The organism is Planococcus sp. RAB007_Raresut, assembly GCF_057369535.1.
Genome location: NZ_JBXYIF010000001.1, coordinates 746,437 through 795,439 on the forward strand (window position 1 = coordinate 746,437; position 49,003 = coordinate 795,439).

43 protein-coding genes (1 of these 43 cut by a window edge) are annotated in these 49,003 nt (G+C 44.8%); 7 read left to right on the forward strand and 36 right to left on the reverse strand.

Annotated features, from left to right (window positions below; translation table 11 throughout):
* The 16 genes from AC2Q9J_RS03660 to AC2Q9J_RS03735 form a co-directional block, all read right to left on the reverse strand.
* On the reverse strand, nucleotides 1-316 hold the start of the coding sequence (locus tag AC2Q9J_RS03660) for an STAS domain-containing protein (protein ID WP_499037251.1). 455 nt of this gene lie to the left of the window's left edge; 316 of the gene's 771 nt are visible here — the first part of the coding sequence; it begins with the start codon at nucleotides 314-316; its stop codon lies beyond the left edge, outside the window.
* Nucleotides 294-950: a cobalamin B12-binding domain-containing protein gene (locus AC2Q9J_RS03665; protein ID WP_499037253.1), complete on the reverse strand. Its 657-nt coding sequence runs from the start codon at nucleotides 948-950 to the stop codon at nucleotides 294-296. Before AC2Q9J_RS03665 ends, AC2Q9J_RS03660 begins: the two co-directional genes overlap by 23 nt.
* A gap of 16 nt (nucleotides 951-966) precedes the next feature.
* Nucleotides 967-1,320, reverse strand: a complete 354-nt coding sequence (locus AC2Q9J_RS03670; RefSeq protein ID WP_499037254.1) for a hypothetical protein — start codon at nucleotides 1,318-1,320, stop codon at nucleotides 967-969.
* Entirely contained in the window at nucleotides 1,317-1,622 is a 306-nt protein-coding gene (locus AC2Q9J_RS03675) for an antibiotic biosynthesis monooxygenase family protein (RefSeq protein WP_499037255.1), read from the reverse strand. The genes AC2Q9J_RS03670 and AC2Q9J_RS03675 overlap by 4 nt, the downstream gene beginning before the upstream one ends.
* 137 nt (nucleotides 1,623-1,759) lie before the next feature.
* Complete coding sequence (locus tag AC2Q9J_RS03680; RefSeq protein ID WP_499037256.1) at nucleotides 1,760-2,089, reverse strand: hypothetical protein; 330 nt, start codon at nucleotides 2,087-2,089, stop codon at nucleotides 1,760-1,762.
* Between the two features lie 63 nt (nucleotides 2,090-2,152).
* Nucleotides 2,153-3,304: a YeiH family protein gene (locus tag AC2Q9J_RS03685; protein ID WP_499037258.1), complete on the reverse strand. Its 1,152-nt coding sequence runs from the start codon at nucleotides 3,302-3,304 to the stop codon at nucleotides 2,153-2,155.
* A 154-nt stretch (nucleotides 3,305-3,458) separates the two neighbouring features.
* A complete protein-coding gene (locus tag AC2Q9J_RS03690) occupies nucleotides 3,459-4,658 on the reverse strand; it encodes a DegT/DnrJ/EryC1/StrS family aminotransferase (protein WP_499037259.1) in 1,200 nt (399 codons plus the stop codon).
* 123 nt (nucleotides 4,659-4,781) lie between these two features.
* Nucleotides 4,782-6,032, reverse strand: coding sequence for a phenylacetate--CoA ligase family protein (locus AC2Q9J_RS03695; protein ID WP_499037261.1), 1,251 nt, complete (start codon nucleotides 6,030-6,032; stop codon nucleotides 4,782-4,784).
* 51 nt (nucleotides 6,033-6,083) lie between these two features.
* Nucleotides 6,084-7,946 (reverse strand): polysaccharide biosynthesis protein, encoded by a 1,863-nt coding sequence (locus tag AC2Q9J_RS03700; RefSeq protein ID WP_499037263.1) that lies wholly within the window; start codon nucleotides 7,944-7,946, stop codon nucleotides 6,084-6,086.
* 35 nt (nucleotides 7,947-7,981) lie between these two features.
* Complete coding sequence (locus AC2Q9J_RS03705) at nucleotides 7,982-8,677, reverse strand: CpsD/CapB family tyrosine-protein kinase (protein WP_499037264.1); 696 nt, start codon at nucleotides 8,675-8,677, stop codon at nucleotides 7,982-7,984.
* A complete protein-coding gene (locus AC2Q9J_RS03710) occupies nucleotides 8,619-9,407 on the reverse strand; it encodes a YveK family protein (RefSeq protein ID WP_499037265.1) in 789 nt (262 codons plus the stop codon). The genes AC2Q9J_RS03705 and AC2Q9J_RS03710 overlap by 59 nt, the downstream gene beginning before the upstream one ends.
* Nucleotides 9,408-9,454: 47 nt before the next feature.
* Nucleotides 9,455-9,877: a DUF4870 domain-containing protein gene (locus AC2Q9J_RS03715; RefSeq protein WP_499037266.1), complete on the reverse strand. Its 423-nt coding sequence runs from the start codon at nucleotides 9,875-9,877 to the stop codon at nucleotides 9,455-9,457.
* Between the two features lie 207 nt (nucleotides 9,878-10,084).
* A complete protein-coding gene (locus AC2Q9J_RS03720; protein WP_499037268.1) occupies nucleotides 10,085-10,780 on the reverse strand; it encodes a response regulator transcription factor in 696 nt (231 codons plus the stop codon).
* A 21-nt stretch (nucleotides 10,781-10,801) separates the two neighbouring features.
* Nucleotides 10,802-14,107 carry an ATP-binding protein gene (locus AC2Q9J_RS03725; RefSeq protein ID WP_499037269.1) on the reverse strand — a complete coding sequence of 1,102 codons (3,306 nt, stop codon included), beginning with the start codon at nucleotides 14,105-14,107 and terminating at the stop codon, nucleotides 10,802-10,804.
* Between the two features lie 296 nt (nucleotides 14,108-14,403).
* Nucleotides 14,404-16,071 (reverse strand): diguanylate cyclase domain-containing protein, encoded by a 1,668-nt coding sequence (locus tag AC2Q9J_RS03730; protein WP_499037271.1) that lies wholly within the window; start codon nucleotides 16,069-16,071, stop codon nucleotides 14,404-14,406.
* A 111-nt stretch (nucleotides 16,072-16,182) separates the two neighbouring features.
* The gene (locus tag AC2Q9J_RS03735; RefSeq protein WP_499037273.1) at nucleotides 16,183-18,210 is read right to left on the reverse strand and encodes a putative bifunctional diguanylate cyclase/phosphodiesterase; all 2,028 of its coding nucleotides are present in this window, start codon (nucleotides 18,208-18,210) and stop codon (nucleotides 16,183-16,185) included.
* Nucleotides 18,211-18,478: 268 nt separating this feature from the next.
* On the opposite strand from AC2Q9J_RS03735, the gene AC2Q9J_RS03740 reads away from it, so the two are divergent.
* Nucleotides 18,479-19,237 (forward strand): NRDE family protein, encoded by a 759-nt coding sequence (locus AC2Q9J_RS03740; RefSeq protein ID WP_499037275.1) that lies wholly within the window; start codon nucleotides 18,479-18,481, stop codon nucleotides 19,235-19,237.
* A gap of 127 nt (nucleotides 19,238-19,364) precedes the next feature.
* Nucleotides 19,365-19,802: a hypothetical protein gene (locus tag AC2Q9J_RS03745; RefSeq protein ID WP_499037276.1), complete on the forward strand. Its 438-nt coding sequence runs from the start codon at nucleotides 19,365-19,367 to the stop codon at nucleotides 19,800-19,802.
* 147 nt (nucleotides 19,803-19,949) lie between these two features.
* On the opposite strand, the gene AC2Q9J_RS03750 is transcribed toward AC2Q9J_RS03745, so the two are convergent.
* Nucleotides 19,950-20,438, reverse strand: a complete 489-nt coding sequence (locus AC2Q9J_RS03750; protein WP_499037277.1) for an SRPBCC domain-containing protein — start codon at nucleotides 20,436-20,438, stop codon at nucleotides 19,950-19,952.
* Between the two features lie 97 nt (nucleotides 20,439-20,535).
* Here AC2Q9J_RS03750 and uvsE point away from each other — a divergent pair, with 97 nt between their 5' ends.
* The gene (uvsE, locus tag AC2Q9J_RS03755) at nucleotides 20,536-21,417 is read left to right on the forward strand and encodes a UV DNA damage repair endonuclease UvsE (protein ID WP_499037278.1); all 882 of its coding nucleotides are present in this window, start codon (nucleotides 20,536-20,538) and stop codon (nucleotides 21,415-21,417) included.
* Between the two features lie 58 nt (nucleotides 21,418-21,475).
* Here uvsE and AC2Q9J_RS03760 read toward each other — a convergent pair whose 3' ends face one another.
* Both AC2Q9J_RS03760 and AC2Q9J_RS03765 read right to left on the reverse strand, forming a co-directional pair.
* Complete coding sequence (locus AC2Q9J_RS03760; protein ID WP_499037344.1) at nucleotides 21,476-22,729, reverse strand: ATP-binding protein; 1,254 nt, start codon at nucleotides 22,727-22,729, stop codon at nucleotides 21,476-21,478.
* 106 nt (nucleotides 22,730-22,835) lie between these two features.
* Nucleotides 22,836-23,339, reverse strand: a complete 504-nt coding sequence (locus tag AC2Q9J_RS03765) for a sigma factor (protein ID WP_499037280.1) — start codon at nucleotides 23,337-23,339, stop codon at nucleotides 22,836-22,838.
* Between the two features lie 239 nt (nucleotides 23,340-23,578).
* Between AC2Q9J_RS03765 and AC2Q9J_RS03770 the strand changes: the two genes are divergently transcribed.
* Entirely contained in the window at nucleotides 23,579-24,046 is a 468-nt protein-coding gene (locus AC2Q9J_RS03770; RefSeq protein ID WP_499037281.1) for a competence protein ComK, read from the forward strand.
* 383 nt (nucleotides 24,047-24,429) lie between these two features.
* Here the strand turns inward: AC2Q9J_RS03770 and AC2Q9J_RS03775 are convergent, their stop codons facing one another.
* Complete coding sequence (locus AC2Q9J_RS03775; RefSeq protein ID WP_499037282.1) at nucleotides 24,430-24,948, reverse strand: GyrI-like domain-containing protein; 519 nt, start codon at nucleotides 24,946-24,948, stop codon at nucleotides 24,430-24,432.
* 257 nt (nucleotides 24,949-25,205) lie between these two features.
* Here AC2Q9J_RS03775 and AC2Q9J_RS03780 point away from each other — a divergent pair, with 257 nt between their 5' ends.
* Nucleotides 25,206-25,925, forward strand: coding sequence for a TetR/AcrR family transcriptional regulator (locus tag AC2Q9J_RS03780; RefSeq protein ID WP_499037283.1), 720 nt, complete (start codon nucleotides 25,206-25,208; stop codon nucleotides 25,923-25,925).
* A gap of 111 nt (nucleotides 25,926-26,036) precedes the next feature.
* Nucleotides 26,037-29,222 carry an efflux RND transporter permease subunit gene (locus tag AC2Q9J_RS03785; RefSeq protein ID WP_499037285.1) on the forward strand — a complete coding sequence of 1,062 codons (3,186 nt, stop codon included), beginning with the start codon at nucleotides 26,037-26,039 and terminating at the stop codon, nucleotides 29,220-29,222.
* A 546-nt stretch (nucleotides 29,223-29,768) separates the two neighbouring features.
* Here AC2Q9J_RS03785 and AC2Q9J_RS03790 read toward each other — a convergent pair.
* Nucleotides 29,769-30,641, reverse strand: coding sequence for a DUF1028 domain-containing protein (locus AC2Q9J_RS03790; RefSeq protein WP_499037287.1), 873 nt, complete (start codon nucleotides 30,639-30,641; stop codon nucleotides 29,769-29,771).
* Nucleotides 30,642-30,734: 93 nt separating this feature from the next.
* A complete protein-coding gene (locus AC2Q9J_RS03795; protein ID WP_499037289.1) occupies nucleotides 30,735-31,778 on the reverse strand; it encodes a WxL protein peptidoglycan domain-containing protein in 1,044 nt (347 codons plus the stop codon).
* A 429-nt stretch (nucleotides 31,779-32,207) separates the two neighbouring features.
* On the opposite strand from AC2Q9J_RS03795, the gene AC2Q9J_RS03800 reads away from it, so the two are divergent.
* Nucleotides 32,208-33,419, forward strand: a complete 1,212-nt coding sequence (locus AC2Q9J_RS03800; protein ID WP_499037291.1) for a LysM peptidoglycan-binding domain-containing protein — start codon at nucleotides 32,208-32,210, stop codon at nucleotides 33,417-33,419.
* Nucleotides 33,420-33,504: 85 nt separating this feature from the next.
* Here the strand turns inward: AC2Q9J_RS03800 and AC2Q9J_RS03805 are convergent, their stop codons facing one another.
* The 14 genes from AC2Q9J_RS03805 to AC2Q9J_RS03870 form a co-directional block, all read right to left on the reverse strand.
* Nucleotides 33,505-34,056, reverse strand: coding sequence for a DUF4126 domain-containing protein (locus AC2Q9J_RS03805; protein ID WP_499037293.1), 552 nt, complete (start codon nucleotides 34,054-34,056; stop codon nucleotides 33,505-33,507).
* A gap of 117 nt (nucleotides 34,057-34,173) precedes the next feature.
* The gene (locus AC2Q9J_RS03810; protein ID WP_499037295.1) at nucleotides 34,174-34,806 is read right to left on the reverse strand and encodes a sugar transferase; all 633 of its coding nucleotides are present in this window, start codon (nucleotides 34,804-34,806) and stop codon (nucleotides 34,174-34,176) included.
* A gap of 26 nt (nucleotides 34,807-34,832) precedes the next feature.
* Nucleotides 34,833-36,107 (reverse strand): nucleotide sugar dehydrogenase, encoded by a 1,275-nt coding sequence (locus AC2Q9J_RS03815; RefSeq protein WP_499037296.1) that lies wholly within the window; start codon nucleotides 36,105-36,107, stop codon nucleotides 34,833-34,835.
* Nucleotides 36,108-36,167: 60 nt separating this feature from the next.
* Nucleotides 36,168-37,049 (reverse strand): UTP--glucose-1-phosphate uridylyltransferase GalU, encoded by an 882-nt coding sequence (gene galU / locus AC2Q9J_RS03820; RefSeq protein ID WP_499037297.1) that lies wholly within the window; start codon nucleotides 37,047-37,049, stop codon nucleotides 36,168-36,170.
* Nucleotides 37,050-37,069: 20 nt separating this feature from the next.
* Nucleotides 37,070-38,614, reverse strand: coding sequence for a murein biosynthesis integral membrane protein MurJ (murJ, locus tag AC2Q9J_RS03825; protein WP_499037299.1), 1,545 nt, complete (start codon nucleotides 38,612-38,614; stop codon nucleotides 37,070-37,072).
* A gap of 33 nt (nucleotides 38,615-38,647) precedes the next feature.
* A complete protein-coding gene (locus tag AC2Q9J_RS03830; RefSeq protein WP_499037301.1) occupies nucleotides 38,648-39,769 on the reverse strand; it encodes an aminoglycoside phosphotransferase family protein in 1,122 nt (373 codons plus the stop codon).
* Between the two features lie 33 nt (nucleotides 39,770-39,802).
* Nucleotides 39,803-40,732 (reverse strand): glycosyltransferase family 2 protein, encoded by a 930-nt coding sequence (locus tag AC2Q9J_RS03835; RefSeq protein WP_499037303.1) that lies wholly within the window; start codon nucleotides 40,730-40,732, stop codon nucleotides 39,803-39,805.
* Nucleotides 40,733-40,764: 32 nt separating this feature from the next.
* A complete protein-coding gene (locus AC2Q9J_RS03840; protein ID WP_499037304.1) occupies nucleotides 40,765-41,904 on the reverse strand; it encodes an EpsG family protein in 1,140 nt (379 codons plus the stop codon).
* A gap of 31 nt (nucleotides 41,905-41,935) precedes the next feature.
* On the reverse strand, nucleotides 41,936-42,988 hold the full coding sequence (locus AC2Q9J_RS03845) for a glycosyltransferase family protein (protein ID WP_499037305.1): 1,053 nt from the start codon (nucleotides 42,986-42,988) through the stop codon (nucleotides 41,936-41,938).
* A gap of 21 nt (nucleotides 42,989-43,009) precedes the next feature.
* Nucleotides 43,010-44,242, reverse strand: coding sequence for a hypothetical protein (locus AC2Q9J_RS03850; protein WP_499037307.1), 1,233 nt, complete (start codon nucleotides 44,240-44,242; stop codon nucleotides 43,010-43,012).
* Nucleotides 44,230-45,390, reverse strand: coding sequence for a non-hydrolyzing UDP-N-acetylglucosamine 2-epimerase (gene wecB, locus AC2Q9J_RS03855; RefSeq protein WP_499037309.1), 1,161 nt, complete (start codon nucleotides 45,388-45,390; stop codon nucleotides 44,230-44,232). The genes AC2Q9J_RS03850 and wecB overlap by 13 nt, the downstream gene beginning before the upstream one ends.
* A gap of 3 nt (nucleotides 45,391-45,393) precedes the next feature.
* On the reverse strand, nucleotides 45,394-46,503 hold the full coding sequence (locus tag AC2Q9J_RS03860; RefSeq protein WP_499037311.1) for a polysaccharide biosynthesis C-terminal domain-containing protein: 1,110 nt from the start codon (nucleotides 46,501-46,503) through the stop codon (nucleotides 45,394-45,396).
* Entirely contained in the window at nucleotides 46,500-47,555 is a 1,056-nt protein-coding gene (locus AC2Q9J_RS03865) for a polysaccharide biosynthesis protein (protein WP_499037313.1), read from the reverse strand. Before AC2Q9J_RS03865 ends, AC2Q9J_RS03860 begins: the two co-directional genes overlap by 4 nt.
* Nucleotides 47,495-48,778: a glycosyltransferase family 4 protein gene (locus AC2Q9J_RS03870; RefSeq protein WP_499037314.1), complete on the reverse strand. Its 1,284-nt coding sequence runs from the start codon at nucleotides 48,776-48,778 to the stop codon at nucleotides 47,495-47,497. The genes AC2Q9J_RS03865 and AC2Q9J_RS03870 overlap by 61 nt, the downstream gene beginning before the upstream one ends.
* Between the last annotated feature and the right edge of the window lie 225 nt (nucleotides 48,779-49,003).

The following is a 49,003-nucleotide window of genomic DNA, read 5'->3' on the forward strand; positions in this document are numbered from 1 at the left end:
AAATTTTTGCTACCTGATTATCCTTTGGCACGACAATTACGTTAAGGATGAATTCGCTGTCCCATTTGCAATGCATATCGCAGAGCTTTAAGTCGCCTGCTGCCGTTTTAAAGTTCAATTCAATCGGTTCTGAAAAGCGGTTTGCCAACAGAAAATCCGCAGCCTTCGAAACACTTCCTTCATCAAGAAGTTCCAAAAACAACTCTGATTCCCCGAACATGGATTGCGCCTTTTCCGAGTATTCAACAATCTCAAATTTTTTATTCAGTTGATAAGCCGGCAGCGGCCAGCTGTCAAATGGAGATATCAAGGTCATCTTCTGCTTCCTTTCCGGTTTGAAGCCAGTTTTTTAATTGGGGAAGATCTTTCACAACCAGTATTCCTTCACCTCGGATTTTCGAAATATCCGCTGAAGCAACAGCCCGTCCGCCTAAAATGATAGACGGTTTAAAATCCAGTTCCTGAAACGCTTTTGAATATGTTTTCAGAGCAGGCAGGCGGTAAGCGAGAGCCGCTGACATGGCAATAACATCCGGCTGCCAGCGCCGCGCGGAGTCAAGTGCCGCATCGAGCGGCAGATTGGGTCCCATATATTGAACCTGCCAGCCATGTTCCTTGAAAAGAGATGAAACCATTTTCAGTCCAATATAATGATCTTCACCTTCCGGACCGAGTACCATCACCTTGCGCTGGATGCCATTTGCAGGCTTGCGCTTCAGTTCTGCCGCTGAAACCACAAAATCACATATGGCCGTTGCAAGGTGTTCATCTGCAACTGAAATCAGGTTTTCCTGCCACCAATCACCGATCAAATACATCGCCGGCGTCAATAAATCGTGATACAGCTCGTCATGTGAATGGTTTTTCAAATATTTCAGAACAGCATCCATCGCTTTTTCATCTTCACCAGCCAAAAACAGTTCAGCCAGTTCCCTCGCTTGCATTGTCATGCCAGCCTCCTTTTGCTTATGCCCGTCCTAAAAGCTTGTTCGCACTTCTTAAACAGCCAAGCATAAACGCTTCTTCTTTCTCAGATACCTTACCGGGCAATATCGCAATCAGCCGGTCAAAATTGTCTATGATCAAATCAGTTTCTACTCCGCGGCTCCGAAGAACCGATTCCAGCCATTTTGTATAATCCATAAAAATGGCTTCATCTTCCATTGAAAAAGCTGTCTCCAGATGGTCCAGATGGTGGTGGTTATCCTTTTCAGTATGGATAAAACCTTTTTCTCCAAAACGATCCCATAGATCCGGGTATGCTTCATAAATGCTTTTAGCAGTTTCAGAAGCTATCAATTGCTTTGTTTCAATATTCATTCGGCTACCACCTCATACTGACGCACAGTCGGAATGATTCCCGCAAGTTCCTGATCCGGATAATTCTTCTCCATATCATGGATCTCCTTGAATTCCTGGCTTTTAACCCAGGCCATATATGCTTCCTTCGATTCCCATTCCATATGGACTGTCAGCTCATTTTTCTTTTTGGTATTCTGAATCAGTTTAAATGAAAGAAATCCTTCATTTTCATCAACCCGCCTCGAGCGTTTCTGATAAATGCCGATCACTTCATCCGTCTTTTCCGGAGAAACCACTACCGTTGATGTAACTATATACATTTTCTGGGCCTCCCCCTTTTTAATTTCGATTATAAAAGTATAACATTGCGGCTATCGAATTAAAAGAAAGTTACCGGTGCAGAACTCGCTGTAAAAGCTTATAAAAAAAAGCCCCTGCATCAGCAAAGGCTCTCTCATTACATATGGAAGGAATCTTCATATATCGGTTTCACATGGAGATCATATTGTTTCTTCACTTCTTCGATCGGATAGATAGTGCCGTCTGATTCCGGCTTCTCAAGTTCCTCGATATGCTCCATCACCTGATCTGCGAAAAACTTTCCGCATGCGACTTCATTCGGATAGAGTTCACGCGCCTTCGCAACAAAGTCTTCATCGATCATCTGGTTGAACGCGTAATACAAGGCGGCATTGATAATGGTCAGTGAATCGCCCGAAGCGTTCGAGACAACGTAATAATTGCCGTAATCATCTTTCAGCATATCCCGTTCTGGTTGAATATCCATGAAAATCTCCTCCTTGTCTACTACCGTTATACCCTGGAAAGACTTTCAAAAAACGCCTTCACTTTAAACAGCCACCAGATCGCCGAACAGCGAAATAAGCAATAAACTGATGGAACCGACTGCGACAGCTGCTATAAGACCAATGTAAAACGGCGTAACGCCCATCCCTTTAAAGGCCTTCAAATTTGTGGACAACCCGACAGCCGCCATAGCAATTCCGAGCATATACGTCGAACCGAACGAACTCCAGAAACCATAAAAATCCTTCCAGCCCGATGGTGAAAACAAGCCGAATGCCTCCCCGCTGCTTGAAGCTGTCGCATCACCGATTGAACGTACCAGCGACAGCAAAAGGAAACCGAGGATGAACAGCGGAAAGAGTTTATACCATTTCGGCAGCTGCCCTGCATTCGCATCTCCGTTTTTTTGACCGTTGCGGAAAAACAGATAGGAAACAAAAGGAATCACTGCAATGATGAAAACATTGCGGGTCAGTTTCGTAATCGTAGCGACATCAATGACTTCATTCGCGTTAAAAACCTGTGAATATATCAATGCCGCTCCGGCGACCTGAGCCGTATCGTGAATGGCGGTGCCAAGAAACAAGCCTGCTTTAACCGGATTGTCGGCAAAAAAGAAGTGTGCCAGGTAAGGATAGAACAACATACCGATCAGACCGAAAATAGTGATGTTCGCGACCGCGTAAGAAATTTCGTTCTCTCGCGCTTTGATGACGGGAGCTGTCGCCATGATGGCTGTGACGCCGCATATACCGGTTCCGACAGCAATCAGGGTGCCCAGCCTGTTTGATTGATTGAGTTTTCGGGTGAAGTAAAGGGTAACGAAAAGACCTGTGGAGATGCAGGCGATAATAAGAGGCACGCCCCATGCACCCAGCTTCAAAGCCTCAATCAAGCTTAGGCGCAAGCCAAGAAGTATGATGCCCGCGCGCAAAGCGTATTTAAGCGCAAAGTCGATGCCGGAGTCTAAAAATGCGGGCAAACCGATTAAATTGCGAATCAGGATTCCGAGCAGAATTGCCGTAAAGATTCCGGAGATCGGGCTGGCGCTTCCTTCCGGTAATATATTTGCGCCGGTCAGCAGGAACCCGATCAATTCCGCCGCATAAATTCCCGCCAGCATGACTGCAGCACTCAGCAGCAAGCCAGGCAGAACATTAATCATTTTATCCATTAATTTACCTTTGTTCACCATTTGATCGTCTCCCTGCTCCATCCAATCTTATATTCTCCATATTATCATCATTGGCGGCAGCGTGGATGGCGGAAAAATTGCCCATGATAAAAAACCAGGCAAAGATCACCTGGTCTTTTTGATCGACTATATTTTCAAGGCATCTTCTTTCAAGTTAAGCCAGCATTTTTCTGATGCTTTCAATGACTCGGGTTTGCTCTTCATAACTCATATTGGAGCCAGATGGCAAGCATAGGCCATATTTGAAAAGTTTCTCGCTGACAGGGATTTTGCCTTCATGTGAATAAAACTTGGCCGTTTCAAAAAGCTTCTGAGTATGCAGCGGCTTCCAGACATATCGCGCTTCAATATTATCGGATTCCAGTGCCCTTTTGAGCCGGTGAGGTGTAACGCGTGTTTCTGCCGGATCTAAAAGCATCACTGTCAGCCAGCGGTTTGAATAACTGCCGGCGATTTCCGGCTGGAAACTCACAGCAGGCAAATCAGCCAATTCCTCCTCATAGCGTTCATATACAGTGCGCCGTGCCGCTACCCGGTCATCAATCACTTCCAGTTGCGCACGTCCAATTCCCGCAAGCACATTGCTCATACGGTAATTGTATCCCACTTCGCTGTGTTTATAGAAAGGCGCATCGTCTTTAGCCTGCGATGACAGGAAGCGTGCTTTTTGGATTGCGTGTTCGTTGTTTGAGACCAGCATCCCACCGCCGGAAGCCGTGATGATTTTATTGCCGTTGAATGAAAAGATTCCAAACTTCCCGATCGAACCGCTGGCTTTCCCTTTATAAGTCGAGCCCAACGATTCCGCAGCATCTTCGATCACCGGTACCCGGTACTCGTTGCAGATAGCCATGAGTTCATCCATTTTAGCACTTTGTCCATACAGGTTGACGATGATGACCGCCTTCGGAAGCTTCCGTTCTGCCAGTGCATCATCAAAAGCGCGGCGCAGCGCACGCGGTGACATATTCCAAGTGTCTTCTTCCGAATCAATAAATACGGGTTCGGCTCCCAAATACAAAATTGGATTTGCGCTGGCGATGAAGGTCAAAGAGGCACAAAACACTGTGTCGCCTGGCTTTACGCCGATCAGGTTCAGCGCCAGATGAATGGCTGCCGTGCCCGAACTCAGGGCGGCGGCTGATTTGACACCGGTGTAATTGGCCAGCTCTTTTTCAAATCTGTCTACATTCGGTCCCATAGGCGCAATCCAGTTCGACCGGAATGCCTCTTCTATATACTTCATTTCATTTCCTGTCATATGTGGAGATGAGAGCAGTATTTTCGACTCTTCTTTTATCGGCGCCGGCAATGGCGCAGTATATGCACTTTCAGCCGAGGGCAAAATTTTCATAAGGCATCCGCACCTCTTCTGCTTTGGGAAATCGGGATGGAAAATGGACGATCTTGTCGTAAATTCATCAAAGCACCTCGTTTCAATAAGTATGGCCCTGCACAACCTTCCAAAGTCCAGGCGTTAATCGATTGCACTTCTATGGGAAATGGCGGAAAACAAAGAACGGCCATTTCCATATTTAAAAGGAAAAAATCCATTTCTAAAAAAGTGGAATTTATTCAATGTGCCTGGTACCTGATGTACATTTTCCGGATAATAGTCAGCCGATAAATCTCCCCGGCTGACGGAACTGGGTTGCTGCAATGGCCGTGCGTAAATCTTTTCAAAAATAGGATGTATGGATCCACACTCACATCGCTCGTTCATTTCAGGCAACTCAACTCTGTCTCCAATGTCATAGCGGATTAAGGGTGTGCCGTAATTATTGAAACTGGTGACGATCATGTTACCTTCTTCCGTCGTTTCAATTACTCCAGAATATAGATTATAATGCATTCTTCCTTTTACACATTCCATAACAAAAGGTGCCGCTTCGGAAGAACTGTATCGGTCCCGGAGAGGACAGTCGAACGCTTCCTCAATTTCCATGCGGCATTCAGGCCGGACAGTTTCCGCTACAGAAAAAATAGCAATCGGCTTGAAAGTGAGGATGAGTTTATTGCGATTGATATACTTTGCCAATTCGTAAATTGCAGATGGCAGGCCATCGATAAAGTCCGGTTTGTATTTTTCCAGATCTTCGATATAGACCGCCGCATTTTCCTGGTTGCAATAATAACTCGAATAAATCCGCTGCCTGACAAAGTAATTATCTCTCCAAAAAACTTTGTGGTGCTGGTTATCAGGAATGATGCGCTTCGAACTGAAGGATGCGCGTTTCATCTCCAAATTTACTGCCCCATGCTGCTTTTTGAAGAAATCAAGAAAAGCCTTTTTCTTCTGTACATCCTCTTTGGTATAGAGCAGTTTAATGATATTTCCCTTTTCATAACTCATTTCACTATCAGCTGCCGCATTTTCTGTCACCGTATAAATATCCTGGATATTGTGAAGCAGCATGTCCTTATCAAGAACAGGCAAAGCTTTGAGGTCTGTCACAGTTCTGATTTTCTCAATATCGATGTTCTTATAGAATTCTCTGTAGAACGAACTTTTTTCGATTGCATGCCGCAAAAGACGCTGCAATTCCTGCTCCTGGTATTTCTTAGCGTGATGTTCATTTAAATATTGCCGTTTCTCCAATTCGATCAGAAAGGAATAATACAGGTTGCCGTAGCGGCTGCGCGTCTTACGGTAACCGTTCCAGCTGGTCAAAACGTTTTGGATGAAGATCGGCGTATTTTCGTATATTTGACTTTGCAGGTTACGCATCCGCATTTCCTCCTAAACTGATTTGAATCTGGTCATCGTAATAATCCGTCTTTAAGCGAATTCCTCTTTGGGGTTCCATTGCTTCTCTGCATTCTCCAAATTTTCTTGCGCGGTTGGCGCTTTGCGGTTAGCCATGCTGCAAAGTTTTTCCTTCACTTCCTGCTCCGACATGTCAGGCAGTTTGGTCAACACGGCATTCAACTCCAGTTCACTGACGGGTGTAGCTTTTCCGATGTAGATTTTCGGATATACTTTTTCAGACTGGATTTCACTGGCATCAAGCAATTCCTCATAGAGTTTTTCTCCAGGGCGCATACCGGTGAATTGAATCTTTATTTCGTGTTCATCGTAGCCTGAAAGGCGGATCATATTACGGGCTAAGTCGACAATTTTCACTGGTTCCCCCATATCCAAAACAAATACTTCACCGCCGGAAGCAAGGAGCCCTGCTTGAATTACAAGTCTGGATGCCTCAGGGATTGTCATAAAATAACGTGTCATTTCCGGATCTGTGATGGTAATTGGACCTCCGCTCGCAATTTGTTCGCGGAACAAAGGAACGACACTGCCTCTCGATCCCAGGACATTTCCAAAACGGACTGCTGCGAAAGTCGTATCACTTTTTTTGGCCAGGTTCTGGACAATCATTTCTGCGAATCGCTTGGTTGCTCCCATGATGTTCGGAGGGTTGACTGCTTTGTCAGTCGATATCAGCACGAAATTTCCAACACCGAAGGCATCTGCGGCCTCCGCCACATTTTTTGTTCCCATAATATTGTTTTTTACAGCTTCAAATGGGTTGCCTTCCATTAAGGGAACATGTTTATGGGCAGCAGCGTGGTAGATGACATCAGGCTGGTAATTTTCAATAATATCGAAAATTCTCTGCCGGTCCTGAACATCTGCTATGATCGGAACCAATTTAATATTCTTGGGAATCTTCGCACGCAGTTCTCTGTCAATTGTATAAATCGAATTTTCACCATGTCCGAGAAGCAGGATGCTCGCGGGCTTGAAATTACTGATCTGTCTGCAGATTTCAGAACCGATGGATCCTCCTGCACCTGTTACCATGATGGTTTTTCCTTTTAGCTTCTCTTTAATGGCATCCATATCCAGCTTGACTTCTTCCCTGCCCAGAATATCCTCGATTTTCACATCCCTGATATCATTGACGGTAATTTTACCGAGCATCAGATCTTCTATTCTCGGTATCGTCTGGGTTTTGACACCCGAATTGATGCAAAGCTTCGTCAGTTCAGACATCTCTTTGCGGGACATCGACGGAATGGCAATGACGATCTGGTCGATGTGATATGGGCTGACCACTTCCGGGATATCTTTGAGACGCCCTACAACTGGAAGACCATATACTTCAAGGCCCCATTTTCGCGGATCATCATCCACAAATACCACTGGATTCCGTCCCCATTCAGGATTTTGCTGCATCTGCCTGACAATCATCCTTCCCGCCTGACCGGCTCCTACAACCAACGTTCGGCTTTTATCCGTCGTCTCACGGTTAGTAATCCAGTCATTGTATATGCGCAGCGACATCCGGGAAGCTCCCAGCAACAGGATCAACAGCATCCATGTCAGCATCAATGTGCGTGTATAAAGATGTCCGGAATAGATCAATTGCATGATCATTGTGGCAAACAAGGTGAATGATACAGCTTTTACAACTGATTTCAGTTCTTCAATGGATGCATAGATCCACATCTTTTTATAAAGGCCATAATGCCATGCAAATGAATGGTAGCCGATGAAAAGCGTCGTCATGCTTATCAGCAGGATTTCATTGCTGAAGACATTTTCATATGGATAAAGGAATAGGAAACAGAGAAATATGGATGAAAGAAGGATCAGCGAATCAATTGTGAATAATAAAAGATACCTTTTTTTAATCGTCAATATCATTACCTCATCTCGTCTTTCATTTTCACGGCTTAACTGCCGTAATTTTGATAATATAAATGATTCTTCGCCAAATCGAAGTTATTCAGAACGACGCCAAGCACGAATGCCTTCGCTGTAACTAAAGCGTCTCTCGCTTTAACCACACTGGCTTTTTCTGTTTTGCCGGTATTGACGATGAGGACTGATCCGTCGCATTTATTGGCAAGGATTTTTGAATCCGCCACCGCTAGAAGCGGGGGTGAATCAATAAGTATAAGATCATACATTTCTCTCAGGTCTTTCAACAGAACATCCATTTCGGGCGATTGCAGGAGTTCGGCTGGATTGCCTGGAATTTGTCCGCACAATAACAAATCCAAATTTTTAACGCCGCTTTTTTTGATCGTATCCGCCAGCCGGCCTTTACCCAGCAACAGATTGGAAAGTCCTGATTTATTGCTCATATGAAAAGTATGATGCAAAGTCGGGCGCCTCATATCGGCATCGATCATCAGCACTCTTTTGCCTGATTCGGCGAAGACGACTGCCATATTCGAGCAGGTCGTTGATTTCCCTTCCTCTTTGGAAGGAGAAGTGAAAAGGATTGTTTTCATATCATCCGCCGGCATGGAAAATAGTATATTTGTGCGGATGGTGCGATACTGTTCAGTTGAGATTGAATGCGGATTAGTACGTACCACCAATTTTCGCGCTGCTTGCCGGCTGGATTTTTTCTTGTTCGACATAAGGTTCCATCTCCCTTCCTATATAACTTTCTTCTGCTTTCTTATCGCTTTTGATGTCAGTCACTCTGCTGACGATCCCCAGTACTTGAAGACCCGGGATTTCTTCAATATCTTCTTCTGTTCGTACAGTCGTATTAAGCTGATCGATCAAAATAGACAACCCGGCTCCGAAAAGCAGGCCAAGCACTGCGCCAATCGCCATATTCATCAACGGATCCGGTTTAATCGGCGCTGGCACAGGAGGCACTTCAGCTGTGGCCAGAATCTTGACGTTGTCGACTTTCATGAGATCTGGAATTTTTTCTTCGAATATGCTCGCTGTCGTGTTCGCGATCAGAACGGCATTTTCCATCGTCGGATCGGTTACATCAATCGTGATCACCTGCGTGTTCTCGACATTGCTGACCGCAATCTTATCGTTAAGGGATTGGTGAGTTTCATCCAAATTCAACTCGGCTATAACATCATTCAGAATCACCTTGCTTTTGATGATGAGGTTATAGGTGCTGATCAATTGGAGATTTGTATTGATATCCTGGGTGGTGAATTCCTGGGCTGCAGCGTCATTCTGATTGATAAGAATTTGAGTGGAAGCCTGGTAGACCGGCTTCATCAAGGTGTAGCTTATGGCCCCGCTTGCTGCCACAAAAGTAATGACCAACAGCAGGATCAGCGGAATCCTTTTTTTGATACTTTTCAATACCTCCAAGATGTTCAATGGGTTCTTCATCTTATGCACCTCTGGTTTCAGTTTGAATTAAGATTCACAAGGCCTGGTCATAATTGTTTATTTGCGAAATCACTGATATACAGCATTTTCGAGTATTTCCCTTTATAAGCGTTCAACATCAAAATGATCCACAGCACCAGACCTGCCGGCGCTAAGAACATGCTGGAGAACCAGCCGATGATGGGCACCATCCCAAGCAGCAGATAAGCGCTGACAAATACAATTGAAATATAAATGGATTGAAGCGCATGATAGCGGACAAAGTGATTCTCGCGCTCCACCAGCAGCATGATAAACCCTGAGATGAAGCCGAATAAATAAGTGAGTGAACCTGCGATATTTTCCGACAGTCCAAGTGATGTTTCGGCCGGAATTCTTATATTGGCATGCTGAGGCCGTTTGAATACTGTCTGGCTTTCAAAATTCTGAATCCGTTTTTCTTCCGGCAATTTAAAATTGTTTTCGATCACTATAGTTCCTCCTTTATCTCACATTTTTTCCTCATTCATTAGAGCCAATACTAAATAGGCAAGGTTAAAATCAAGTTAAATTAGATTAATAATTCTAAGAATTAGAAAAACACCATATTACTTAATGAAAATCACAAAAAAAAAATAAGCTGAGGATTAATCTTCCTCAGCTCATTCCTACTTGCATTCAGTTTTAGACTGTCAGGATTATTGGACAGTAAATTTATAGCCGAATCCTCTGACTGTATGGATATAAATCGGTTTCGCGGGATCCTTCTCCACTTTTCTTCGCAGATTGCTGATATGGACTTTGACAGTCTGAATATCGCCTTCAGAATAATAGCCCCATACATGATCATATAATTGTTCAGCAGTCCATACCCTGTTCGGCGTCTGTGCCAGCAGTAAAAGCAGCTGGAATTCCTTATGGTATAATTTCACCGGTTTTCCGGCGACATACAGTTCCCTTGCGTCTAGATGAATTTGAAGATCATCGTATTCAAGTACAGCCAATTTATCTTCTTCTCCATTGGACCAGCCGTTGCGCCGGAGGATCGCTTTGATGCGGGCTTCAAGTTCATTGAAGTCAAACGGTTTGGTGATATAGTCGTCGCCTCCTGCATCAAGCCCCTGGATTTTATGGTTCAAATCTTTCAGGTAGCTGACAAACAGGATCGGAACTTTCGTTTGCAAGCGGATCTGTTCACATGTTTTCAGACCATTCATGCCGGGCATTTCTATGTCCAAAAGGATTAAATCCACATCTTCTTTTGCCAGTTGGTCCATCGCTTCATAACCGTCTTCCGCCTCGACGATGCGATAACCTTTCTTGATCAGAAATAATCGGATCAATTCACGGATGCCTTCTTCGTCCTCAACTATCAATACAGTGGCTTCACTCATATTATCCCTCCTGTAACTCTTTTAAATCGTCAAAGGCAATGCAATATAGAATGTGCTTCCTTTCCCCATTTCACTTTCAGCCCAGATTTCGCCTTTATGCGAGAGAATGATCTCTTTAGCGATTGCCAGACCCAATCCGCTTCCCTGCTGTTTATTGGGAACATCCATTTTAAAGAACCTGTCAAAAACATGGGGCAGTATATCTTCTGGTATACCGTTTCCAGTATCCGAAACTTTGATGATCACTTCACCGTCAAAATCCTCTTGTTCAAGAACAGCTCCTTCTTTTCCTCGGCTTACAATCTCGGTGCTGATGGAAATTTTTCCGTCAATCGACGAAGTATGTTTAACGGCATTCCAAAGTATATTTGAAAATACCTGATCTACCCGGTTCACGTCTATCGATAAAATATAGTCTTCCTGCCATTCATCCCGGCCGGTTTCAACATATTCAAATATCCGGCCGCTCTGCGTTACATCCGCCTCCATCCCTTGAACCAGCCTCTCCAGCCAATCTCCGATGCGGACACTTTCAAAGCGCAACGTCATATTGCCGGATTTATATTTCGCCAGTTCAACCAGATCTTCCGTAAGCCGTTCCAGCATCAATAATTTATTGTGTATCATATCCAGGTATTTCGGATTTTTTTCATCGATGATACTTTCTTTGACCGCTTGGATATAGCTGTGGATAAGTGTAATCGGTGTGCCAAGTTCATGTGAAATGGTCGACAGCATTTCATTGCGCGATTTTTCGATTTCCTGAATTTCATCATTTACAGTAACCAGGTTCATATTCGTGATTTCAAGTGCCATTGTCCGTTCTTTGACGTTCCGCTCAAGGAAATAATTCAGACTTGTAATTTCCTGTGTCAGAGTACGCAGATTCGCCAGCGTATCCACCCGAAGTAAAAATTCTTCTTTATCACACGGCTTCATAAGGTAATCATTGGCGCCGGCTGTAAAAGCTTCCGTCTTCTCCCGCAAACCTTCCCTTTCTGAAAGCATTAAAATCGGCAGTTCTGTTAATGTATAATCCTTTCGGATATGCCTGCATAATTCATCTCCGCTCATATCGTCAAGCGCCCAATCCAGGATAACCAGATCAATTGGCTGCTGTTCCAATAACCGGATTGCCTCTATTCCTCCACTTGCGCCGTAAACGGAATACCCTTCCTGCTCCAATTGGTAAATAAGCATTTGCCGATTGACTTCTTCCTGTTCGACTACCAGCGCACGAATCTGGCTTCCGCTTTTTCTACGGGCAGTCACAGTTTCAGTAATCTCCGATGCGCTAAGTTCTTCTATCGCCTTAACTTCCGGCTGCGCTTCCGCATCATTATCATTCGGCGAGTAGACAGGCAATGTAAAACTGAAAGTCGAGCCTGATCCAGCAGCCGACTCAGCTTTAAGCCATCCTCCGTGAAGCTCCACCAATCGTTTCGTGATATTCAATCCAATGCCGGTGCCTGTCTTGTTGCCGCTCTTCTCTTCTTCCGTTTTATGGAACGCTTCAAATAATGTCGGCAATTTATCTTGTTCAATTCCCTTTCCAGTATCACGCACAGAGACTAATATCTGTTTACCGGATTTTTTTGCGGAGATGACGATTTCTCCGGACTTTGTATAGTTGATCGCATTTTCGACCAGGTTATAAAGAATCTGCTGAAAACGATCCGGATCCGCAATCGCTTCCGGCAGATTGTGCGGCACAGTTTCATAAAGGCGAACTTCGTCGTTTTTTACCAACGGCCTGCAAATTTCCAGGACGTTCTCTGTCAGCTTATGGATTTTTACAGGTTCTACATGGATATCCAATGAGTTCTGCTTCAGTTTGGAAAAATCCAGAATGGAATTAATCATATGGGCAAGTTTCTTGCCATTTTCCGCAATTGTTCCCAATTGATGATTTATTGCCGGAGAAATCCTTCCGGCGTTAGTTTCCTGCAAGGTTTCAGCGATTCCGATCATGCCGTATAACGGTGTGCGCAAGCCATGTGAGGTGATGGCCAACAATTCATCTTTCCGCTCGTTCGCGTGTTTAAGCGACTCCATTGCCAGACGCTGCCGTTCAATCGCTTTCTTTTCTCTTTTCATCTTGTCGCTTATTTTTGCTGCTTCTTTGTCTGACAAGGAAAGTGCCGACAAGAAAACAGATACTCCAATCGCAAGGTAGACCGAGTTTTTCGCCTCCATATTTAATGAGGTTACACCAAACATCTGGAAGATTGCGGTACCGGCACCAAGAAGAAACAGAACTGACCCGGCCGTATAATAACGCGCGTATTTTATTCCTTTATTCCAGCTGGCAGCCGACACGGCAAGCATGAGTATGCCGCTTGCGACCAGGGAAAGCGGCATGATCATCCGAATGGCATTATTAAAAAAGAATAAGAGTACAATTAAAGCCACATTTGTCCACACTAAAACTTTGATGATATTTCTTGCTGCCGGAAAATGGCGTCTGGTGTCCAGAAAACTTTCTGTATACAGCAATGCAAAAATACTCGTGATGCCGATACTCGCATAAACCAGCGTTCCGTCCAACCAGGACTGTTCGGGCCATATATAGGATAAAGTCAAACCTGACATAGCTGAAAGTCCATAGGAGACTGAAAATGCAAAGAGAAGAAAATAGAGATAAACCCGCTGGCGGTGTCTTATGAACTGGCTCAGATAATAGATTGAAAGGATGATTCCGATGCCTGTCAGCAAGCCAACCAATGCAGTCATCGTCCGTGTTTGTGTCTGAAAAACTTCCCTGTCCCAGATAGTCAGCGGAAGCTGGAGCGGACCATCTGATACAACCTTCAGAAAGAATGTCGCTTCCTCCTGTCCGGCAAAATCCAGATTATAAATCAGGTTGCGATGGTAATACTCCCTTTCATCCATCGGAACTTCTCTGCCGATTTCGTTGACAGCAAAAGAGCCGTCCTCCGAAGGTGAATAAAGGATAGCCTGTTTAAGCGTCGGAACCGGCAGCTCGAGCAGCCATTCATTATTAGGCGACCGATTCACAATATTAAACTGAATCCAATAGGAAGAATCGGTAAATCCCTTATTGAAAATGCCGTCATCATTCGGCATAAAACTCCATTGAATGGGAGGCACAGAAACTTCTTCGATGGAATATGCATGTTGGGGGTCCCTTAAAGTAAAAATAGACTGATCCACATGTATTTTCTCTTCTGAATCAGTTAAAACAACCGCGCCATCTACTGTGGCTGGCTGCGCTCTTTCTTTCCCAGGCTCCGCTAACAGCAATAGCAACAGCAAAGCCAATAATATTTTTATAGGAATCGAGTATTTTATGTAAAGTTTGGCCATTAGCTAAACACCTCAACTATCTAAAAATTCAAATAATTCAATACAGTAATTTCCAGTAAATTTTATCTAGAGCTTAAAAGTCCCTACATAACTGGGTTTCTGGTACTTTAACGGAAATATTTAAAAATTAGAAGATACATTTAATGGTAATTTAGTAGGCATTATAATTAACGTTATCATACCATTAAGCTCATGAATTGTGAATATTTTTTAATCAGAAAATTCTAATAATACTTATTTCCTAATTTCTTTTTCATTTTTTACCAAAAAAATAAACCGTCTAAAGGCAGCCAGCCTTAGAGACGGTCTATATTTGAAACTTGTTTCTTTAAATTTTTCTCTTCGTACATCGCCTTATCCGCTTCCTTAAGAATAGACGATAATGTCGAGTTTTCATCCGGCATTGTCATACCGATGCTTGTGGACACGGATAAAACGGTATCATCCAGCTCCCATTTACGCATCATGGCCTGCCTGATTTTATTCATTACGAGCTCGGCAGATTTTACAGAATCGACACCAGGCAGGAGCACTATGAATTCGTCCCCGCCAAGCCGTGCAGCTAAATCATCTTTATAGATGCCAGCTTTCAGTCTCTTGCCAAATTCACGGATGACGGCATCCCCGGTTTCATGCCCCCATTTATCATTGATTCCCTTAAATTTGTCGATGTCCAAAAGGAGCACTGCAAAATTATCGCCTTTACTGTGATAGTCGGAAAGCGCTTTTTCAAGCGACTCCTGGAAATACCGACGATTCGGCAAACCAGTCAATGGATCGTGATAGGCATAAAACTCCAATTTTGTTTCATAATCTTTCTGTATCGATACATCACGGACAATCATCACCATATGGCTGTATTTCCCGTCGTCTTCGAAAACAGGCGTGCCATGCAGTTCAGACCATATCCAGTGTCCATCACTGTGCCCGACGCGAACGCGCATTTTGCAAATCTCGCCATTTTTAATCGAGGCACTTAACGTACCGTGTAATTTTTCAAGATCCTCCGGATGAACATTATGAAACGGCTCTTTATCTTCATATTCTTCAGGAGAGTACCCAAAAATGTCTTCAAGTGATGGCGATATATACAAGTATTCTTTACGGTGGTTGATCAGAATGATTACATCATTGGCATTCTCAGCAATGATGCGGAAGTTCTTTTCACTTTCTATATACAACTCGACCATTTGATCAAGTTCACGCATATCTTTCAGGATGACATAGAAGCCTGTAGTCACTTCCTGAATCTTAATGGGTATGAATTTGACCAATGCACCCAGGCGATTATTATTTTTTTGATTGATCGTGACACGGAAATTTGTGTAAATGCCATTTTTGGCTTTCCGGAAATTCTTTAAAGTTCTTCTCCGGTCTTCAGGCACTACAAAGTCCAGCACGCGCCGTCCGTTCAACTCGTCCATCGTCAACTGACTCAGCATTTGGCCAATCGGGTTGGCGCCTTTGATATGCCCTTTCAAGTCCAATGTCAGGATGGCATCCGCATTGTGTTCAAACAGTGAATGGTAATAGGAGCGGCTTTCCTCAAGCCTTTTCCAGGCTTCTACACTTTCCTGTTTTGCTTTCACTTCATTTGTAATATCCTGTACGACGCTGACGATATGGCTGCAACTTCCCGCCTCATCGTACATCGGGGTAAGCCGGGTCTTAGAATGTCTTATATTTCCTTCTGGATCAACATAACTATCTTCATAGATAACTTCACATCCACTCTCCAGCACATTCAAATAATGGGAATGCACTCTATCAGCCAATTCCTGCGACTGCGTTTCATGGAAGTTCTTGCCGATGGCTGATTGATCCAATTCCGTTTTTTTCATTGCTGACTGATTTACAAATTCATAAATCATTTCTCCCTCATCAACGCGGACAATGAAAACCATTTCCTGGATCCCGTCCATTAAGGCTTTTTCTAATGATAACTTCGCTGCATCCTGAATCATATAAATACCCCCATACCACTGCTGATGTGTTCGGAATCACTGTTTCTATCTCTACTTCCAGTTTAACAGATTCCATTGTAAAATAAATCTTTAGACCCATAATATTTTCAATTATTTTTGAGCTGAAAATGCATTCATCGAGAGGTATTTTTTTTCAAAATCCTTTATCTTCAAGGGTTTATCATAATAATAACCTTGGAATACAGTACAAGAATTTTCTTTTAAGAACAAAACTTCCTCAGGTCTTTCTACCCCTTCAGCTAATAACTCGCATTCAATGCTTTGCGCCAAATGAATAAGCGATTTCAAAACAGCCTCGGATTTCGCGTCTTCCCCAATTTTTCGGATGAAATACCGGTCAATCTTGATTTTATTGATTGGAAATTGAGTCAGATAAGAAATCATGGAGAAGCCGGTCCCAAAATCATCAATGGCGATGGATATCCCTTTTTCTCTGCAGAGCTCCAGATTTCTCATGGTCGTTTCCGAATAAGCCATTTCGGCATGTTCCGTCAATTCAACTTCGAGCAGGGAAGGACATACCTGATATTGTTCAAGAAGATTGAAAAACTCTTCAAAAAATACCGGGTTCGCCAAGAGTGACGGCGTCATATTGATAGCCGTTTTGATATTCCAGCCGTAAAGCCGTTCCCAACTCTTGATGACTTTCAACACTTCATGCAAAAGGTGCGTAGTCAAATGGGCAATGGTGCCTGACTGTTCGGCAACCTCGATGAATTCGAGCGGTGATAATTCTCCAAGCACCGGATGCTTCCATCTGGCAAGCACTTCAATGCCCGACAAATTGATGCCGCCGCCTGAAATCTGCGGCTGCACTGTAAAATAGAAACCCGAATCCTCAAGACATTCCATCAGACTCTTTTCAATCAAAACCCGGCGTTCCCGCTTCGCCCTCATTTTCGGGCGGTAGAAGGAATAAGAAGAGCCTTTTTCTTTTTTCGCTTCGTACATGGCAGTTTCCGCAAAAGCCACCAGATCCCTCAGCCGCTCTGTATCAAAAGGAATACAGGCAATGCCGATGCTTGCGGTGACATAAGCCGATTGAAAATCAGCCAGCATGAAAGGATCTTTAAAGAGATCCATTAATTTTTCAGCAAATAACTCCAGTCTTTCCCCAGGGGCAGATTCGCGGATGACAATGAACTCATCGCCTTCAAGCCTGCCGATGTGGCAGCGGTCATCAGCCAGCGATTGCAGCCTCTCTGCCACGCTGACGACCACCTTATCGCCGGACGCATAATTATATAGAGCATTTATGAATTTCAGATTATCGAGATTGATATAGAAAAAAGAAAATTTCCGTTTCTTTTCTTTTAGCGAAAATGCGATTTCTGTCATCTTTCGACGGTTCGGCAATCCCGTCAGAAAATCGTAGTAGGCAAACTCAGTCAATTTTTCTTCCAGCTGTTTCTGTTGTTCAATGTTTTGGAAGTAAATCGCCAACCCGCCGCTTTTCAGCGGAATCAATTTAATATGCGACCAGCCATCGTAATCTGCGAATTTTTCATCAAACTCGGTATGTTCTTTCGTCCGTAAAGCAGTCAATAATTGCTGCTCGAGATTGCTCCCCCGCAGCTTCGGAAATACCTCATGAGCCTTAACCCCAAGAATATCGGCTTTCTTCCAGCCGATTATTTTCTCGGCTACTTCATTTATATATAAGAATCTTAATTGATCATCCAAAAGGTAAAAGCCGTCCGTCATGCTTTCCAAAACGGTTTCAACAGTAATCGATTGGATACCGTTTTCTTTCATAGGAGAATGAAAGATTAAAGCACCGGCCGGTTGGTTCGGTTCCAGCTTTACGGATTTGATTTTCACCTCGAACCATATCTTGTTGCCGTGCTTATCCGTATACGGAAAATGTGTTGTATATTCAGGAACTTCCAGCTCCAGAATTTCTTTAATCGTGTCAGCCGCTTCGGCATTGCTGTTCTGATTCAGTAATTCCAGATAATCCCCAGCACCCTGAATTATCGGCTGATCCAAATTATTTTTTTCGCAATAATCGATCCATGCCTGATTGACTCTGACGATTGCGCCTTTATTGTCTATAGCGACCAGCAAATCATCGATTTTGTCAAACCATCCCTGGATTTCATCCGTTTTGCTCTCCACTTTTGCACACTCCCATATCCTTGGCAGGAATTCTATTATGAACAGATTTTTTAGAGTAGATAAATCTGTAAAATATAACGTGAATAGTAATTATATACCTTAAATAAATAAATTGAACGGTTAGTTTTACCTATTATTCTGTATATTTTATTATATTCAAATAAGTTCAGCGTCCAAGTTATTAAAAGCAATTAGGGTAGTGGAGTCGCCCGAACTGTTTTCTTCTCCATTGCTTCTATATAATGTAAACAAAAAGGAGGCTGGCTCAATGTGCCTGATCAACTTTCAATACAAACAACATCCTAAATACAAACTGGTAGTCGCTGCGAATCGTGATGAGTTTTATGGACGGCCAGCCCGGGAAGCTCACTTTTGGGAGGATCAGCCAGACATCCTGGCCGGCCGCGACCTTTCGCAGATGGGGACATGGCTAGGGGTGACAAAGTCCGGACGTTTTGCTGCATTGACCAATTACCGGGATCCTTCACTACCCGAAACGGGAAAAATTTCACGAGGTGCATTGGTAAAAGATTATCTAGCTTCCGATTTGGATCCTGAAGCTTTTTTGAAAACACTCAAACCAGATGCTTACACCGGGTTTAACGTGCTGCTGGGCGATGTAGAAAGTCTGTTTTATTATAATAACCTTGAGCAGGAGATTATTGAGGTATCGGCTGGCACCCACGGCTTAAGTAATCATTTTCTGAATACCCCCTGGCCAAAAGTGGCGAAAGGGAAATCGCTTCTTGAAAATTACTTGGACGGCACAAGCAAAGCTGACCCGGACGATTTATTTGAAATATTACGGGATGCCGAGCAAGCTGCCGATCCACACTTGCCTGTGACAGGAGTCGGCTTGGAGTTCGAGCGGGTCCTGTCTCCGATTTTCATCAAAACTCCTGATTACGGGACACGTTCAGCAACAGTCCTGCTTGTTGATTACGATAACAATATTACTTTCGCAGAACGCGTCTATGAAAAAGGCGAATTCGCCGGCCAGCAAGTATTCGATTTTAGCGTTACTTAAATGTTGGCTGAAGCGCCTGCAAAGAATTAGACAAATTACCAGAATAATGAAACTATCTGTCTTGTAATCCGTATCCTACTATATAAGTTTTTTATAGGAACGGAGATTGCGCAGAGGGGGAATTATTTTGAAGAGATTTATTTATTACTTTGCCTGGACATTAGCGATTGGATTTATTGTGTATATAGGTACAGTAATTGAGGAGAGTATTGCTGAGACCGCACAAGAAACTTATGATTTGTTTCCGCGTCTATTATTCATTTCCATATTTCCTGTGATACTTGGATTTGTAATGCGGTTGCCAAAATTTTTGCTGGAAAGGAAGGAACAAGAATTCGCCGGCTTTGATTGGTTTAAATTTCTCGCAGTCGGCGTGCCTTCCCTGTACTTTGTCTTAATGACTTTTTTGCCGTTCACTTCCCTTGGCGTTCAAATGCCAACTTTCATGTTAACAAGTGAAACAAGACTGACTACTATCGCTTATACTGCCGGAATCGTATTCGGCTATGTGCTGCTGGACAGTTTCCATAAACCGGCAGCAGCTAAAAGCAAAAACGTTTATTAATAAAAGATGAAATGTGATTGGAAAGGAACCTTTTGTGGGTTCCTTTTTTTGTGAAAAATCGGCTGACCGCACCTCAATAATTTTAAATAGTAAATTTCCCCAAACAAAAAACCCGCTCATCGCAATGGCCGGGTTCATCTATTGATTTTATTCGAATTCTACGGTCATGCTGTCGAGCAGACGCTTATATTCTTCATGCCAATGCTGCCACTCAGAATCGCGGTCGATTTTTTCATCATTCAAAATCGCTTCGATGACGTCGAGGCAGACATGCCAGCCAGCAAGGTCTTTGGCTGTCTGATCAGTAATGCGTTCAATCGTTTCAATCAGGCGCAACACGCTTTTTTCACCATTTACTTCTTCCACTTCAAAGCGCACGTGGTCGACCCACCACTCAAATGCAAGGACTCGCCCTTCTTCGTAATCGGTGATCGACAACTCTTCAATACTCCCGTCACCCATATCAAAGACGAGTTTTCCGCCCACTCCCGGTTCCGCAATCCGCAGTTCATCGAACCATAATTTCAATCGGCTGTTATCGGCCAGCATGCTCCAAACCTTATGGGATTCGTGCGCCAGCTCGCGTTCGTATACTGCTTTATAGCCTTTTGCCTGTTGTGTAATTTCTGCCCTCATTCGATACCCTCCATCTTCAACTTTTTAATAAGTATACCCTTGTGCACGGATATTGTAACCGAGATCCGGGTATACATTGGGCAAGGAGTTGAATGGAATGAGATTAGGATACGCATGTATGAATACAGAATTGAAGACGGTTTTCCGGACATTGCGGGTGGCGACAGCTGAAGCGGAAGGTGTCGGGAAAATTAAGGAATTGACGTTGAAGAATATGCAGACGACACTGGACATCATCAATTGGAATCTTGCTAATGATATATATTTCTACCGGGCATCGAGTTCAATCGTGCCGCTTTCTACGCATCCCGTAAATGACTGGATCTGGTGGGAGGATCCGGAATTCTTATTTATTGCCGGACAGATCCGTGATATTGTCGAGACTCATCAAATGCGGGTTTCGGTACATCCAGGGCAATATACGGTCTTGAATTCACCTAAACCGGAAGTGGTCGAAAAATCCATTCAGGATCTCGATTACCATGAAAAGCTTATTACACTGATGGGCGGCAATGACATCATTGTCCACACAGGCGGCGCATATGGCGACAAGGAAAAAGCGAAACAGCAATTTGCCGATATTTATCTGGAGCTTCCTGAACCGATACGGAAACGGATACGCCTTGAAAACGATGATAAAACATTTACGATACGTGATGTTTTGGATGTCCATAAACTTTGCGGCGTGCCAATTTGCTTCGACATCCACCATCATAATTGCAATAATGATGGGACTGCGGTGGATTTTGCGGAAATTTTAGCCACATGGGAAGGTTACGGGACGCCGAAAATCCATATCAGCACCGGCAAGGAAGGGTTCACGGACCTTCGCCACCATGAACTTGTATCCGAAAAGGATTTTGAGGAACTATTAACATTGCTCGGCGGCACCGATGCAGATATCATGTTTGAAGCCAAGTTAAAAGAGAAGTCCGTCCTGCCATTTGTTAAAATGCTTAAGGAAAAAGCCAATAATTAATGAAGACATAAGAAAAACCGACTGGGAAAAATCACTTTTCTCAGTCGGTTTATTTTGTTCACTCCAGCCTTGGAAAGACTAATTTAAAAACAGTGCCCAATCCTTTTTCGGAATTGACGATAATGATGCCTTTCATTTGGTGAATGACGCTGTAAGTGACCATCATGCCGAGTCCGGTGCCTTTGATTTTGTTTGAGAAATACGGTTCTCCCAACCGTTCGACTTCTTCTTTTGTCATGCCGACGCCTTGATCGGCAACTTCCACAATCACTTTTGAGGGCTGCACTTTTATTCGCGCTATAATTTCGCCGCCATTAGGCATGGATTCAACACCGTTTCGAATGATATTGACCATCGCCTGGCGGAACTTCTGCCGGTCTCCCCGGATATAAATCTCGGATTCAGCGGGATGGCAAAACAGCTTTACGCCCAGACTGTTCGCATATGGCCCAAGCAATTTCAATACACCGCACACTTCATCATTGACCGACATGCGGTCGAGCTCTCCGTAAACCGGTTTGGCATAAATCAAATAATCATCAATCAGGCTTTCCGCCGCGTTTATTTCGCCCAAAATGGTTTCATGGAATTCCAGCTGCTTCTCACGGCTGTAATCGTAAGCCTGCATCAATTGGATAAAACCTTTGATGCTTTGCATGGGATTTCGCAGCTCATGCGAAACCGCCGCCGCGAAATGGCTTACACTTTCCAGCTTTTCATGTTTCATCAATGTATTCAGCAATAATTCCTGGCGGATAATGTGTTCAATCAATAAAGCCGTCAGAACGATCATCAAGCCTTGATTCAGCATAAGCATGAGCCAAATGTTGAATATGTCATGTATCGGATCATTGAACAGCAAATGACCCGCAATCATATTGAACAATAAGGATAAAATCGAAATGATGAATACTGTCGCGACTTTCATGCTCCTGCTCATCCGCATATAAGCTGGACGGAGAAATGGCACCCCGGCTGCTACAACAAACAGATTGAGAACGGCAATATACATCCCATCTCCGCCAATAAGTATCCGGCTGATTGCAGAAACCAGAAACAGCACCGCGGAAATGACTGGTCCTCCGTATAATGCACCGACGATCAAAGGCACTTGCCGCAAATCGAATATATAGTCGTCTGTCAGAAATTGATAAGGAAACACCATACATAAAATGATGGAAATAGAAAACAAGATCGTCATTGTTACACGGTAATCTACAAAGAAATTACGTTTCCCAGCCCCGGCCAGCATCTGATAAAGCACAATCGGGAAAATGATGAAAAATATATTATTGATCATGCCGGTCATCATTTCGAACAAAATTTCCACCTGCTTTCAAAAGCGCTTATGCGGAATTTATTATACATTAAATATCCGATCAGAAAACTTTTTTCCACAAATAAATATTGGCTGGTATTCAGTCCCGGTTCATAAAAGCATCACTTTCCTTTATCTTCTCCAGCAGACGGGCTCTTTTCTTTTTCATGCCTGCCACAGAAATCCCATATAGCTCCGCCAGCTGCTTGATCGCCTTGTCTTCGACGAATAATTCCTTCAATAATTTACGTTCCTTCTCTTTCAAAGGAATTCCCAGCACCCATTCCGGAAGATTTTCTTCCGGTTTCGGCGCTTCCAGCTCATCGAAATCACCGCCATCCGACAGGATGAACAGCTTTGCATACCTTCCTTCCCTGGCCAGTTCATCAAGCAGCGCGCCATGGACCGTCTTGAAAGCAAACGGCGTAAAATCACCTTTTTCTCCGTCAAAACGCATCCACGCCTGCCACAGTGCAACTTTTCCCACTTGACGATAAATTTCATAATCCCGATAAATATGCACTTTGCGGATCAGCGCTGAAATCATTGGTGCATACTGTTCTTCCACTAGTTTAAAATCGTCCATTCCAATAAAATCTTCCATGTTCTATTCCTTCTGAACGTTCGTTTATTCCCGGGTAAATTCAGAATAGAGCAACCGTTTTTTTATAGCTAATCACGCAGAAAACAGTTTGCCCTAGGCAAACTGCAAGATTCTAATACACAAACTTTTTGTTCACTTAAATGAATTGTCAAAAAACATACTATTTTCTGATAAATGGTATTGCCTGGAAAACTTTTGAATGGTAGAATTTTCATGTAATGAGAAAGAGGTGTGAGTTGTTGGAGAGACAAAATGAATACTTTATCGATCAATCCGTGTTATTCGTTCTATCCGCATTTGAAACTGATCGGAAATCAAAAATTGTAACGAAGCATGGCGTGTATTATTCACGCGACTCGGTTCTGTCGCTGATTGATAAAGCATGCATGCTGTCCGCATCGACTTACGAAGGCCGCATCAAAGCGAATCGGCATAATCTGAAACATTATAAAAAAATCACCTTATTCATATGGGAAGGTTTATCGGGTTACCCCACACATTCGCCGACACATCCAGATTGCGTATGGATTCTGAATCACGACAACCGATTCGAATCGCTGGGACCGAACAGAACCCGCATCCATTATGACCAGTGGAAAATACATATTGATGTCAACGTCTCGATGAACATCTTGAAGAAACAAAGGATGCGCATGACCGATATGCTGTATTTCTATACGACTGCCAAGGCAAGACAGAAAAACTGAGCTGGACTTTTCATTTCCCGGGAAATACGAAAAGCGGAAACGGCCGCTCAGCTCCGACAAGCGTAAGACGATTTGGCGAAGTGGCGTCTTTCCAGCCACACAGCCAAAGTGGCTTACGACTTGAGGAGTTGGCCGTTGGAGTCTGGACAATAAGAAAAGCGACGGCGCCCGTTTAGCTCTGAAAGGCATAAGACGGACCAATGAAGTGGCGTTCTTTGCCACGTAATTGGGCTGGCTTATGACCCGAAGAGTTGGGCGGCCGGAGTCTGGACAATAGAAAAGCGACGGCGCCCGTTTAGCTCTGAAAGGCATATGACATGTACACCCAAAAAGGCACCGGCCACAGAAAATCCTCTGTGGCCGGTGCCTTTTATATCGTTCTGTTAAGCAGCGTCATCCCTCATTAATAGAAACGCAATTTCTATCGTCATTTCCTCCAGTCTGCCTGCGCCCGGTTTATCCAAGTAAAATTCAAAGCGACCATTCCATATTTCCGTGTCGCCTTCATAACGTTTGTCGAGCTCGAGCCCTTCATCCACCGCCCATTGTTCGAGCGCATACAGCGAATCTTCCAAATAGTCAGGATGTCCCTTATGCTTTGCTGTCGCGTAATTTCCTCCGGGAATAAAACCTGTAATGACTCGCTCATCACCTGAAGCCATCCTCTCGATTGGAACACCTACTTCAAGATTGAACTTCTCTTCTATGCCGCCAATCACCCAATAGCGATAGAACGGTTCCCCGACCGCTTCTATTTTGTGCTGTTTCAGCCATTTATATACTTCATCGATCAAACCTCTGACTTGATCCCAGTCTAAAAATTCCACTTCGAGAGGAATTGCTACATACGGCTGTTCCCGTCTTGTTTCCACTTTGGGCCCTTCACTTATTTTTGTCGTCATTTCACATCCCCTTCCCTGAATTCACAATCTTTTAATATAGAAATACCCTCATTTATTGAAGTTAGTCTTTAATTTCCGCGACAAGTTTTAAGCCAGACTTATGAAGTACATTGCAATATAAATTTATTATATCCAGTCACAAATTCTCCATAAAATCTGAGGGCAACCAAATTGACTTTGGAAATTAATAACTTTATGATTTAACCTATGACCAAAGGGTCACTATTAGTGACCGGCTAGTTACAAGGAGGGATCCGATGGATAAAAAGCAGGAATTGATGAATGCGGCGGTACATCTTTTTTCCATTAAAGGTTTCCATCAGACATCGGTCCAGGAAATCGCCCATGCTGTGGATATCTCAAAAGGTGCGTTCTATAAGCATTATGATTCCAAAGAAAGCTTATTGGTAGGCATCATGAAACGCTACCAGCAAGATACATTGGAAGGGCTCGAGCATTTGGAAATTTCTGAGGGGCTTTCGCCAAAAGAAGCTTTTGCAAAGAAACTGGCATTTGAACTGGAGAGTATTCTGGGCGACCGGGATTTCTTCATCATGGTATTCAAGGATATGCCAACCGACGGCAATGATGAGTTAACTTCCTTGATGCAGGAAATGCGCGGCTCATCTTCAAAATTCCATAAAAAGATGCTGCTGGATGCATTCGGACCTCGTATTGAGCCATTTTTGGAAGATCTGACAACGGTTGTTGAAGGAATTCAAAAAGAATATCTGGTTACGATCATCCTTGAAAACCAGCAATTGTCCATCGACAAATTGAGCCGTTTTATCGCTTCTTCCATTGAAGCGATTACGATGCAGCTTGATTCGATGGAAGCTGTTTTCACGGAGACGAGTGAAAATGACTTTTCGATCGACAGCTTTTTTGCAGATATGGAGACAAATATCAAGCTGTACTCAAAAAACACAGCCCGATTGCTGGCGTCACTGGATTTAGTGCGCCAGGAACTGCAGTAGGACGAACCGCGGGAATTTCTTATTGAAGCGCTGACGGATTACCTGTCGCAGGAAAAACAAATTGAAAAAGAAGTTCTTCTATTGAAGAATCATCGTTGAGGAGTGGCATAGTTGAAGAAGATTATCGATTTTTCATTAAATAATAAGTTCGCCATCTGGATTTTGACCATCATGGTCGTCGTGGCAGGACTTTACGCGGGATTGACGATGAAACAGGAATCGATTCCTAGCATCACGTTGCCGGCCGTTACTGTTGTAACCGTCTATCCAGGCGCTGCACCCGATGAGGTGATGGACGAAATCACTGTTCCATTCGAACAGCGGATCCAGAATATGAATGGCGTTGAACTTACGACGTCCACTTCTATGGCAAACGCATCAACCATTCAAGTCCAATACGATTTTGAAGTGGATATGGATGAAGCAACACGCGAATTGGAAGATGCCTTATCGGAAATTTCACTTCCGGAGGCAGCCAATGAGCCACAGGTATCACGCTTAAGTATAGATGCTTTCCCGATTTTAACATTGAGCATCAGTGATCCAGAAAGTTCACTGGAAGAATTGACTGCAAGCGTGGAAGACAATGTCCTCCCTATGCTTGAAGGAGTCGAAGGCTTATCGGACGCGCAGGTTTCCGGTCAGCGCATGCAGAAAGTTAGCATGACTTTTGATGAAGCAGCATTGGCCCAATATGGGTTGACTCAAGAAACGATCCAGCAATTGATCCAGGGATCCAACCTTACCTTCCCGCTCGGCTTGACCGAATTTGGCGGCGAAGTGAAAAACCTGGTCATTGACGGCAATATCACAACAGTCGATGATTTGCGCAATCTGCAGATTCCGGCAATCCCGCAGCAGGCACAAACGCCTGGCGCCGGAGCACCTGGTGAAACACCAGCAGCTCCAGGACAGACACCGGAGGCACCACCGACGGAAGCACCAGCTGACACTCCGGCTGCACCGCAGACACCTGCCGCTGCCGGCGTACCGACTGTAGCTCTCAGCGAACTGGCCGAAATTGAAGTTGTCAGTGAAGCAGAATCGATTTCCCGTACAAACGGCGAAGAATCGATCGGCATCTCCATCGTTAAAGCACCTGATGCCAATACGGTGGAAGTTGTGAATGATGTCAAAGACATCGTTGCTGATGTAGAAGAAGAATATGGCTTAACAGTTGCGACAACGTTTGACCAAGGGGAACCAATTGAGAAGTCGGTTGAAACGATGCTCAGCAAAGCCTTCTTCGGAATCCTGTTCGCTGTCGTTATCATTTTGCTGTTCTTGCGCAGCTTTAAAACGACGTTAATTTCCATCATTTCGATTCCTTTATCTTTATTGATGGCAATATTCTTATTGAACCAAATGGATATTACACTGAACATCATGACGCTCGGCGCATTGACCGTCGCAATCGGACGGGTAATCGATGATTCCATTGTCGTCATTGAAAATATTTACCGCCGCATGGGCTTGCCTGGTGAAAAATTGCGCGGCAAAGAGTTGGTCCGTGAAGCAACACGCGAAATGTTCCTGCCGATTTTCTCATCAACTGTCGTAACGATTGCGGTATTCCTGCCGCTTGCACTCGTCAGCGGACAAATCGGTGAATTATTCCTGCCATTCGCGCTTGCAATGGTCTTTGCATTATCAGCATCGCTGATAGTGGCGGTAACGATTGTGCCAATGATGGCGCATTTGATGTACCGTAAGCAATTGAATAATCTTGATGACAATAAAGCCGCGAATAAAGAACACAAACCAGGCAAAATGGCAGCTGGTTATAAACGCGTATTGGAATGGTCTTTAAACCATAAAATCATCACTTTTGGCGGAGCCACAGTGCTGCTTGCCGCAAGTATGTTCCTATTACCGATAATCGGCGTCACTTTCCTTCCTGAACAGGAACAGAAAATGGTCATGGCGACATACAGCCCTGAACCAGGACAGACACGTGAAGATGTAGAAGCTATCGCACTTGATGCGGAAAGCGCAATCGACGGCCGTGAAGGCGTCACTTCGTACCAGTATTCGCTAGGCGGAGGAAATCCGATGGCAGCAATGGGCGGAGGCGGAGATAATTCCGCATTATTCTATATCGAATACGATTCTGATTTTGAAGAATTCAGCGATGAAAGCACAAAATTGATCGAAGACTTGAATGCTTCGACTGAAGCCGGCGAATGGAGCAGCCTCGACTTTGCCGCTATGGGGGCAAGTGGATTTGAATTATTCGTCTACGGCGACAATTTGGAAGACATCCAGGCAGCCATCGATCAAATCCAGCCAATCATGGAAGACCATGAAGGACTGGAAAACACGGAGTCGAGTTTGACTGAAGCATATGATCAATTCACTTTAGTGGCAAACCAGCAAGCCTTGAGCGAAAACGGCTTGACTGCCGCACAAATCGGCATGGCTTTGAGCGATGTCGGCGAAGCACCTGTCTTGACGACAGTTCAGTATGAAGACAATGAAATCGACGTATATGTTGAAACAGAAGAAACTGAGTACGCTGATATCGATGACGTAACCGGCATCGAAATTCCAACTGCGCTTGGAACTACAGTAACAGTCGGCGATGTAATGGAAGTCGAAGAAGGAAAATCTCCTGACACAATCAACCGCAGAGACGGCCAAATGTTCGCCTCCCTGTCAGCTGAAGTACTCGGCAATAACGCAGCTGAAATCACAACTGAAGTTGATGCAGAAGTTGCGGATCTTGATTTGCCGGCCGGCGTCTCCATCGACCACGGCGGCATCACGGAACAAATCAACGAATCATTCTCGCAGCTTGGCCTTGCAATGCTTGCAGCCATTGCCATCGTTTACTTCGTATTGGTTGTAACATTCGGTGGAGCCCTTGCACCGTTCGCTATCCTGTTTTCATTGCCATTCACTGTAATCGGTGTACTAGTGGCATTATGGATTACGGGAGAAGCATTGAGTGTCAACGCATTGATCGGTGTATTGATGCTGATCGGCATCGTTGTCACCAACGCGATCGTCCTGATCGACCGTGTCATTCACATGGAACAAGCGGGACTCACTACACGTGAAGCACTTCTTGAAGGCGGCGTCACACGTCTCCGTCCAATCCTGATGACAGCACTTGCGACAATCGGCGCGCTCATCCCTCTTGCCATTGGCGCAGAAGGTGACGGCGGCGGTCTGATTTCCCAGGCACTTGGCATCACGGTTATCGGCGGACTGATTAGCTCCACTTTACTGACGTTGGTCATTGTGCCGATTGTCTATGAAGTGACAGCTAAGTTCAGACGCAAGGATGTTAAGTAGGAGTTTAGATTAGATAGAGATTGAAGTTGAGATTGCGAATAAATTCAAGTTCAAGTTCAAATGATAGATGGATGGAGCCCTCCGGTTGGAGGGCTCCTATTTTTGTGGGGTGTTTTTGGTTGGGGGTTGTTGGTAGAGGTGAGATTCGGAGTGGGACTGTGGGTTTAGAAGGTTCTTGGATGGGATTTGTGGTTTTATTTTTATGACCGCAACTAATTTAGTAATTTCCGCAACTAATGAGTTTTTGGCTGGAAATATAAAACAACTTTTTTGCGGAAAGCTTAAAATTAATGTATTTTACTCTGAGCGCACTTCAAACACGTCTAACCGCACCTCAAATGGTTCAACCCGCACCCCAAACCACTCAACCCGCACCTCAGAGCTTCCAAGCCGCACCCCAAATCAACTCACGATTTTTTATAGAAAATATTTCCAAATTCCTCTCCCACTCACACCCCTCTCCCAAAACAAAAAACCGATCAGCCCTCAAGCCAACCGGTCCTTCGATGAGTTCCATCCCTATTTATTCTTTAGTCTTCTAACCTTTCATTTCCGCAAATGCTCCAACACGACTTCGTCGATCAGACGCTCTTCGGTCCAGCGGTCGTCGAAGTTTTCGCGAAGGGTGAAAGTTTTCAACGCTTCCTTGATGGTATCGTTATAGCCGGCGTGGTCGGCCGATTTCAACAGCCCATGGCGGACCAGATGGCCTTTGATTTCTTCGAAAAGTTCTCCTTCGATATCAAGCTGTTCGTCGGTGCTTTCCCCGAATATTTTATGGAGTTCGTAAAGACGCAGCAATTCTTCGATCGGCTCGGGATGGTCGTCAACGCGTAGGTCCACTTTTACGTCGTTGTAGCCGCCGTAACCCGCGCCTTCCTGCAGAACGTAGACGGCGGCGGATTGCTTGCCGCGGCTGTCACCGCCGGCGTGTTGCGCTGCGGCCAATGCTTTGATGAGGCGTTCAGCAAGTGGGTCGGTCGATTGCTCGAACGAATGGCTCATTGCCGTGACGGTTTCTTCGCTGACGAGGATGTTGCCCTGCGCCGAATGGTGTTTGCCGATTTTATGGCCGGCCCAGTCGAAACATTCTTCCCCCGTGAATGCACTCGCTTCACCAGCCGCATTAATGACTGCCACTTGACGTAAGTTGCGGCCTGGATCGTCGGCCACCAGTTTCGTGATGACTTCATCCGGCGACAATCCCTGTTCGAGAAGTTCCAACCCTTCCGGTCCAAATTTAGTGTTGGCCCATGACTGTGTCGCCACGGCGCCGACATTCGCTTTTGCCCATGGAACAACGGCTCCGACAGCCAGGAATTTTGATTGCACAGCAACTCCCACTTCCCCGGTTTTCGGGTCGGCGCCTACGATTGAGAAAGTAGCCACCAATTGCTCTTTTTTCACCTTATGTATCATTTCAAATTCCCCCTTTTCTTCAGTTTACCCTATTTTTCGAAATAATTAATCATAATAAAAACTGCATCTGAACCAGTCAGATGCAGTCTTAAATCAGATATTATTTTTTCCGGAAAACTTCATGAATGTTTTTTTTTCATTTCTTCGATTAAATTTCAAAAGCAGCGGCAGCAGTAAAAATAAAGCGACCAGCGAAATGGCTATGGTGCGGGAAATATTTTCACGATTGAACGGTAACACTGCATCTTCAGTCTGACTGACGATTCCTGCTTCCTGGCTGTCGGTAACTGTGAATTTTTCTTCAGCGAAAAATTCCTTCTCATCGGCCTTCCCTTTGATCATCAGGACATATTTGCCTGTTTCAAATTTTCCGCCTTCCAAGTCGATTGGATAATTGATTTTGGAATACGGGGCCATAGCAAAAGGTTTAATTACGCCGTTAGCAAGCACTTCGCCTTCTTTATCCATGATTGAATAAGTTCCTTGAACATTTTCAAGAACCGATGGCTTGCCATTGTTCAGTTTGATCGTCAGATGGTTGTCGAAAGCATCAAATTTAGCTTTGCCTAATGAAAATCCGGAAGCCGTTTTTTCAGGAAGATTCACTTTGATCGCCATCAAACGTTGGCCTGGCTGCTCAAACGTATAATTGCTTCCGCCTTTATTCAGCGCCTCCATCGATAAATGATCGGGAGCATCCAAAGAAGTCAGCATAATGCCTCCGAGAATCGTGCCGCTGGCTGCGTACGGTATCTCAAGGTGAAAATGGACAGTTTCCACTGCGCCAGGAGCGACACTGATCGTCTCTTGGACTTTAACCATATCAGAGATATAAAGTTGATCCGGCTCTTTCTCTTCAATGTCAGCGCTATACAGAATTCCGCCTTTTTCTGCGGTGTGCGCGTCGACTGCTTCCGCATATAAATTGAGCGGCTCGCTGCTGTTATTCGTTATTTGGAAATCGAGTGCCAAGCTTTTGCCGGGCTCTGAATCCACATGGAAATAACCTTCCGAAAAACTGTGCTGTCCTTCGGCAGGCAAAACCTTCACTTTAAAGTCATTGGCGGATTCCGCCGCATTCACCGTAAATGGAATTAATAATGTCATGAAACAAATTATAAGAACACGCAAGTACATACTGTTCCCCCAGTAAATTATTCTTACAAAATAAATAGCTGTGTCACACTGACACAGCTGCAATTTTCAATGTAATTGTAAGTACAGCCTAGCAAAAATAGTGAGCTTTCTATTTAGTCTTAAGTTCATCTTAATTGCTGTCAGCCTTTATATTACAATTATATTACAACAAATGTAACAATAAATCAAGCTTTCTACCTATTATTTGTCATGAATGCTTTAATTCAAACTATTTTTATTTAAAGAAATTAAATAGACAGAAAAATCTAACTACTTATGTTCTATTCAACATCCTTATGATATAATGGGAATGACCTAATATATTTTCAGTAACCCATATAATTATGCAATTACATAGACTTTATTGCTCACAGAATTTTATACATACGCTAATGGTTCATTAGTGTAAATAAAAAAGGGGTGAGTTTTGTGGGTACGAAAATCGGCAAAATTGCAGCAGTCATGTTATTGGTTCTGTTCAGCTTATTTTCTTTCAGCGGCCAGTCAGATGCAGCGAGTTCGACTTATGTAACCAAGGGCAATACGTCCAGCAAAGTTGTTGCATTAACATTCGATGACGGATCTGATGGGACGAACATCAACAAGATCCTGGACATTCTGTCAGCGCACAATGTCAAAGCCACGTTCTTCTTAACTGGATCAGGCGCGGAAAAACATCCACAGGCGATTAAGAATATTGCAGCCAAAGGTCATCAACTCGGCAACCATTCCTATTCCCACCCGGACTTCCGAACCTTGTCAGCCGCCCAGATGAAGTCCCAGCTTGACCGTACAGAAACCATCATCAAGAACTTGACCGGCAAATCGACCAAGCCTATTTTCAGAGCACCTTACGGTTCGGTGAATTCGAATGTTTTAGCCGGAGTCGGAGCTGCTGGATATGGCTACACCATCCAATGGAATATCGACACCATTGATTGGCGTGGCGATTCCGCCACCACTATCACCAACAAAGTGGTGAACAATATCGTTCCTGGCACCATCGTGCTGATGCATACAGGCGCAGGTGCACCGGGTACGCCGGTTGCGCTGCCGAACATCATCACCAAATTGAAAGCGAAAGGCTATTCGTTCGTCACTGTTTCCCAATTGCTGAACCTGCCGTCTTCTCCACCAGCGAGCGGAGGCACAACTTACACGGTTAAAGCTGGCGATACCTTGTATTCCATCGCCCAGCGCTTCAATACCACAGTCGCTAAAATTGCAGCCGCCAATAATATCGCCAACGTCAATCTGCTTCGCATCGGACAGGTTTTGAAAATCCCTGGCACAAGTACTACACCAACACCGCCGCCAGCCACTTCAACAACCTATACTGTAAAAGCCGGTGATACGCTTTATTCCATCGCGAAGCGCTATAACACGACCGTAGCGAAGATTGCAGCCGCCAATAACATCACAAACGTCAACTTGCTTCGCATCGGCCAAGTCTTAAAAATCCCAGGCACAACCACTGCACCGCCGCCAGCCACAACGGTGAAATACACGGTGAAAGCGGGCGACACTTTATACAGCATTGCCATCAGATACAACACGACCGTCGCGAAAATCGCTGCTGCCAACAACATCACGAATGTAAACTTCCTGCGCATTGGGCAGGTGTTGATCATTCCACGCTAATCAAAACAAGTGTTAAAGAGCCGGGCATTGCGCCTGGCTTTTTTTACAGAAAAAGCCTCCACTCGATTGAGTGAAGACCCTTTAACTATACGCTCCGCCGCTCCCGCTTTCTATAGAACCTGAAAATCAGCAGCGGTATCAATATTACAAATACAATTGCCAGGAAAGGAACGAGGAAAATCGATATCGGCACCAATGTTGCGGTCGCGTCTTCAGCCGCGGCCACAGCTGGACTAAGAAATGCCGCTTCGCTGACACCTTTCACAGCGGTGACTGCCGTATGTGCGGCGGTCGCGACACCACCGCCTCCGATGATGGCGATGCTCCATTCCAGCAGCGGATTCATATCACCGATAAAGGAAGCCGTCAGCAGAATTCCAGCGATTGCCGCAAGCGGTGTAGCAAGCACTTTCATGAATGATCCGATTGCGGGGATATAGTTTACGGCAATTTCAAATAATGTAGCGGCGCCAAAAGCGATTAAAGCCGGCGTGCTGCCGATCCAACTGAAACCTTCCGACAAAGTAATCCAGTCGGCTCTGACAAAAATGCCGGTAATCAATAATGGCGTGAATATTCGAAAGCCTACAGTCGCACTCAAGGCGAGGCCGATGCAAATGGCAAGAATGGTCTCCATGGCTTATGCCTCCCTCCGATCAAGTAGTTTTTCATTAATAAAGGCAGATTCTTTATTCCTTTACCCTTTAAACGGAAAAGGCAAGCACGGACCGGAAGCTTCCGGTTTGTGCTTGCCTTATTTTTCGTCAGGTTTGGGTGCAATATAGACTTCATCGGATTTAAAGACTTTTACGAACGTTTTTATCAGAATATAGAGGTCCAGCTTCAAATTCTTTCTATTGATATATTCGATATCGAGATCGATTTTTTCATCCCATGTCAGCAGGTTGCGGCCGCTGATCTGCGCCCAGCCCGTCACGCCAGGTTTCACCTGTAAACGCTGCATCTGATACTCGTTATATTTATCCGTCTGGCCGGTAACCGTAGGCCGCGGACCGATAAAAGACATATCGCCTTTCAAGATATTGATCAGCTGCGGCAGTTCATCAAGACTCGTTTTCCGAAGAAAGTTCCCCACTTTTGTGATGCGGGGGTCATTGTCCACCAAAACTTTATGGACATCTACATTCGCTTTGTACATGGTCCGGAATTTGTAGATGAGGAAATGCTCCCCTTCTTTGCCTCCGCGTTTCTGTGTGAAAAATACAGGCCCTCTCGATTCTGCTTTTACAGCAATGGCGATAATGGCAAACAGTGGTGAAAGCAGAACCAGCAACAGGAATGAGAAGAAGATTTCCGTTATACGCCCCAGGTAAACTGACCACATGGACCGCCTTTTATGTGAAGAACGTATATTATCAGTAACCATTGCATTACCTCCCCTTTTTATCGTTTCTATAGTCTCCAGAGATTCAATGATTCCGGTTTGCTTTTTTTGTCCAATACGCTTTTAATGTCGAAGACGATTCCGGCATCATTTTTCAGCAGCTTCTTAATCGGTTTCCAACCAGCATCGCGAGTTTTTTTATGTGGGACAGCCAGAATGACAGCATCTGCGGGTGAGAGCTCTTCCCACGGTGTCAGACGGATTCCGAATTCGAGTTCCACTTGTTCTGGATTCGCCAGACTGTCAGCTACTTGGATCTGAAGGCCGAATTGCTCCAATTCTTCGATCATGTCAAAGACTTTGGATTTCTCAATCCCTGAAGAATCTTCTTTATTGGTGACACCGAGTACCGCTACCGTTGCTGACTGAAGCGCCACATTCAGCTGGTTCATTTCCTTGATGATGGCATTTGCGATGGTTTGGCCAATACCATCATTTACCCGTAAAGCCGAAAGAATGATTTCAGGATGATGGCCGACCGCGAGTGCCCGGTGTGTCAGCTGATAGGAATCCTGGGATTTTCCGTGATTGCTGCTGAAACCTGGACTGAATCGCAGAAAATCCTTCTTGACGGCTGCTGTTCGCAAAACATCCTGTGTATCGATTTCCATTAATTTGAATATCGCTGCCAGTTCATTCATTAAAGCTGTATTGACTGTTTGCTGCACCGTACCGACAAGTTCGGCTGCTTCAGCGACACGGATCGATTCCGCTTTATGGACCTTTTTTCCAAACACATTTTCATAGATTTCTGTAATATAATCCAGCACTGAATTGTTTTGGCCCGCAATGACTTTCGGGGGTTTTGCGGCAGCTGGACTGTCCGATTGTTCCCTTAAATCATCCGGTGAGAAGCCGACAAAAAATTGCTTGCCAGCTTCCATACCGGAATATCGTTCCAAAGCAGGAATGCATTTTTCTTCAGTGACCCCTGGATAAACAGCTGTAGAAATTATCACAACGGCCCCTTTTTTCATGTGAGTGCCGGCAACCTGGCATGCCTTCAACAGCATCGATAAATCGGGATGCTTGCTGACGCTGATGGTGACAGGCACTGCAACGATCAACATTCCGGCTTCTGACAGCCTTTCAGGATCATCCAGCATGTTAATTGTCGAACCATCCAGGATTTTATAAGAGTTATACCCGTGATCCGGATCTCCATCGAATTCCTCTTCCATATCGTATACCAGTACCGGATACTTTTTTGCGAAGTCATTGGCAATCGGCAATCCAGCAAACCTTAATCCAATAACACCTATTATTAAATTTTCCGTCATCATGCAGGGTTCTTCCCTCCTCCAAGCCAATTGCCCTAACTTCATCGGTTTAATAGAATGCAGTTATTCTTTCAGCAGCAACGATTCATTTAATTTTTTGTCGAAAAGTTCCAATAATTTATCACGCAGCTCTGGCCGTTTCAGCGCGAATTCGATTGTGGTTTCGATATAGCCGAATTTTTCACCGACATCATAACGCTGGCCGTCGAATTCATAAGCGTAGACTTGCTGTTTTTCATTTAATCGCTGAATGGCGTCAGTTAATTGGATTTCACCGCCTGCGCCGATCTTATGTTCTCCAAGAAAGCCGAAAATTTCCGGATCCAGAATGTAGCGTCCCATAATCGCGTAATTGGATGGAGCTGTACCCGCTTCCGGTTTTTCAACAAAATTCCGTACTTTAATCAGCTTGCCGTCCCGCTCGAGCGGATCGACGATGCCGTAGCGGCTCGTTTCCTCTTCCGGAACTTGTTTGACGCCGATGATGCTTTTCCCCGTTTTGTCGTACTGATCCATTAACTGAGCAAGACATGGCTCATCATTGACTACGATATCGTCACCGAGTAATACCGCAAAAGGTTCATTCCCGATGAATTTACGCGCTGACCAGATCGCATGCCCCAAACCAAGCGGCTGTTTTTGGCGAATGTAATGGATCTCTACTTGGGATGTTTCCGTAACGGAATCCAGCATTTCCAGTTTGCCTTTATTGCGCAGTGTATCTTCAAGCTCATAGGCATGGTCGAAATGATCTTCGATCGCCCGCTTTCCTTTACCGGTGACGATGATGATATCCTCAATCCCCGAAGCAATCGCCTCTTCAACGATGTACTGGATGGTCGGTTTATCGACAATCGGCAGCATTTCTTTCGGCAATGCTTTAGTCGCTGGCAGGAATCGTGTACCGAGGCCTGCTGCTGGAATAATTGCTTTTCTGATTTTCATAATGATTTCCTCCTGGCTTTTTATATTTTCCCTTGTTCAATAACTGGATCCGCTTTTCGGAATTGCTTTTTGAGTTCATTGACGATGACTGTGACATCATCAATTTTCAAGAATAAAATCACTGTGAAGTAGATGGCTGCACCTGCGGCAATTGACAACAGCAACGCAATATTCTGATGGATAACCAAAGTCAGTGCTTCGAAAATAAGTTTGGCGCCGATGCCCATTACGATGGAAGCAAAACCGATCTTAACAAATGAAACAAGCATCTGCCTTGCACCCAGTGCGCCGATTTTCCGCCGCAAGCTGAAGAACATCAGCCCGGTTGCCGCCAATGCCGCGATGGACGTTGCAAGAGCTAGTCCTCCGATACCGAGGTATCTGGATAACACAATATTTAAAATGATATTCAGCACGACGGCGATTGAAGAGTTGATCATCGGTGTCCGCGTGTCTTCCAATGAGTAGAATGCTTTGACCAAAGTAGTGCGAATTCCCACTCCGATCATACCAACGGAATAAAAGACCAGCGAAATGGAAGTCATTGCTATTGCCGTTTCCCCAAATTCACCTCGGCCGAACATCAGCATGATAATCGGTCTGGCGAAAATGATTGCACCGATGGTCGCAGGAATGACAAACAGGCTGATGCCGGTAACTGCTTCGGACAATGCCTTCTTCATGCCTTTGAAATTTTTCGCGACCGCCATTCTCGAGATATTGGGATACATGACCGTAACAATCGAGATAACGAATATCCCAGTGATGAACCCTTCGATTTTATAAGCATAATTCAAAGCGGATATCCCGCCGACCGCTATTTGGGATGCAAGTGTACGGTCGATGATTTTATTCACTTGAAGTACGGAAGATCCGATGATGACCGGCATTGACAGGTAAATCATCCGTTTCAGGTAAAAGTCATTGAAGTTCACTTTGAACTTATAGGTATACCCCTTTTTATAAGCATATACGATTACGATCAAAGCCTGTACTATGACGGCGAGCACACTGCCATATATCAGTATGTAGACACCGTAAGTGGCGCTTGCGGCAATCGAGGCGATGGTGATCAGAATCATTGGGATGACTGCGAGCTGCGGAATTTTATAGGCATCTTTGACCTGGAGATTAGCGTCAATGATATAGATGATGCCTGTAAAATAGACGGAAACGATGCTGATTCGCGTGAATAGGATCGCCATCTCGAGCGTTTCCCCCTGGAAACCCGAAGCGAACAGGAAGATCAATGGCTTTGTGAAAAGAAAAACCACGACGACGATGATGGAACACAGCAGCATCACGAAATTCAAGACGTTATTGGTGAATTCGTTCGCAGCGTCCTTTCCTTTTTCACTGTTGATTTTGTTATAAAGCGGGATATAGCCTGTTGCGATGCCTGCACCAATCAGTGCAAAAATGACTGCTGGAATTGTTAAAGAGATAATATAAGCATCAGTTATATTGGAAGCCCCGTAATAATAGGAAAATACGATTTCCTTGATCAGGCCCGTAATCTTCACCATGATGGTTACAGCCATTAGGGCAATAATTGTTTTTTTCATATCCGCTCACTTCCGCTCTCTATCTTGAAATTCTTACGTTCGCCTGGGCATATCAGGCAATGCATCGAGTGAAATCACGTACTCCATGAATTTCCGGTATTCACCCCACACCCAGTCCAAATACGCTTCATCCGCTTCGAGCCACCTTCTCACATACATATTCAGAAAAAAGATGTTAAGGTATTCCTGTTTCCGGCTCTTATCGAACTCAAGTCCGAATAACTCGAATGCATGGTCAAAATATGAATCGTAATCGCCTTCCATGTAATAGCGGATAAAAGAATAATTCTTATTGATGATCGCTTCGTTCCACATGAATACGAAGAAGTCATAGAAGAAGTACATATCCCCTGCCATTTCCCAATCGATGAAATAGATTTTTTTTGAATCTTCCTTATCGATGAGGATGTTCGGTGACCACAAATCTCCGTGTACCGGCAGCATAGGCAATGGAGTACCAGACAGCTCCCGGCTGATGCCCGACTCTATTTCCTCCAAAAAAGCGCTGTTTCCCGGCAGTAAATCCCCTATCTCGACCGCTGGCACCCAATCGGCGGTGCCGCTCGCCGCCTTTTCCTTGAAATATTCAAGGTAGCGGCGGAATACTTCATTGACGATGAATTTGGTATCGTAATCATCCCATTGCTCGCTGCTTTTATAATCGATATAGCGTTCAATGATCAATTTTCTCTTTTCATCTTTATCGATTATTGGAGGGATTGAAAACCAATTCCTGAACTGGCTGTAAGCGTCCAGTTTTTGCTGAAAAATTTCCCTGTCGCTGTATGAAATCAGCACTTCCTTTTGGCCAAAATCGAAAATTTTCACATCTTTCCCGTTGCCGCCAGGCAGATAAACCGTGCCATTATAAGCTTCTTTCGTTTTCCGGTCGTTGAAAAGTTTTTTATTGAAATAAAACCGGAGAACTTTTGTAACCGCTGTTTTAACAAGAAAACCGCCATTGGCAAAATTGATGATGTGCAAGCCCTGGCTGAACAGCTCTTTTGACTTCCTCGAAGTTTCTATATCATCCAAATAGATGTAAGTCATCGATTCATCGAATTGATAGCTGCCGGATGACAGAAATTCCTTACTTTCTTCAAACCCCGCAACCAGCTGTTTTTTTTGAGTGTAATAATTGGACAGCCGCCTCATCTCATCCCCTCCTTTCCTTGAGTTATTAAAATCCTATAACAGCAGCTGGACCCGCATTTTCAAGTACACCAGCATGAGCTTAATGCTTCTGATGCCATTCGACAGATTGAAAATCCGGATAAAATCTTCGTATCTGCTGAAAAGATTCTTCAGGTCCTCTTTGTCCATAAGATTCCTGTTGCGGTCCAGCCGGTAAAGAATAGCGCCGGCAATGCGATAGGAATCGATGGCCGAAATCGCTTCGCTTCTTCTTTTCGGCTCTTTTACCCGGCTGTATATATACTCTTTGACCGTCTCCATCCATTCAATGTCCTTAATGATTTTATCCATGGAGTTTTCACTCAAACTTCCGGGCTGCCCGATATGGTATTCAGTCAAGTAATCCTCGACTGCCAGCACATTTGTTTCATTTGCCAGCACTTTGGAGAAGAAAATCATATCTTCCCCCCAGCTGACTCCCGGACTGAAACGGATACCGAATTTATCCAGGAATTCTTTCTTGATCAGCCAGGAATTCAAGTGCGGATTGCATGTATTGAGCAGAAATTTTTCAAGGATATCGCCTTCCGCGAAATGAATGCGCGCTTTTTTTCTGCCCTTGTCCGTTACGTAGGAGTGACCACAATAACAAACGTTTTCTCCGCCCGCTTTCCAAACCATCTTCGACAGGAAATCAGGATGCAGTACATCGTCAGCATCCAAAAAAGAAACATATTCCCCTCTCGCCAGATTAATTGCGTTATTGCGGGTGATGGATACGCCTTGGTTCTGCTGTTTGAAGTAAATGATTCTCGCATCTTGGCTCTTATATTCCATTGCGATTTCATGGCTGTTGTCGGTTGATCCATCATTGATCATGATCAGCTCAAAATCTCCATAGGACTGTCTGAGCACAGATTCGATGCTGTGGCGGAGTCTCTCGGCTTTATTGAATACAGGCATTATCACTGAAACTTTCGGCACATACCTCACACCTTCCAAATTCGTCTGGGTTTTTAATACCTTATCTGGAATATCGTTTTATACGGAACATAGGTAGCGGAACCGACATAGACGATATAAAGAAAAATCACAATACTGAAAAGGGAGATCCCCACTTTCAAAAGTACCCGGTTGCTGTCGAGATTGAATAAGGAGACGATTTTCGGAATCAGCAGGAGCGAGAAAAAAGTGCCGTACAGCGATAAGCGGTGCCCCATGGTGCCTTGCGAGAAGAACATCAGGTAAATGCCGAGTCCGACGAAGTAGAAATTGAAGTACATATTGGCGATCCGGTCATTTTCAAGAATCTTGTCACGCAGGAATAGTGCCACAATGCCGATGAACAGCAGAACGAATATGGCTTTTGTTCCTTCCTGGCCTCCGGCTGCCTCCGTATAGGGAGCATAAGTCGGCAAGTAGGCTACGACAAATGAGTTGACCGCCCGTCCGACGAAAGGCAGAGCGAGCAATACGAGCACCAGCTTCACAATGTCGAGCTTGACGTTGCGGATAAAATAGAAGGCTATCGCGATGAACGCCGATGCATGGAACATGCCCGCAAATGCCACTGCGATCAGATAGCGCATCAATTGCCCCCGCTCGATGAATTTAAACGCGTAGAACGTAATGGCGAGAGCTGTGAAAAGCCGGATCACACTTAAGGAATTCAGGAAGAACAATGGGAAGCAGACAAAGAAAATGATGCTGATCCAGTAATCCTTGCTGTACCTTTTTACTGTCAAAGCCACGAGTGTTATGAATATCAATGAGTTGAGGAAAAAGTACAAGTTCGTCATATCCATATCCCTGGCTAGTTCGATCAGAAAGATCGTTGCCAATTCCCCGTTGCTGACAATATTCGTTACAAGGTTATAACGTACTGTGGCGTAATAAGCCTCGTAATCCCAGCCAACGTTATAACGAAGCGATGAAAACAGGAAAACGACAGTCCATGCCAGAATCAGTGTCACCGTATAGGAGCCACTTTCTTTCTGCGGACCTTGCTGCGGAACTCCCTCTGTTAGCGGAGAAGGCTCAATAAACCTTCCCTTATCGAGAGAATAATTTCCGTAAGAGGACATTTTCCATGTAGCCACCAGTTCGAACAGCAATAATCCGAATATGACACTTAAGAATGCAATGTATATGATCATAGCCAGCCCTGCCATTTCTTAGAGAAGTTTTTTAGAATCCTAGAAACTTATTGATGCTGTCTTTAAACAGCAGATTGTCTTCTACAACTTTCTGGAAAAAAGCTTTCCGCTTTTCTTTGTATTCATCAAAATTGAATTCCGCCAAATAATTGCCCACTTTTTTCTCAAGATCAGCCAGCGAATCAACAACGAGCCCGAGTCCATATTGCTGTGTGAGTTCGGCCAGATAGGAATCTTCAGCTACAATAAGAGGTTTTCCGTGCAAGGCTGCATTATAGAGCCGATTCGGCAGCAGCGTTTTACAATTGATATTCTCGTTATAGCGCAAGCCATGGATCAAGTCCGAATCATCATATAAACCATTTTCCTGTTCTTTTGTATAACGGCCCGTCAATGCCACATTCCCGACTTTATTGCGTAAAATATAGTCTTCGAGATCTTTATTGAAGAGGCCTTCTCCGTGATAGACGAGTTCGACCTTATTGCAGTCCTTGACCGAATTGATGAAATCGATATTCACCTGGTAATCGGATAAAGCGCCGATAAACGCGATTTTCACTTTTTCCTTCTGGAGGAAAGTGCTTGCGCAATCTTTCAGCTCTTCGACATTGTCGATGGTCGTGTTATGGCTGATCAAATATTTTTGGCTGTCCGGCAGCCACTTTTTGAAACCTGGTGAAGAAAGGACTGTATAAGCTGACCCTTCCACCACTTTCCGGATATCATAAGCCTTCAGGATCCGGTTATGATCCCGGATATCCAGGATATAATTGCCTTTTTTCTTCTTTAAAAGGTAGGGTTTCAAAAAATAAGATAATTGGATTCCGAACACAATGATTTTATCGTAATCATTCTTTTTCAAAATCCCGAGCACGAAATTACGGAATTTAAGATAATCCAGAAACCCTCTTTGCAGCGCCGTCTTATTGTCCCGGAACGTCAATGGATTGTCGGGATTTTCAGTGCCATTGCGATCCCAGTTGATGACGTCATAGTCGATTCCGGTACTATCCAGCACTTTCGTGTAATTACCGACGTAGGGCATGAACAGCATGTTTGACGGACATACCAGCGCAATTTTCATCAGAGAACCTCCTTAGATTTATCACAAAGTTTTTTCCAGCAAAACCCCATCAGTTGCAGGCTGGCGGGCGTCCAGTTCCCTGCGTGCCGCTTCTAGTACTTCATTGGTTTCTTCCGGCATGACCGTTTCAAGGTAATGGGCGGCTTGCCTTGCACTGTCGCTCGAGTGGATGATGTTCTTGAAATATTTTTCCCGCATGTCCTTTTTGACATCCGCGATCCGCCGATTATCAAGCAGCGGATATTTATTTTTCAGTTCACTCGATGGTTCGATTGGTTCAAAATCAAGTGCTGTGACAAGTGTTGCGGGCAAGCCGCCTGACAGAACGCTGGACTTTTCTCCCCAGTTTCCTCCGCGTAGTTGCTGCGCGGCATGCTGTTTTTCCTGTTCGTTCAATTTTTTGCTTCTGACAATTTGAAATCCGTGTTTTTCGAGTTCTTCTTTTACATCCTGTTCATCAGCCGATGAAGCCGCCGCCTCACGGATGATGAATACTGCAAGCCCCGGTACATTGGGCATATCCTTCAAAATATCATTGGCTAATTTCGCGCACCATTCATTGTCATGGCCCAATTTTTCGAGCATATCCAATGTCGGCCGCCAGCCTTTTTCCTCTAATAATTCATCAAGTGCAGTCATATTGATATCGACGGCTACACCTTGTTTTTTTGCCATCGCTGCCAGGACTGTTTGGAAATCATGACCCGGATCGCTTACTTTCGGAGCTTGTATGCCGTCTTCCGATAAGCCCGATTCATATCCTTTATGGTAAAGCGCGTGAAATACGAGGCTGTAAAAATAATCGTTCTCGGAAGGAACTTTTGCGCCTGAATCATGCCGCACCGCCCGCTCCAGCAATTGCTGGGCTACAACCGGCGGATAATAGGCAATCTCTTTATAGGAGTAACTTGGCATTCCGCTGACGCTGTAGACATCGCAGGGGATACCACCTTTTCGCGGCGACCAGGTCAAAATGCTGTCCAGTATGGCCGCGTCATCGTCATGGACGAGAAGATCGATATCCCCTCCGTATTCGACATGGGGCAGATCTTCGAACCACCGAAGAATGACGTATCGGCAGTCTTTCCTATTCAATCGCTCGATGAACTGCTCAACCGTCATATTCCGGGGAAGCCTCCGGAATCTGCGGTCATTATGGACAATCTGCTTGGCCTTTACGAGAAACGTCCATAGTTTTTTTCCATAGGCTGAGTTCTGTGCAAACTTACGAAGCAACTCCTTCATTCGATACACGCCAACGCCCTCCCTTTTCCACTCTTCTTCTGCCATACTGTCCGATTTACATAATCTGTATAAGAAAGGATAATGCGCAAAACTTTGTCCGATACATTCGGCATGCTGTAATCCGGCACGAGCCTCAAGGTCTCCAATTGCTGCGTCTCCAGCACTGCCAGTCCTTGAAGTATCCGTTCCTTTTGAAGCCCTGCCATTATGACACTGCCTTCTTCCATCGCCTCTGGCCGTTCATGCGCCTCTCGGATATTCAACGCCCGAAGTCCTAAAATCGATGATTCCTCACTGATGGTGCCGCTGTCGCTGAGCACTGCTTTTGCATGGCTCTGGAGGCTGATGTAGTCAATAAAGCCAAGCGGTTTCGCCGTCTGCACCAACGGATGGAATTCGGTGCCTTCCGCTTCAATCATTTTGCGCGTCCGCGGATGTGTGCTGACGATAACAGGCAGCCCGTATTTTTCAGCTACCGCATTCAAACTTTCCACAAGATTCCCGAAGTTTTCAGGAGAATTGATATTTTCTTCCCTATGGGCAGAAACGACGAAATACTGGCCTTTCGAAAGATCCAGTCTTTCATGAATATCGGATTTGCTGATTTCATCTTTTCTCGATTGGAGCACTTCGAACATCGGGCTTCCGGTCTTGATGATGCGGTCTGCGGGCAACCCTTCCCGCAGCAGGTATTCACGGGCAATATCGCTGTAAGTCAAATTGATATCCGCCACATGGTCAACAATTTTCCGGTTGGTTTCTTCCGGCACACGCTGATCGAAGCAGCGGTTTCCTGCCTCCATGTGGAAAATCGGGATCTTTTTCTTTTTGGCGGCGATGGCGCATAAACAGCTATTGGTATCACCCAGCACCAGAAACGCATCCGGTTTTTCCAATTCAAGAACCGGGTCGATTTTCACCAGGATATTACCGATGGTTTCAATCGCGGCTCCATTCGCGGCATTCAAAAAATGATCCGGTTTACGGAGGTTAAAATCTTTGAAAAATACTTCGTTTAATTCGTAGTCGTAATTCTGGCCGGTGTGGACAAGTATATGGTCGATGGCTTCGGAAGCTTCGAGTTTACTGATGACCGCCGATAGCCTGATGATTTCCGGCCTTGTGCCCACCACTGTCATGACCTTCAATTTCTCCATATGCTAAACCCCCATATAATACGTATCCGGTTTTTCCGGATCAAACAGCTCATTGGCCCACATGATGGTGATCATTTCGGTGTCACCCAGGTTTTCGATATTATGCGTATAGCCGACTGGTATATCGACAACTTCCATGTCGTTGCCGTCAACAAAATATTCGATGACCTCATCCGAATCGATTTTCCGTAAACGGATGACGCCTTTGCCGCTTACCACCAGAAACTTCTCGTTTTTCGTATGATGCCAATGATTGCCTTTGATGATGCCCGGTTTGGAACGGTTCACAGATACCTGTCCATGCCCTTTGGTACGAAGAAATTCCGTAAACGATCCCCTATCGTCACGGTTCACTTTCAATTGATAGGAGAAGCCGTCTTCCGGCAAGTAGCTTAAATAAGTGCTGTATAATTTCTTTGTCAAAGGATCTTTCATATCCGGCAGTTCCAAATTCCGGCGGCTTTCTTTAAAGAAGCGGATTCTGTCTTCCAATTCCCCGACAGTTATCTTATGCGTTTCAGGAACCCGGCAAAACTTGCCGTCCCGTGTCGCCTGTCCGCTGAGCGTCCGTTTAAACTCCTCCAGCACATCGTCGATATAGCATAATTGCAGCTCCGCATCCGGATCGTTCACCTGCACTTCGATATCCCGCGCGATGTTATGGCAAAAAGTCGCAACCACCGAGTTATAATTCGGGCGGCTCCATTTGCCGAATAAATTCACCAGCCGGTAAACAAAGACATCGGTTCCGGTTTGCGCCGCATATTCGAATACCACATCTTCTCCCGCTTTTTTGCTGCGGCCGTATGGATTATCACGCTCCGCCTGGATTGACGAAGTGACAACGACCGGTGAGCGGTTGCCATGCTTTTTCAGCAGCGAGAGTAATTCCGCTATCAGATCATGGTTGCCTTTCAGGAAATCTTCTTCTTTTTCGGGGCGATTGACGCCCGCCAAATGGAAGACGAAATCACATTCCTTTGTGTAGTTTTCCAAATCAGCGGCCGTATTCTTTCTGGAATAAAGCAATAAATCTTCATATCCCTGATTCTTCAATTCCGCGGCCAGGTTCCTGCCGACAAAGCCTTCCGCGCCGGTAATCAAGATTTTCAACTTGGAATCCCATAATTGACAGTGGCCGGCAGCGCCGGATTGATGGTCTTCAATTCTTCCTGGATATACGGCAGTTGAAGCAGCAAGTCCTTGATTTCACTTACATTCAGCCTTTTCGTATTGTGTGAGTTGTACTCTTTTTCTGTTGACAGTTTTTCATCGCCTTTATTGAAGTATTTCTCATAATTCAAATCGCGGCTGTCGGCCGGCACTCTGTAGAAACCTTCCAGATCCTGTGCGACAATATGCTCTTCGCGGGTCAGTAATGTTTCGAATTCCTTCTCGCCGTGGCGCGTGCCGATGATTTTCACTTCATTGTCCGCATTAAACAGCTCTTTCAGTGCCTGTGCCAGATCTTCAATTGTCGAAGCTGGCGCTTTTTGCACCATGATGTCGCCGGCATTCGCATTCTGGAAAGCGAAGACCACCAGTTCCACAGCATCTTCAAGGCTCATCAGGAAGCGCGTCATATGTGGATCGGTCACTGTCAGCGGCTTGCCTGACTTGATCTGCTCGACGAACAATGGAATTACTGAACCTCTCGAACACATTACATTGCCGTAGCGTGTGCCGCAGATGAGCGTCTTATCCGGAGATACAGTCTTCGCTTTCGCTACAAACACTTTTTCCATCATCGCTTTCGAGATGCCCATTGCGTTGATCGGGTAAGCTGCTTTGTCCGTCGACAGGCAGATGACTTTTTTCACACCGCAGCCGATGGACGCGTTGAGGACATTTTCAGTGCCGATGATATTGGTCTTGACCGCTTCCATCGGAAAGAATTCGCAGGACGGCACTTGTTTGAGCGCTGCTGCATGGAATACATAATCCACATCGTTCATGGCATATTTCACGCTGGCCAGATCCCGCACATCGCCGATATAGAATTTCAATTTGTCATTGTTATAGCGTTTTCTCATATCGTCCTGTTTTTTCTCGTCTCTCGAAAAGATACGGATTTCTTTGATATCCGTGAACAGGAACCGCTCCATTACGGCGTTTCCAAAAGACCCTGTGCCGCCTGTGATGAGTAATATTTTGTCTTTGAACAATATTCCCCACTCCCATCTTTGATAAAGTGCTGCATGATGATATCGTATGACTCAGTTACGTTGAACTCTTTTTCCAGATAGCGGCGGCCGTTCTCGCCGAGCTTCTGCAATCTGCCACGGTCCCGTTTTACCTGTTCGATGGCATCCCTGAATTCAGCCAATTCCCCCGCTTCCGCGTAATAACCGCATCTCGCGTCGTATATGATATCCTTCAGATCGGTATGCGGATCAGTCACTGCCAGCACCGGCTTCGCACGGTCCATATAAGCCATCAACCGCGACGGGATGTTTGGAATCGTGAAGCGCCGGTCAAGGTAGATCATTCCGATGTCTGCCGAATCCACTACCTTGTCGTAATCTTCTTTCTCCATCAATTTCTCCAGCCGGACATTCGATGGCCTCCGCTCCTGAACATAGTTCTCGATTTTCGGATAGTCTGTTCCGGAACCGACAATCAGGAAGAACACATCATCCTGGTCGCGGTAAAGGTCAATCGAGCGGATCAGATAATCGATGCCTTGCGGCTTTCCAAGATTTCCTCCATACAGGAACAGCAGCGCATGCTCCGGAATCCCAAGCTTTCTGCGGATATGTGTGCGTCCGGCCTTCTCAGTCCTGTCTGCCGGATGGATTGAATTCGGATTGACTTCCACTTTATCCGCTGGTATATCCGGATTGTGCTGGAGGACAAAGCGCCTGTTGCCATCCGACATGCAGCCGATCATATCGCTGATTTCATAGAGGCGTCTTTCTTTTCGCCGGAAATAATTGTGCAGCAGGCTGTTTTCTTTTAACATTCCGATATCCACCGCGTTCTGCGGGAAAATATCTTTCAGCAATAAATATGTCATCCCGTCGCCGTGCATATTTTTCAGGTATTTGATAACTCGCTCAAATGTGATCGGCGGTGTCGTATATAGAATAAGATCGAATTTTTTACCGCCAAGATATGTCCGGATCGCATTGATGAATTGGTCTTCCAGAAGCAGCGTGCTGACCCCTTTTTCCATCAGGTTGGTCTTTGTGACATTGCCGGTGCGCACTTTCAGGACCGGAACGCCGTACACCTCTTTCAGCTCTGTCTGCTGGTTGTGCCGCTTTTCAGTTTGGCAAACGACTGTGACCCCGTGGCCGTTGCGCTTGAATTCCTGCATGAGGTCATAATAGAGATTGCCGTGCCGACCGTTGTCGGGATACCCCAAAGTGACGAAAATAACTTCCATATTACCGCTCCTTTGCGAACCATAGTTTTTATAATTAAGGCTTATGTTAAGGAGGGCAGGTTAAAAAGAGGTTAAGGAATGGTAAATTATTTGAATTTACCAAAAACATTTCCTCCCAAAAAAAAAGCCAGTGCAGGAAAACGAATTCTAGACTGACATAATTAAATGGGACAATATAAAACACCTTCGAGATGGTACACTTTACACAAGTACTGAAATCGGAGG

Bases quoted from the DNA above. Each gene is read 5' to 3' on its own strand.
- AC2Q9J_RS03725 (WP_499037269.1), bottom strand. From the start codon at position 14,107: ATGGCCAAACTTTACATAAAATACTCGATTCCTATAAAAATATTATTG.
- AC2Q9J_RS03795 (WP_499037289.1), bottom strand. From the start codon at position 31,778: ATGTACTTGCGTGTTCTTATAATTTGTTTCATGACATTATTAATTCCA.
- AC2Q9J_RS03760 (WP_499037344.1), bottom strand. From the start codon at position 22,729: ATGATGACCGGCATGATCAATAATATATTTTTCATCATTTTCCCGATT.
- AC2Q9J_RS03710 (WP_499037265.1), bottom strand. From the start codon at position 9,407: ATGAAGAACCCATTGAACATCTTGGAGGTATTGAAAAGTATCAAAAAA.
- uvsE (WP_499037278.1), top strand. From the start codon at position 20,536: ATGAGATTAGGATACGCATGTATGAATACAGAATTGAAGACGGTTTTC.
- AC2Q9J_RS03690 (WP_499037259.1), bottom strand. From the start codon at position 4,658: ATGAAAATTTTGCCCTCGGCTGAAAGTGCATATACTGCGCCATTGCCG.
- AC2Q9J_RS03730 (WP_499037271.1), bottom strand. From the start codon at position 16,071: ATGATTCAGGATGCAGCGAAGTTATCATTAGAAAAAGCCTTAATGGAC.
- AC2Q9J_RS03680 (WP_499037256.1), bottom strand. From the start codon at position 2,089: ATGGATATTCAACCAGAACGGGATATGCTGAAAGATGATTACGGCAAT.
- AC2Q9J_RS03765 (WP_499037280.1), bottom strand. From the start codon at position 23,339: ATGGAAGATTTTATTGGAATGGACGATTTTAAACTAGTGGAAGAACAG.
- AC2Q9J_RS03815 (WP_499037296.1), bottom strand. From the start codon at position 36,107: ATGATGACGGAAAATTTAATAATAGGTGTTATTGGATTAAGGTTTGCT.
- AC2Q9J_RS03830 (WP_499037301.1), bottom strand. From the start codon at position 39,769: ATGAGGCGGCTGTCCAATTATTACACTCAAAAAAAACAGCTGGTTGCG.
- AC2Q9J_RS03720 (WP_499037268.1), bottom strand. From the start codon at position 10,780: ATGAGTGAAGCCACTGTATTGATAGTTGAGGACGAAGAAGGCATCCGT.
- AC2Q9J_RS03705 (WP_499037264.1), bottom strand. From the start codon at position 8,677: ATGTCGAACAAGAAAAAATCCAGCCGGCAAGCAGCGCGAAAATTGGTG.
- AC2Q9J_RS03840 (WP_499037304.1), bottom strand. From the start codon at position 41,904: ATGATCATATACATTGCATTCTTAAGTGTCATATTCGGATTATTGCTG.
- AC2Q9J_RS03665 (WP_499037253.1), bottom strand. From the start codon at position 950: ATGACAATGCAAGCGAGGGAACTGGCTGAACTGTTTTTGGCTGGTGAA.
- AC2Q9J_RS03685 (WP_499037258.1), bottom strand. From the start codon at position 3,304: ATGGTGAACAAAGGTAAATTAATGGATAAAATGATTAATGTTCTGCCT.
- AC2Q9J_RS03750 (WP_499037277.1), bottom strand. From the start codon at position 20,438: ATGAGGGCAGAAATTACACAACAGGCAAAAGGCTATAAAGCAGTATAC.
- wecB (WP_499037309.1), bottom strand. From the start codon at position 45,390: ATGGAGAAATTGAAGGTCATGACAGTGGTGGGCACAAGGCCGGAAATC.
- AC2Q9J_RS03775 (WP_499037282.1), bottom strand. From the start codon at position 24,948: ATGACGACAAAAATAAGTGAAGGGCCCAAAGTGGAAACAAGACGGGAA.
- murJ (WP_499037299.1), bottom strand. From the start codon at position 38,614: ATGAAAAAAACAATTATTGCCCTAATGGCTGTAACCATCATGGTGAAG.
- AC2Q9J_RS03805 (WP_499037293.1), bottom strand. From the start codon at position 34,056: ATGGAGACCATTCTTGCCATTTGCATCGGCCTCGCCTTGAGTGCGACT.
- AC2Q9J_RS03670 (WP_499037254.1), bottom strand. From the start codon at position 1,320: ATGAATATTGAAACAAAGCAATTGATAGCTTCTGAAACTGCTAAAAGC.
- AC2Q9J_RS03695 (WP_499037261.1), bottom strand. From the start codon at position 6,032: ATGCGTAACCTGCAAAGTCAAATATACGAAAATACGCCGATCTTCATC.
- AC2Q9J_RS03740 (WP_499037275.1), top strand. From the start codon at position 18,479: ATGTGCCTGATCAACTTTCAATACAAACAACATCCTAAATACAAACTG.
- AC2Q9J_RS03675 (WP_499037255.1), bottom strand. From the start codon at position 1,622: ATGTATATAGTTACATCAACGGTAGTGGTTTCTCCGGAAAAGACGGAT.
- AC2Q9J_RS03790 (WP_499037287.1), bottom strand. From the start codon at position 30,641: ATGATACATAAGGTGAAAAAAGAGCAATTGGTGGCTACTTTCTCAATC.
- AC2Q9J_RS03845 (WP_499037305.1), bottom strand. From the start codon at position 42,988: ATGAAAATTGCGCTGGTATGTCCGTCAAACATGCTGTTCATGCCCTAC.
- AC2Q9J_RS03870 (WP_499037314.1), bottom strand. From the start codon at position 48,778: ATGGAAGTTATTTTCGTCACTTTGGGGTATCCCGACAACGGTCGGCAC.
- AC2Q9J_RS03810 (WP_499037295.1), bottom strand. From the start codon at position 34,806: ATGGTTACTGATAATATACGTTCTTCACATAAAAGGCGGTCCATGTGG.
- AC2Q9J_RS03780 (WP_499037283.1), top strand. From the start codon at position 25,206: ATGGATAAAAAGCAGGAATTGATGAATGCGGCGGTACATCTTTTTTCC.
- galU (WP_499037297.1), bottom strand. From the start codon at position 37,049: ATGAAAATCAGAAAAGCAATTATTCCAGCAGCAGGCCTCGGTACACGA.